The organism is Lacisediminihabitans changchengi, assembly GCF_016634425.1.
GTDB classification, from domain to species: Bacteria; Actinomycetota; Actinomycetes; order Actinomycetales; family Microbacteriaceae; genus Lacisediminihabitans; species Lacisediminihabitans changchengi.
Genome location: NZ_JAEPES010000002.1, coordinates 115,344 through 172,751 on the forward strand (window position 1 = coordinate 115,344; position 57,408 = coordinate 172,751).

A 57,408-nucleotide genomic window follows, 5' to 3' on the forward strand; every position below is an offset into this window, starting at 1 on the left:
GCTGGCTCGGTTGGCCGATCCGCGAGCTGCTCGCGCTGGCCGTGCCGAAAGCCGGCGCCGACATGGTGCTCTCCACCAGCATCGACGGTTTCACCGCCGGCACCCCGCTCGACGTGCTGCAGGACGAACAAACGGATGCTCTGCTCGCGGTCGGGATGAACGGCACCCCGCTGCCGGTCGAGCACGGCTACCCGGTGCGTATGGTCGTGCCAGGACTCTACGGGTACGTCTCCGCCACCAAGTGGGTGGTGGAGCTCGAGGTCACCCAGTTCTCCAAGGCCCAGGGCTATTGGACCCCGCGCGGCTGGGATGCGATGGGTCCGGTCAAGCTCGAGTCGCGCATCGACACCCCGAAGGATGGTGCCCGCCTCAGCAGCGGCACGACCATCCCGATCGCCGGTGTCGCCTGGTGCCAGCACATCGGGGTGAAGCAGGTCGAGCTGCGCGTCGACGACGGACCGTGGAACCTCGCCACCCTCGCCGACTCGGTCTCGGCCGACACCTGGCGCCAGTGGGTCTACCAGTGGGAGCCGACCACGGGGGATCACACCTTCACCGTGCGCGCCACCGACGCGAACGGCCAGGTGCAGACGCAGAAGTACGCACCACCCGCCCCGAACGGTGCCGAGGGTTGGGCCTCCATCGGGGTCACCGTCGGCTAATGCGCAACCACTGCCGCGCGTAAGGGGGCCGTGGCGAACTCGCGCATGCCGTCCTCGAAATCGACGCTCGGCGCCCATCCGAGTTCCGTTCTCAGGCGGGCGGATGACGCGGTCACATGCCGCACGTCGCCCAACCGGTACTCACCCGTCGTCACCGGTTCGAGCCCGGCCGGGCGCGCCAGCGCTGCTGCGAGCTCGCCGATGGTGTGCACCTGACCGCTCCCGACGTTGAACGCGCGGAAGCCCGGGCCCTGCCAGTCGAGGGCGGCGAGGTTCGCGCTCGCCACATCGCGCACGTGGACGAAGTCTCGCCGCTGGGCGCCGTCCTCGAAGACGCGGGGCGCCTCGCCGCGTTCGATCGCCGAGCGGAACAGCGACGCGACGCCGGCGTACGGGGTGTTCTGCGGCATCCCGGGTCCGTAGACGTTGTGGTAGCGGAGCGCGACCGCGGTGCCGCCGGTGGCGCGGGCCCACGCCGAGGCGAGAAACTCCTGCTGCAGCTTGGTCGCGGCGTAGACGTTGCGCGGGTCGAGCGGCGCGTCCTCGTCGATGAGGCCCGGGACGAGCATCGAGCCGTTTTCGTCGAGCGGGTCGAAGCGACCGGCGTCGAGGTCGTCGACGCGGCGGGCAGCGGGACGGGTGAGGCCGTGCGGGCCGGTGTACGCGCCCTCGCCGTAGACCACCATCGAGGAGGCCAGCACGAGCCGAGTCTTCGTCGCGGCAGCCATCGCCGCGAGCAGTACGGCGGTGCCCAGGTCGTTGCTGCTGACATAGTCGGGGGCGTCGGCGAAGTCCACGCCGAGGCCGACCTTCGCCGCCTGATGGCTGACGACATCGATGCCGTCGAGCGCCGCGTCGACCGTGGCGCGGTCGCGGACATCGCCCTGCATGAAGTCGACCTTCGGATGCGCGTACCCGCCGCCGTGCACGTCCGGTCGCAGCGAGTCGAGCACGCGTACCTGCCAGCCGCGCGCGAGCGCCTGTTCGACGATCGCGGACCCGATGAACCCGGCGCCGCCGGTGACCAGGAGTCTCACGAGATCGGGCGCGCGAGCACGGCCCGCACCTCGTCCGGGGCGATCGACTCGCGCGGGAGGTAATCGGCGGGGATGGCCCGCACGATCGTCTCGATGGCCGCGACGATGCGGGGTTGAGCCGCAGCGAGCCGCTCCAGCACGAGACTGTGGCTGACGGCATCCTCGTCCACCTCGCCCGGCTGCGGGGTCAGGCCGGCGTCGCTGTCGGTGACAAAGGAGAGGTTGACCGTGTCGATGTTGAGCTCGGCGGCGAGGGGAACCTCGGGGTACATCGTCATGTTGATGGTGTGCGCGCCGGCCGCGCGGAACCAGAGCGACTCGGCCCTGGTCGAAAAGCGCGGACCCTGGATGACGACGCAGGTGCCTGCAGGCTTGATGTCGCTGCCGTTCAACGCCGCCACCGCGATGTCGTGCAGCTCAGGGGCGAACGGGTCGGCCGCGGCCAGGTGCTGCACCGAGCCCTGGTCGTAGAAGGTGTCGGCGCGGCCGTGGGTGCGGTCGATGAACTGGTCGGTGAGCACGAGGGTTCCCGGCGGGTAGTCGGGGCTGACCCCGCCGACCGCGGAGGACGAGAGGATGACGCGCACCCCGAGGCTCGCGAGTGCCCAGATGTTGGCGCGGTAGTTGATGAGGTGAGGGGCCACGCTGTGGTCGACGCCGTGCCGGGTGAGGAATGCGGTGCGCCGCCCGCCGAGCTCGCCGATGGTCACCGCGGTCGGGCCGTACGGCGTCTCGATGCGGTGCTTCTCAGCCTCATTGCTGTTTTCGTCTGGGCCGAACAACGAGTAGAGGCCGGAGCCGCCGATCACGGCGATCTGTACGTCAGCAGTGGTCATGTCTCATCTTCTCGTGCTTTCGCGACGCCTATCCCATTCCGCGAGTCGGAAGTTGTCGTCGCCTGGTTGCAACCCAGGCGGCAGAAACTTCCGACTCGCGTTGCGCACGCCGACGAGAAGGAGGTCTGTGGAGAGATTACGCGCGGAATTCAGGATCTCGACACGATAGGCGGATGCCGAAACCGTCTCCGCTCCCCGAGCCTCTGGCCGGGCGCCCGTTCGCCGTGGGGGAGGCACAGGCCGCCGGACTGTCACCGCGACGAATACGCGCGTCTGATCTCCAGGCGCCGATCCGCGGTGTGCGGGCGCCGGCCGGCGAGCGGCTGCATCCCGTTGCCGCGTTTCTGCCCCGGCTCGCTCCCGACCAATTCTTCAGCCACGTCAGTGCGGCTCAGATCTATCGGATGCCGCTCCCGCGCCGACTCGACGCCGAGCCGACCGTGCATGTCGGCGTGGTCGCGCCGGCGCACCCACCCCGCGCCCGCGGCGTATCCGGGCACCGGTTTAACGGGCCACTCGAACTGCGCACGGTGCGTGGCTTCCGCGTCCCGCCTCCGGCGACCACCTGGTGTCAGCTGACCGACCTGCTCAGCGATGAGGAGCTGGTCGTGGTGGGCGACCATCTCGTGCGGCGCAAGCTCCCGCTCTGCACCGTCGCCGAAATGCAGGCGGCGGTCAGCAACCTCGGCGCGGCACGGGGTGCGCGCAGGATCCGTCGCGCGCTCGAACTCGTGCGCCCGCGCACCGATTCTCCGCAGGAGACCCGGCTCCGCCTGCTGCTCATCGCGGCCGGCCTGCCCGAACCTGTCGTGCAGCACACGATCATCGACGACGACGGCTACTTCGCGGGCACGCCCGACCTCGCCTACGTCGATGCCAAGATCGCGATCGAATATCAGGGCAAGCATCACCAGGAAGATGCTGCCGTGTGGGCTGACGACATCGACCGGCGAGCGATCATGAAGGCCGCTGGCTGGTTGGTGATCGAGGTCATCGCAGCTCACCTCCGGCACCCCGATCGGCTCGTGAACCAGGTGCGCACCGCGCTGATCGAGCGGACGCCGACATCCATTCGGTAGTTGTCGTCGCCTGAAGATTGATTAGGCGACAGAAACATCCGACTCGAGTAAGCACGCATGCTCGCAGCGAACCCGGGCGGACGCGCATCGCGCAGCCGGTAGTCTCGTGCGAATGGCACATCTCCTGGGCGCCGAGTCCCTGCACCTCGAATACCCGACCCGCGTGATCTTCGACAAGGTCACGATCGGCCTCGACGAGGGGGACCGCATCGGCGTCGTCGGCCGCAACGGTGACGGCAAGTCCACGCTGCTGCGGCTGCTCTCCGGCCGCATCGAGCCCGACTCCGGCCGGGTCACCCGCCGCAACGGCGTCACCCTCGGCATGCTCGACCAGGCCGACATGCTGCCAGAAGACCTCGTCGTCTCGACCGCGATCGTCGGCGACAAGCAGGAGTACGAGTGGGCGGGGGATGCCCGCATCCGCGACGTCATCGACGGACTTCTGCTCGACGTTCCGTGGGAGGCGACCATCGGTCAGCTCTCTGGTGGACAGCGTCGCCGCGTCGCCCTCGCCAAGCTGCTGGTCGGCGACTGGGATGTCGTCTTCCTCGACGAGCCCACCAACCACCTCGACGTCGAGGGCATCGCCTGGCTCGCCGGGCACCTCAACAAGCGCTGGCCGAAGGGCCAGGGCGGACTCATCGTCGTGACCCACGATCGGTGGTTCCTCGACGAGGTCTCCACCGACACCTGGGAGGTGCACGACCAGCTGATCGAGCCCTTCGAGGGCGGCTACGCGGCGTACATCCTGCAGCGCGTCGAGCGTGACACCATGGCGGCGACCATGGAGTCGAAGCGCCAGAACCTCGCCCGCAAGGAACTCGCCTGGCTGCGTCGTGGTGCGCCCGCGCGCACCACCAAGCCCAAGTTCCGGATGGATGCCGCGTACGAGCTCATCTCGAACGAGCCCCCGCCCCGCGACACCGTTGCCCTCAGCCAGCTCGCGGTATCGCGCCTGGGCAAGGATGTCGTCGACCTGCTCGACGTCGGCGTCATCTATGGGGGAGTGACCGACATCGACGGCCACACCACCGGCGGCAAAGAGGTGCTGAAAGACATCGAGTGGCGGGTCGCCCCCGGCGAACGCTCCGGCTTGCTCGGCGTCAATGGCGCCGGCAAGTCGACCATGCTCGCCCTGATCGCCGGAACCCTGCAGCCCACGAGCGGCCGGGTGAAGCGCGGCAAGACCGTGAAGGTCGCCATCCTGAGCCAGCAGCTGGGCGAGCTGGCGGACATCCTGGATGACCGCGTCATGGACGTCATCGCGCGCCAGAAGAGTTCGTACGTGACCGGCGGCAAAGAGCTCACGCCCGGGCAGCTGCTGGAGCGCATGGGCTTCATGACCGCCCAGCTCAGCACCAAGGTGCGCGACCTGAGCGGTGGGCAGAAGCGCCGCCTGCAGCTGCTGCTGATTCTGCTGGGGGAGCCGAACGTGCTCATCCTCGATGAGCCCACCAACGATCTCGACACCGACATTCTCGCTGCCATCGAAGATCTGCTCGACTCCTGGCCGGGCACCCTGATTGTGGTCAGCCACGACCGGTACCTGCTCGAGCGCGTCACCGACAACCAGTACGCGATTCTCGACAAGAGGATGCGGCACCTCCCGGGCGGGGTCGACCAGTACCTGGAGCTGCGGGCAGCGCAGGGCACGCGCGGGCAGACCGTGACCGAGTCGCACCGCGCCGGTGCCGGACAGAACGAGAGCAAGCCGGCCGCGACCACGACGAACAGCAAGGGCCGGGTCAAGCTGCTCGGTGCCGAGCTGCGTAACGCGCAGAAGGAGCTCGGCTCGGTGAGCCGCAAGCTCGAGAAGGCGACCGCCAACGTGGCGAAGGTGCACGAGAAGTTCGCCACGCACGACCAGAACGACTACACCGGGCTTGCGACCCTGCAGTCCGAGCTGGCGACGCTCGAGGCGTCGCTCGTCGAGCTCGAGACGCGCTGGCTGGAGCTCAGCGAGGCCCTCGAGCCGTAGACACTCCGCTGGTCGAGTAGTGCGCGCGCCCGGGCGCTACTCAACCGGTATCGCGCTACTCAACCGGCGGCGGGCAACAGGTGCGCCCAGGTCGCCGGGTTCTCGGCGAGGAACGCGTCGAAGTCCTGCGGCTTGTGGCCGGTGAGTGCCGCGACATCGCCCGACACCCCCGCCGTCTCCCCGCGCGCGATCGCCAGGTAGGTCGTGACCCAGCCGTCGACCTCGAACTTCGGTGCGCCGAAGTGTGCCCGCGATACGTACGCCTCCTCGACCGTCTCGTTCACGAAGGTGACCTCGCGCCCGGAGACGCGGGAGAGGGCCGCGGCGATGTCTCGCATCGAGAGATCGGCTGGGCCGGTGAGGTCGTAGGTGGCGCCGTTGTGCCCGGTGTCCTGCAGAACGGCGGCAGCGACATCCACCACGTCCCGGTCGGCCACAGCGCTCAGCACGCCGTCACCGGCGGGACCACGGATGACGCCGTGCCGGTCCGCGAAGAACGGCAAAATCTTCTGATAAAAGTTGTCGCGCAGGAACGTGAACTCGAGACCGGAATCGCGGATGCGCTGTTCGGTGTGCCAGTGGTCGCGGCCAAACGTGAACGTACAGTCGGCGGCCGCCCCGTAGAACGACAGGTAGACGACCCGCTTCGCTCCGGCGTTGGCTATCGCTTCGACGGCGGATTCGTGTTCGAGCACGCGATGGAGAGACTCCCGACCGGAGACCAGGAACACCGTCTCGGTGCCCCGGAGGGCGGCGGTGAGGCCGGAGGTGTCGGCATAGGAGGCATCCGCGCGGCTGATGGGGCGGACATCCGCTCCGGCGTCGCTCAGCTGTCGAAACAGAGCGCCGCCGATGGAGCCCGTAGCGCCGGTGATGGCAATCGTCATTGGTGTGCCTTTCGTTCGCTCTTCGATGACGGTAACCCCGTATGGTCAAAGCGTGTTCCCACCTCACGCGCGTATCTCCGGCCTCGGGGTGTTTCTGCCCGACACGGTGCGCACCACCACGGCGACCGAGCACCGGCTTCGCACCGAGAACCCCGGCCTGCGCCTCGCTACCGGCCTGATCAACCGCATCACCGGGGTTGAGCGCGTTCACGTGCGGCCCGCGGGGTGGCAGACCTCCGACCTCGCGGCGGCGGCAGCCCGTGATGCCCTGGCCGAGTCGCCAGGTCCGATCGACCTGCTGATCTTCGCTAGTGCCAGCCAAGACCTCATCGAACCCGCCACCAGCCACATCGTCGCCGCGAAACTCGGACTCGACTGCCCGGTGATGGATGTGAAGAATGCCTGCAACAGCGTGCTCAACGCACTGCAGGTCGCCGACGCGCTCATCGCGACCGGGCAATACCGCCGCGTGCTCATCGCGAGCGGCGAACAGCCCTCGCACGCCGTGCGCTGGCAGCTGGAGAGCAAGGAGCAGTTCCTCAGATCGTTTCCGGGCTTCACGATGAGTGATGGCGGGGCGGCGGTGGTGCTCGAGGCGAGCGATGACGGGCACACGGGCATCCTGGGCTCCACCTTCGTCGCGGCCTCCCGGCATTGGGATGTCGGCACCCTGGGTACCGGCGGATCCCGCGACCCGCACGCGGTCGACGGCAGCTATTTCGACATGGACGGCGCGGCGCTGCAGCAGGCCTTCCTGGAGCTCGGGCCGGATGCCGTGCTGCAGACCCTGCAGCGTCTCGACCTGGGGTGGGACGACTTCGATCTCGTCGCCATCCACCAGGTGGCGTTGCCGTATCTCGCCCCGATCTTCGAGCGCCTGGGCATCGCGAGCGACCGCTCGGTGGTCACGGTGGTCGATCACGGAAATCTCGCCTCGGTGACTCTGCCGCTGCAGCTGCTGCGAGCGCGGGAGGCCGGCACGGTCGGGCCGGGCAGCCTGGTCGCGCTGATCGGGCTGGCCGGCGGCATCTCGCTCGGCGTGATGGTGGTGCGGCTGTGACCTCAGCGCACCATTCGAAGCTGGCGGTCGTGGTGCCGGTCTACAACGAGGCGGGCGGAATCCTGGCCACGCTCCACGCGCTCGCCGCGCAGGAGGACGAGGACTTCGACGTGGTCTTCGTCGACAACGGTTCCAGCGACGACTCGGTCGCGATCATCGAGACGTTCGCGGCGAACCGTCCGCGCTGGAGGGTGATCTCCGAGCCGCAGAAGGGCACCGGCGCGGCGGCGGACACGGGCATGCGCGCCGCGATCGACTTCGGCGCCGAGCTGCTGGCCCGCACTGACGCCGACTGTCTGCCGCGCCGGGATTGGACCGCCAGCATCCGTCGTGCCCTCACCGCCGGCGGGCTGCGCCTGGTTGGCGGCGAGCTGGTGCCGCGGCGGGACGAGGGCGTTGCGATGCTGACCCGGCTCGGTCTGCGCGCTGCAGTGCATCTGGCCGAAGCGTTCGGTCGCGTGCGCAACGAGAACCGGGGAGCCGACTACCTCGGGCCGTATCTGATGGCGGCGGGCTGCAATGTCGGGATCACCGCAGAGCTCTACCTCGCGGCCGGCGGTTTTCCGCGTACCCGCATCGAAGACCTGCATGAAGACCGTGCGCTGGTCAACGCCGTGCGGAGGGTCACCGGTGCCTACGCGCGTCGCCGCGATGTCGTGGTCTACGGGTCGTCGCGTCGGGTGACCGCCTGGGGCCTGAAGAACACTTTGCTCTGGTACAAAGACCACGCCTACCGGCCCGAGCACGTGGACATCCGGTGACGCTGGCGCAGGCCGCGCGCTGGGAGGAGCGGGTGATGCGCGCCGCGCATCCGTTAGCGTATCCCGCGCTGAAAGCGGGAAATCGCGCCGTGACGCGGGTGCCAGGGCTCGGCGTGCTGGTGCGGGATGCGAGGCTGCTGCGAGGCGTCCTGATGAACACGGCGAGCTTCACCAAGACCGGTCCGGGTTCGCCCGCCGACCTGTGGACGCCGGTGCTCGGACCGAGCGTGCTGCTGAACATGGAGGGCGCGGATCACCTCGCGCTGCGGCGACAACTCGGCCCGCTGTTCGGTCCGGCCTATGTGGACGACATGGTGAAGGAATCGCTCGCGGCACCGCTCGTTTCCCTGTCCGCTCGCCTGCGCGCCGGGGAGCCGGTGGACCTCGTGGCCGAGGTGCGTCGCTACGCCAGCATCGCGATCAGTCGTCTAGTCGGGCTGACCGACGAGGTGATGGATGACGATCTGTTCCGTCGCGTCGCCTCGATCACCTCGATGGTGCGCCTGTCGAAACCGAGGCTGTCTCCACCCCAGATCGAGCGGGCGCGCGCCGTGATGGCCGAGCTCGGTGCTCATGCCGAGCGTGCCTATCGGGCGGCCGACGAGAGCACCGTCCCCGGTCGGATGCGCGCGCTCGGCCTCACCGAGACCCAGGCAATGGGCGCGGTCGGGGCCTTCGTGCTCACCGGGACCGAGACGCTGGTCTCCTATATTCCGCGGCTGGTATGTCTTCTCGTCGACAGTGGGTGGCTCCCGGCCATCGCCGCTGATCGAGCCCTGGTCGAGCAGGCGATCGCCGAGGGTCTGCGAGTGACGACACCGTCGCCGGTGATGCTCCGCTCCGTGGTGACGGATGACGCGATCGGCACGGTTCGCGTGCGCCCGGGTGACCGCGTGATCCTCGCGACCTTCGCGGCCAATCGCGCGCTCGGTCCCTTCGACCCGGACGCCAACACGGCAGCCACGCTCAAGCAGCTCTGGTTCGGCGCCGGCACGCACTTCTGCCTGGGTGCGCCGCTCGCCATGGCGCAGATCCGCTCGGTGCTCGATGCGTTGCTGCAATTTCCGTCCCTGTCGATCGAGTCGCGAAAGGCCGCGCGCGGGGTACTCATCCCGAGTTATGCGCGAGTGGTGGTGCGGGCGTGACTAACGATTCGGCCAGCACAGACATCCTTGTGGCGCTGCTGGCGGCCTGCCGGGCAAACGGAGGCTCACCCGCGCTCACCCGCGGCCGCGTCACCCTCAGCTACACCGAGCTGCTCCAGAGGGTGTCCTCGACCGCGGCCGGCCTCACCTCGATGGGCTTCTTCCCCGGCGACCGAGTGCTGTTCTCGGTGCGCCCCGGCATCGACGGCATCGTGCTCGCCCTCGGCATCATCGGCGCCGGGGGCACGGTCGTCTTCGCCGATCCCGGCGCGGGGGAGGCCATGTTCCGGGCCAGGGCGGCATTGGCCGCGCCGGGCTGGGTGGCCGCAGAGTCGCTGCTGTATTTCGCCTCCTCGCGTCCGCTGCGCGGGATCGCGCGGCGGCGGGGGATCGAGCTGCCGGGCTATTCGTCCGTGGTGCCGGAGGCCCGACACCTGTATGCCGGGCGACGGCTGCCCGGCGTCCCGCGCACGGCCACGAGCATCCGAGATCTGGTGGATGCGCCAGAGGCTCCGCTCGAGCCGCGCGTGCGCGCCGACCACGAGGCGCTCATCATCTTCACCAGCGGCACCACCGCCGACCCGAAGGCGGTGGTGCACTCCCGCGCCTCGCTCGGAACCGGGCTCGCCGGTTTCGCGGAACGAACCGGGCTCGCCCCCGGCGACCGGGTGCTCACCGACCAGCTGATGATCGGCATCCCGGCGCTTATCGCGGGGGCGCACTGGACGCTGCCGTCGCCCGGCATCGACCCGGGTGCGAAGCCATCGAACTATCTGACGGCGCTGCCTGCGACCGATGTGCTGTTCATGGTGCCCGCCGGGCTCGACGCGCTGTTGCGGTTGCTCGATGCCGATCCGTCGAGGGCGCCACGGCTGGCTACTCTGCTGATCGGCGGGGCGCCGGTGCTGCGTCCCCTGCTCGAGCGGGCGCGGGCGCGCTTCCCGCAAGCGCGCATTCTCGCGATCTACGGGATGACCGAGATCCTGCCGGTCGCCATCGCCGAGGCTTCGGAGAAGCTCGCCTTCACGGGCTCTGGCGACTTCGTGGGCGAACTGGTCCCGGCCGTCGAGGCGACGATCGTGGAGGGCGAACTCGTGCTCGCCGGCCGGGGGCTCGCGCTCGGCTACCTGGGGCACGGACCACTCACTTATCTCGGCACCGGCGATCTCGCCCGGCTCGACGGAGATCGTCTGGTGCTGATCGGGCGCGCGAAAGACATGTTCATCCGCGGCAGCACCAACGTCTACCCCGGTCTGTACGAGCCGGTGATCGCCGGCCTGCCGGGCCTGGCCGCGGTCGCGATGGTCGGCGTGCCCAACGAGATCGGTGACGACCGCATCGTGCTCGTCATCGTGCCAGCGACGGATGCCCCCGCCGCGCTCTCCGCGGACCACCCGCTGATTCCCGCGGTCGCCGCCGCCCTCCCCGGGCTCATCGATGCGGCGGTGCTGCCTGACCGGATTCTCGCGATCGGCGCGCTGCCGCTTTCTGGCCGGAGCGGAAAACTCGACCGCGCCGCGCTGGTCACGGCCGTGCGGGAGTTGCTGCCGTGAGGGTCGCGGTGACGGGAACGAACGGGTTTGTCGGGGGAGCGGTGGCACGCGCGCTCGCCGCCGATGGACACGACGTCGACGCCTACACGCGGCAGCGCTGGGACATCACGGCCGGTCCCCTCTCCGACCCGGCCGAGACTGTGAAGGCCGATGCCGTCGTGCACTGCGCCGCACTCGCCGACGATTGGGCGCCGCTCGATCGCGCGCTGCGCGTGAACGTCGAGGGAACGCGCAACGTCGTCCAGTCCTTCCCCGGCGCTCGGTTCGTGCATCTGTCCACCTCGAGCGTGTACGACGCCTTCGCGCCGACCATCACCGCGGCAGAATCGGCCGCACCATGTACCCGCTACCTCAGCACGTACTCCCGGTCGAAGGCCGAGGCCGAAGCAGTGCTTCCTGCCGACGCCGTGGTGCTGCGGCCGCACGCGGTCTACGGGAGCGGAGATACGACGCTGTTGCCGCGCGTGCTGGCGGGCATCCGTCGCCGTCGGTTGTTCTTGCCAGACGGGGCCCGGGTGCTGCACAGTCTTACCCACATCGACAATCTGGTGCAGGCCGTAAGGCTCTCGCTCGGCGGGCGACCTGGCGTGTACAACGTGGCCGACGAGGCTCCGGTGCTGCTGAGCGAGGTGCTGACCGAGCTGCTCGCCAAACAGGGGCGGCCGGATGTCGTGCTCCGCCGCATCCCGTATCGCACCGCGTTCGCGGCCGCCACCGTCGCCGAAAAACTGCCCGGCCGCCCGCGGCTGACGCGCTATGCCGTCAGCCAGCTTGGACTGGAACGCACGCTCGACCTCACCGCGATCCGCACGCACCTCGGTTATCGCCCGACCGCGACCAGCCTCTCCTGCGCCGAGCACTGGTGACATCGCCGGGTGAGTAGCGCCATCGCCGGTTGTGTAGCGCCATCGCTGGTTGAGTAGCGCGCGACGAAGGAGCACGCGGGTATCGCTGGTTGAGTAGCGCGCGACGAAGGAGCACGCGTATCGAAACCCGGAACCCGGAAGGTATCGGTACGGCTGCTGCATTGTCGAGGCCTGTTTGTCGCGGCATGCTCAACCCGCGGTCGGCGAGACTTTCTGCACCACCAGTGATCGATAGGCGGGAATGAGCACCTTCCGCCCGTACTCGCGCGACACCACCCGGAACGGCCGTCCGTCGCCCAGCCGAGTTTCGGTATCCGCAGCAGGGGCTTCGCGACGGTGCCGACCCAGTTCAGCCAGGGCAGAGCCGGGCGTGCCGCGCTGAGCAGTCGATGCTCGTGAGCGGCGGCGGACGAGCCGATTCCGTCGCGCCACGGGGCGAGGCGGCGTTCGTGGGCGGGAGCTTCGAGGTCCTGGGCGACGGGCACGGTCACAACCTAGTCGCGAACGGCCGGGTGCTGAGTAGCCTGACGGCATGGGCGAGAAGAACAAGGAATACGACCGGTTCCTGCGGAACGGCACGAACACCGACCGCCTGCAGTTCTTCAGTGACGCGGTCTTCGCGATCGCGATGACGCTGCTGGTGATCGACATCGCCGTTCCCACGATCTCGAAGAGCGTCTCCGATGCCCAGCTCGACGGTGCACTCTGGCGTGCGCTCGGTGAGGAGTGGGACCAGTTTCTGGCCTACGGCATCAGCTTCTGGGTGATCGCGGTCAACTGGGCTGGCCACCACCGCAAGTTCCGTCTCATCGGCAGCTACGACCAGCGGCTGATCACGGCCAACCTGGCGCTGCTGTTCTTCATCGCGTTCGTGCCGTTTCCGACCAGCCTGATCAGCGAGTACGCGGGGGCGATGCCCGCCATCGTGCTGTACGCGACGGTGGTCAGCGTGATCAGCGGTCTGCAGTGGTACCTCTGGTTCTACGCTCACCGCGCGGGCTTCCTCGCCCCGGAGGTGACCGAGGGCATGTACCGCTACGTGTCACGAAACTACATCTCCGTGCCGCTGGTATTTCTGCTGTCGATCCCGGTCGGCTACCTGTTCGGTGGCGTGTGGGCGATGTTCTTCTGGATCCTCAACTGGCCGGCCAGCATCCTCCTCGGCAACTGGGAGCCGAAGCGCCGTCGTTGAGCTTCGGTCGCTGGGCTCGTCCCTCGGTCCGGCGGCGTGTGCTTCGGTCGCTGAGCGTGTCGAATGCGCCTCTCCTCTCCTCCACAGCCAACCGCTCCCTCGGCTTATCCACAGAAAAACCTGGTCAGGCCCAATATTGTCGGCCGAAATGTCGGTGGCTGATGCGAGACTTTTCGCATGGAAATCTCCTCGACGACGCTCGCGAACGTATTCGCCGAGCTGTCCCGCGCCTGCGTGATCGGGGGCGACCTGGCGGCCGGTGTGGACGGGCTTGGTGGTGTGGGCGGGCTTAGTGGCGTGTACGGGATTGGCGGTGTGTCGGGGGTCGCCGGTGCCTCACCCGAGGTGCTGCTGAGGATGATCGCGGACGCCGGCACCGTGCAACGCGCCGTAGATGCGATTCGGGTGCGTCTGGCCGGGGAGCTCGTCGAACAATCAGCGGCCCATCTCGGATCGGAAGGTATTGCCCGGCAGGCCGGGCACCGGCACGCCGCATCGTTCCTGGCCGAGCTGTGGCAGATCAGCGTGCCGGAGGCGGCGCGACTGTGCGCAGTCGGGGCGGGGGTCCGCGAACGCCGTGCGCTGGACGGCTCATCTTTACCTGCGCGCTACCCGGTGCTGGGCGACGCCATGAGGAGTGGCTCTGTCAGCGTGGAAGTGGCGGCCGCGATCGTTCACGAACTCGACCAAGCTGCACCGTTCTGCAGCAGCGACGCACGAGCAGCAGGGGAACGTCTTCTGGTCGAGCACGCTCCCGGGCTCACGGTGAAGCAGGTCCACGGTCTGGCCCGACACCATCTCAGCAGCCACCGCCCGCAGTTGGCGGCGGAGGCGAACATCATCCCGATCGTCCTCGGCGGCAGCAGCGAAGTCCTCGATGTCGGCCACGGCCGGCGACTGTTCACCAGCGCTCAACGCCACGCGTTGGCGGAAACCTATGGTGGGTGTGCGTTCCCCGGATGCGGTCATCAGCCGAGTCACACCGAGGCGCATCACCTGGTCTGCTGGGCGAAGGGCGGCCGGACAGATCTGAACAACTCTGAACAACGGCATTCCGCTGTGCTCGTTCCACCACCATCGTGTTCACGACGACGGGTGGGAAATCCAGTTCCGCGAGGGGGTGCCCTACTTCATCCCACCCCCATGGGCAGATCCCGACCGCACACCACGGAGGGGAGGCAAGGTGCCAGACCTCGTAGAATCCGGATAGCGCGCCATCGAATCGGGTCAGCGGGTCAGCGGGTCAGCGGGTCAGCCGATCAGCAGTTCAGTCGAAGTCGAGACTGAGCTTTCGCAGCAGTCCGGCGAGACGCTCCTGGTCGCTCGGCGAAAGCGCGGCGAGCAGTTCGGCCTCCGCGTCGAGCAGCTGGCTGATCGCGGCATCCACTCGCCGTACGCCGCCCGGCGTCATGGTGACCAGGATGCCTCGGCCATCGCCCGGATCGGCGCGACGCTCCACGAGCTCACGTTCGACCAGCCGGTCGATGCGGTTGGTCATGGTGCCGCTCGAAACGAGGGTCTGCAGCAGCAGTGCTTTGGGGCTGAGCTCGTATGGCTTGCCGGCCCGGCGCAGTGCGGAGAGGACGTCGAATTCCCAGGACTCCAGGCCGGATGCCGTGAAGGCGACCCGACGCGCGCGATCCAGGTGCTTCGAGAGCCGGCCCACGCGCGACAGCACCTGCAGCGGGGTGAAATCGAGGTCGGGGCGCTCGCGAAGCCACGCGTCCACGATGCGGTCGACTTCATCGTGGGAGGGCATCCGTCCATTATCGCGGCTGTGCCCCGTTCCGGCCCGCCCGGGAGCGCCGGCCCGCCCGGGGAGCGCGCCCTCAGCGGCGTGCCGTCTGGCAGACTTGTCTGGCGCCGTTTGCATATCTGTTCGCAGAAGCTCAGCGTGGTCCGCCTTGGTGTAATGGCAGCACGACAGCCTTTGGAGCTGTTAGGTCTAGGTTCGAATCCTGGAGGCGGAGCTCGAGACGCGCAATCGACCAGTGAAGGAAACATCCCTATGGCCACCCCTTCCCCCGCAGATTCCACCCCAGATCCCAGCGCAGAACTCGCCGTCGTCATCCTCGCCGCGGGCCAGGGAACACGGATGAAGTCGCGCAAGCCCAAGGTGCTGCACGAGCTCGCCGGCATCCCTCTGGTGGGTCACGTGCTCGCCACCGCCGACGAACTCGGCGCTAGCCACATCGTCGCGGTCGTTCGGCACGAGCGTGACGCGGTCGCCGCGGTCATCACCGAGCAGCACCCCGCGACGATCATCGTCGACCAGGACGACATTCCCGGCACCGGGCGCGCGGTCGAACTCGCGCTCGGCGGGCTTCCGACCGGGTTCGCCGGCACCGTCGTCGTGCTCAGTGCCGACGTGCCGCTTCTCGACGCCGGAACGGTTCGTGGCCTGATCGATAGCCACATCCACGCCGGCAACGGCGCGACTCTGCTGAGTGCACACCTGAGTGATCCGACGGGGTTCGGGCGCATCATCCGTTCGAGTGGCGCCCGGTCGAACGGTGCTGTTGAGGGCATCGGTGCCTTCGAAGGCATCGTCGAACAGAAGGATGCGACCGCCGAGCAGCTCACGGTCAGCGAGATAAATGCCGGCGTCTACGCCTTCGACGCCGCCGCGCTCACCGCGGCGCTGGCGCAGATCGGCACCGACAACGCGCAGTCGGAGAAGTACCTGACGGATGCCGCGGCCGGCATTCGTGCGGCCGGCCGGTCGATCGAGGCCGTGCCCGTCGCCGACCCGTGGCTCGTCGCCGGCATCAACGACCGCGTGCAGCTCGCCGCGGCTGCTGCCGAACTGAACGCGCGCATCGTGCGCGGCTGGCAGCTCGCCGGGGTCACAGTGCAGGAGCCCGCGACCACCTGGATCGACCTGAAGGCAGTGCTCGCCGAAGACGTCGAGTTGCTGCCCGGCACGCAGATTCTCGGCGCCACGGTAATCGAACGCGGTGCCGTCGTCGGCCCGCACACCACCCTGCGTCACTGTGAGATCGGTGAGAATGCGGTGGTCAACAGAACGGATGCGACCCTCGCCGTCATCGGTGCGAACGCGACTGTCGGCCCCTTCTCCTACCTCCGCGCCAACACCGTGCTCGGCGAGGACGGCAAGATCGGCGCGTTCGTCGAAACCAAGAATTCGCAGATCGGACGGGGAACGAAGGTGCCGCACCTCAGCTACATCGGGGATGCGACCATCGGCGAGTACTCAAATATCGGCGCCGGTTCGATCACCTCGAACTACGACGGAGTGAACAAGACCCGAACGACCATCGGTGACCACGTCAGGGGTAGCTCGAACACGGTCTACGTCGCCCCCGTTACAATTGGTGACGGAGCCTACACAGGCGCCGGAGCGGTCGTTCGCAAGGATGTCCCGGCCGGCGCACTGGCGATCAGTGTGGCTCCGCAGCGCAACATGCTCGGTTGGGCTGAGCAGAAGCGTCCCGGTAGCGCGGCAGCGATTGCTGCCGCGGCCGCGGCAGACAGCAGTGAATAAGTCCCGTCAGCACACAGACCTCAGAAAGCGGGACAGCGTGACAGAAATTACGGCCACCGGTGAAAAGCGGCTCGTACTCGTAACGGGTCGTGCCCACCCCCAGCTCGCCGTCGACATCGCGGCGGAGCTCGAGGCCGATCTCGTCCACACCGACGCGCGCACCTTCGCCAATGGTGAGATCTATGCGCGGTTCGACGAGAGTGTGCGTGGATCGGATGCCTTCGTCATCCAGTCCCACACCTATCCGATCAACGAGTGGCTCATGGAGCAGCTCATCATGGTCGACGCGCTCAAGCGTGCATCGGCCAAGCGGATCACCGTGGTTGCGCCGTTCTATCCCTACGCGCGGCAGGACAAGAAGGGCCGCGGTCGCGAGCCGATCTCCGCCCGCCTGATCGCCGACCTGTTCAAGGCTGCCGGTGCCGACCGCATCATGAGCGTCGACCTGCACGCCGCGCAGATCCAGGGCTTCTTCGACGGACCCGTCGACCACCTGTTCGCCATGCCGGTGCTGCTCAAGTACTTCAAGGAACGCCTCGACCCGACCACTCTCACCGTCGTCTCGCCCGACATGGGCCGCGTGCGCGTCGCCGATATTTGGAGCGACAAGCTGGGCGCACCGCTCGCGATCATCCACAAGCGCCGCGATCCTCTGGTGCCGAACAAGGTGAGCGTGCACGAGATCGTCGGTGACGTCTCCGGCCGCACCTGCCTCATCGTCGACGACATGATCGACACCGGGGGAACCATCGTGAAGGCCGCCGAGGCGCTCAAGAAGAATGGTGCGACCAACGTCGTCGTCGCCGCCACGCATGCGGTCTTCTCTGACCCGGCGAGCGAGATCCTGCAGAGCGAGTTCATCGACGAGGTCGTGGTGACGGATACCCTCCCGATCCCCGAAGACAAGCGCTTCTCGACGCTGACCATCCTGCCGATCGCGCCGCTCATCGCGAGTGCGATCCACGAGGTCTTCAGCGACGGCTCGGTCACCTCGATGTTCGACGGGGCCGCGTAAGCGCTAACCCGACTCGCCCCACGCGCACGCCGGCGATCACGCCATTAGGGCCCCGATCAACCGTGCGATGACTTTCGCGACGCCGACGAGGAGTGTCCAGAGGATCTCGACCACCAGGAAACCAGTGCCGGGGCTTTCGCGTTCTTCTGGGGGCGGACCGGGTTCACTCCTCTTATCGCGAATCTCTCTCGACATGTGGTCATCCTAGAACTCGCTATTGCGCGTCCGCGCACCGGCGCGTAATCTACAACCAAATGGTTGTAGATAGACTCGACGAAGCGCAGATCGATCGCATCTTCCAGGCGCTGGCGGATGCGACTCGGCGCGACATCGTGGCGCGCGTGATCGAGCGGGAGCAGTCGGTATCTGCCCTCGCCGTTGGCTACGCGATGAGTTTCGCGGCCGTGCAGAAACACGTTGCGGTGCTCGAGCTGGCAATGCTCGTGCGCAAGGAGAAGCGAGGACGGGAGCAGATCGTGCACGGAAACCGCGAGGCGCTGCGCCGGGCCGCACGCCTCCTCGACGCTTACGAAGACCTCTGGAAGCAGCGCATCAGCAGCATCGATGCTCTGCTGAAGGAATAACCGGGAACACGAGAACAGGAGACACACCATGCCATTCCTCAGTTCAGTGAAGAACCTCGACGACCTCACGATGACGATCACCGCCCAGTTCGACGCCGACGTCAATCGTGTCTGGCAGCTGTGGGAAGACCCGCGGCAGCTCGAACGGTGGTGGGGCCCACCGACCTGGCCGGCCACCTTTGTCACGCACGACTTCAGTGTGGGCGGGCGCTCGAGTTACTACATGACCGGCCCCGAGGGCGACAAAGCCGGCGGATGGTGGCAGATCACCGCCATCGACGCGCCGACCAGCCTGCGGTTCGACGACGGTTTCGCCGACGCGGACGGGGAGCCCGACACATCCATCGCCCCGACGCACGCCGTACTCACCCTCGAAGCGAAAGACGGGGGAACGCGGATGTCGATTCTCACCCAGTTCGACAGTGTCGAGCAGCTCGAGCAGATGGTGGCCATGGGCATGGAAGAGGGCATGAGCCTCGCGATCGGACAGATCGACGGGATCCTCGCGGAGTAGCCCGGCCGGTTTCGATACGAGGACGACGAGTAGCGCGTCGGTCAACAGGATGGGCTAGGTCGAACTCCCGATCTCATCCTGTTGACTGCCGGATTGCCGATCTCATCCTGCGGGCGGACGCGTGGTCAGACCTGAGCGCGTCGCACCGGTGCGTAGAGTTACCAGCATGACGACAACGCCGCCGCGCCCCTGGTTGACCAGTTACGCGGAGGGAGTTCCGCACGAGATTGAGCTGCCGACCGGATCGCTGTTCGACCTGGTCGAGGAGTCGGTGAAGACCTACCCAGACAACGTGGCGCTCGAGTTCTTCGGCGCGACCACCAGCTACGGCGAGCTCGGCGAGCAGATCGTGCGGGCGGCCGAAGGCCTGCGCCTGCTGGGCGTGCAGAAGGGCGATACCGTCGCGCTGGTGCTGCCGAACTGCCCGCAGCACATCGTCGCGTTCTACGCGGTGTTGCGCCTGGGCGGCATCGTCGTCGAGCACAACCCGCTGTACACACCGCGCGAACTCCGCCACCAGTTCGAAGACCACGGCGCCAAGTTCGCCATCGTCTGGAACAACGTCGTCGCCACGGTGCAGGCCTTCCCGGCGGATGTCGCGGTCGAGACGATCGTCTCGGTGGACGTCACGCGCGCCATGCCGTTCGCCACGCGCGCGCTGCTGCGCCTTCCGGTCGCTAAGGCCCGCGAGTCGCGCGCCGCCCTCACCACGGCCGTGCGCGGTACCGTGCCGTGGGAGAAGCTGGTCGACGCCGACCGCATCGACGATCACATCTTCCGACCGAGCATGGATGACGTCGCGCTCATCCAGTACACCAGTGGCACGACCGGCGTGCCGAAGGGCGCGACTCTCACGCACCTGAACCTCACCACCAATGCCGCGCAGTCGCGGGCCTGGGTACCCACGGTCAAGCGCGGGACATCCGTCGTCTATGCGGTGCTGCCGATGTTCCACGCCTACGGACTGACCCTCTGCCTCACGTTCGCGATGAGCATGGGGGCGCGCCTGGTGCTGTTCCCGAAGTTCGACCCCGATCTGGTGCTGCCGGTGATCAAGAGGCACCCCGCCACCTTCCTGCCCGCGGTTCCGCCGATCTACGAGCGCCTCACGGCGGCGGCGAAGGAGAAGGGCGTCTCACTGAAGGGCATCGAGATCGCGATCTCCGGCGCCATGCCGCTGTCGCCGTCGGTGGTCGAGCCATGGGAGGCGCAGACCGGCGGCTACCTGGTTGAGGGCTACGGCCTGTCGGAGACCAGCCCCGTGCTGATGGCGAACCCGGTCGGGCCGACCCGTCGCGCCGGCACCGTCGGCCTGCCGCTGCCCAACACCGAGGTGCGCGTCGTCGACCCCGACAACCCCACCGTCGACCGCCCGAGCGGGGAGGAGGGCGAGCTGCTCGTCCGCGGCCCGCAGGTCTTCTCCGGCTATTGGAAGAAGCCCGAGGAGACGGCCACGGTCTTCGTGGAGGCGGCGGAGGGCGACGACGCTGGCCCATGGTTCCGCACCGGCGACATCGTGACGCTCGACGCCGATGGCTTCGTTTCCATCGTGGATCGCATCAAGGAACTCATCATCACCGGCGGTTTCAACGTCGCCCCGAGCGAGGTCGAGGATGCCCTGCGGGGGCACCCGGACATCCAGGATGTCGCGGTCGTCGGTCTGCCGAGCGAGCACAGCGGTGAGGATGTGGTTGCCGCCGTCGTTCTCAAGCCAGGTCGCAGCCTGGACGAGACCGGCATTCGTGATTTCGCCCGCGATGGGCTCACCGCCTACAAGGTGCCGCGCCGCGTGATCGCCGTAGACGAGCTGCCGAAGTCACTCATCGGCAAGGTGCTCCGCAAGCAGGTCAGGGACGAGTTGGTCGCCGCCGAGGCACAGAAGGTCTAGCTGCGCAGAAGGTCTAGCCGCGCAGAAGGCGTAGCTGCGAAGGCCTAGCTGTTCGAGACGGGAACGGGCGACAGGCGCGGCGACACCGGGATGAGCCCGAGCGAGGCGACGTGCCGATCGCCGCCGAAGCCGCCGGTGGCGTAGCACTCCCACCCCATTCCGCCGGGGCCGAAGACCTCGAATCGGGCCGAGACGCCTGTGGCATCGGATGCTTCGTACCGCACCCAGGCGCGACAGGCCGAGTCCGCGGTTTCGCTCGCAACCGACACGGAGGTGAGCACTCCGGGGAGTATCAGGCAGGCGATGCCGACGAGCACGACGACGCGCATGATCATCAGCGTGCGGCGTCGCCGAGGGTGTCCCTCGGTGGGGACATAGCCGGTCAGCTCGGGTTCGTCGTCGTAGTCCATGACCACCCAATCCTGACACCAGCGGCTGACGTTTCGGCCCGCGCACCATAACGATCGCAAAAGGAATGCGCCCTCGCGTAACGAAAGGTCGGCGGAGGGCGGACACAGACGCTACGCGAGGGCGCTGAGGTTCGGTGCGGTTAGTGCGAGCTGCCCTCGGTTTCGCCCTTCGACAGGCTCAGGATGAAATCTCCGTGCGGTCGCCGCTCCACAGCGTGTGGAACGTGCCCTCCTTGTCGATGCGCTTGTAGGTGTGCGCACCGAAGAAGTCGCGCTGGCCCTGAATGAGCGAGGCCGGCAGCCGATCCGCGCGCAGCCCGTCGTAGTACGACAGTGACGAGGAGAACGCGGGGGACGGGATGCCGGCGGTCGCGGCGGTCGAGACCACGCGCCGCCACGACGGCTCCGCGCCGGTGATCGCGTCGCGGAAGTATGGCGCCACGAGCAGGGTCGGCAGGTCGGAGTTCTCGGCGTAGGCCTCGGTGATCCGGTTGAGGAACTGTGCGCGGATGATGCAGCCGCCACGCCAGATCTTCGCGATGTCACCCTTGTGGATGTCCCAGCCGTACTCCTCCGCGCCGGCCACGATCTCGTCGAACCCCTGCGCGTAAGCGATCATCTTGGAGGCGTACAGCGCGAGCCGTACGTCTTCGATGAACGTATCCGTGCTGGTTCCGTCCGAGTCATCCACCGTCCAGGCCTCGGTCGGACCGGGGAGATCGGATGCCGCGGCCCGCTGAGCGGGCTTCGACGACAGCGAGCGGGCGAAGACCGCTTCGGCGATGCCGGAGACCGGGATGCCGAGGTCGAGCGCGGTCTGCACGGTCCAGGCGCCGGTGCCCTTGGCTCCGGCCTGGTCGAGAATCACGTCGACCAGTGGTGTGCCGGTCTCGGCATCGACCTGGCGCAGCACCTCCGCGGTGATCTCGATGAGGTAGCTCTCGAGCTCGCCCTTGTTCCACTCGGCGAAGATGTCGGCGATCTCGGCAGGGGACTTGCCGGTGCCGCGACGGATGAGGTCGTAGGCCTCGGCGATGAGCTGCATGTCGGCGTACTCGATGCCGTTGTGGATCATCTTGACGAAGTGGCCTGCACCGTCGGTGCCGACGTGGGTGACGCAGGGCTCGCCCTCGGCGATGGCGGCGATCGACGCCAGAATCGGCCCGAGCGTCTCATAAGCCTCGGCGGATCCGCCGGGCATGATCGACGGACCCTTCAGCGCACCCTCCTCGCCACCGGAGATGCCGGCGCCGACGAAGTTGATGCCGGTCTCGCGTACCGCCTTCTCGCGACGGATGGTGTCTTTGAAGAAGGCGTTGCCGCCGTCGACGATGATGTCGCCGGGCTCGAAGACCTTCACCAGCTCGTCGATCACCGCATCCGTTCCCTTGCCGGCCTGCACCATGATGATCGCGGTGCGCGGCGTGGAGAGGGATGCGGCGAACTCCTCATACGTGGTGGCGGCGACGAATTCGGCCTCGGGGTGCTCCTCGACCAGTTCATCGGTGCGGCCGGGGGAGCGGTTGAACACGGCGACCGTGTTGCCCTCGCGGCTGGCCAGGTTACGGGCGAGATTGCTGCCCATCACAGCCAGTCCCACGACACCGATATTCGCTTTTCTGTCGACCACGTCGTCTCCTTGATCAGGGCCGCGTTGGTTCGGCGGCGGACTTCCAGGCTAGCCGCCCAGTCACCTGTATGGCCCGGGCTGTATTGCCGTTGCCTGTATTGCCGTGGCCTGTATTACCGAGCGCGTACGGTGGAGTCGTGAGCTCAACTTCGCCCCAGCCGCTCCTCGTCGTGATGGGGGTCTCCGGCTCCGGCAAGTCCACCGTGGGTGCCGCGCTCGCGGCCGCGCTCGACGTTCCGTTCCAGGATGCCGACCCGCTGCATCCCGCCTCCAACGTCGCGAAGATGGCGGCGGGCATCGCTCTCACCGACGACGACCGGATGCCGTGGCTGGCCCTGGTGGGCGCCGAGCTGTCGGCTGCAGCCGCGTCTCCCGGCGGCTCCGGGACCGGGCTGGTCATGGCCTGCTCTGCCCTGAAGCGCGCCTACCGCGAGGCAATCCTCGCCGCGGCCCCCACCGCACGGTTCATCTACCTCGAGGGGTCGCGCGAACTGATCGAATCGCGGCTCGAGAATCGGCACGGACACTTCATGCCGAGCTCCCTCCTCGGGTCGCAGCTGGCAACGCTCGAACCGCTCGAATCCGACGAGCCGGGAATCACCGTGGAACTCCGAGCGGGGGAGCCGCCCGTCGAGCTGGTGGCCAGAATAGTCAGCGGCATCACTGCGGGCGATGCCGTGTAAACTCTTGCACTGTACTTCGGCGAGGGATCGTCGGCCGGCCCGATACTCGGGCGGGCGGCATCCGTTATCGACGCGGTGGAGTTGGGCTGTGACTGCATGCCGTTTATAACGGTCGCAGAGTCTTTTTCCTCACGCTTGATGCGTTCGAGTTGAAACCTAAGAGACGCGAGCCCCGCTCGCAGATGGAGAAACCATGTCTGAGAAGAAGGCTCGTCCCGAGCTGACCAACAAGGTCGTCGCCGAGGCGCGCACCACCTTCGGTAAGGGCGTCGCTCGCAAGCTGCGCGTGCTGGGCAAGATCCCGGTCGTGCTCTACGGCCACGGCTCCGACCCGCAGCACTTCGCGCTGCCGGCTCACGACGTGACGCTGCTTCTGCGCAAGTCGAACGCCATCCTCGACCTGCAGATCGACGGCAAGAGCCAGCTCGCGCTGGTCAAGGACGTGCAGAAGGACCCGGTGCGCCAGATTATCGAGCACATCGACCTCGTCATCATCCGTACCGGTGAGCGCGTGACCGTCGACATCCCCGTGCACCTCGAGGGTGAGGCCATGGCCGGCACCACCGTCAACCAGGACGCGAACACCCTCTCGATCGAGGCCGACGCCATCCACATCCCGGAGCGCATCGTCATCGACATCGAGGGCAGGGAAGAGGGCTTCCAGCTTCTCGCCAAGGACGTCGAGCTGCCCACCGGCTCGGTGCTCATCTCCGACCCCGAGGCACTCGTCGTCGGCATCACCTCCGCCACCGAGGCCGACCTGGGCTCGAGCGAGGGCGACGAGGGTGCTGTCGCCGGCGAGGCCGAGGTCGCTGCCGCCGAGTCCGAGTAATCGGCTCACATCTAGACAATCACTGACGTCCATGTACAACCTCTAACGGTGGACGACGCTCAGTGGCTCGTAGTCGGGCTCGGTAACCCCGGGCCCGACTACGCGAGCAATCGACACAACGTCGGTCAGATGGTTCTCGCGGAACTCGCTCACCGCATCGGTGCGACGTTCCGCTCGCAGAAGACCAACGCGATGGTCGCCGAGGGGCGCACAGCTCCCGGCGGCCCTCGACTCATCCTGGCCAAGCCCAACAGCTACATGAACCTGTCTGGCGGCCCGGTTGCGGCGCTGCTGAAGTTCTACTCTCTCGACCCGTCGCGGCTCATCGTGGTGCACGACGAACTCGACATCCCGTTCGACCGACTTCGTCTCAAGCAGGGCGGCGGTCACGGCGGGCACAACGGTCTGCGTGACATCATCGCCGCGACCGGGAGTGCCGACTTCATCCGGGTGCGCGTCGGCGTCGGCCGCCCACCGGGTCGCCAGCCTGCGGCCGACTTCGTTCTGCGCGACTTCTCGTCAGAGGAGCGCAAGGTGCTTCCCAACCTGCTGGCGGATGCCGCCGACGCGGTCGAGCAGATCGCCGTCGACGGTCTTACCGCGGCCCAGCTGCGCTTTCACACCGAGCCCGTATAGCCGTAGCACCGCCGCGGTGTGGCAGCCGACAGCGAACGCCGACCGACGGTGTCGGGGGCGGCGACTAAACTCGTCGGGTGATACTCGAGGGCATAATCCCGGCGCTTTCGCGCGCCCACACGTTCGACAACGCCCTCGCCTGGGCCAACCGCAGCGCCGATTTCTCGCTGGTCGAAGGCCTTCGTGCGCCCCTCCTGGCCGGGCTGCTAGCGAAGCGCGAGGGGCCGCAGGCTCTGCTCGCCGTGGTGGCCACCGGCCGGGATTCCGAGTCGTTGCGCGGTGCCCTCGCCAGCGTCGCGCCCACCGCGCAGGTTATCGAGTTCCCGGCCTGGGAGACGCTCCCGCACGAGCGGCTGAGCCCCTCCGCCGAGACCGTCGGCAAGCGCATCCGTGCCCTGCGTGAACTGCAGAAGTGGTCTGCCGATACAGATTCGGCCAAGCCCGACATCATCATCGTCGCCAGCGTGCGCGCCGCCCTGCAACCCCTCGCCGCCGATCTGACCACCTACGAGCCGATCGTGCTGACGGCCGCTGGCCGCGGGTACAACCTGTCTGACATCTCCACGCACCTGGTGGACCGCGCGTACTCGCGCGTCGACATGGTCACCCGCCGCGGCGAGTTCGCGGTGCGCGGTGGCATCCTCGACGTGTTCTCGCCCACGGGGGAGCACCCGTGGCGCATCGAGTTCTTCGGCGACGAGGTGGAGCAGATCCGCCAGTTCTCGGTCGCCGACCAGCGGTCGCTGCCCGAGCCGGTGGAGAGTGTCGAGCTGCTCGCCAGCCGCGAGATGCTGCTCACTCCGGCCGTGCGGCAGCGCGCCAAGGAGATGCAGCACGAGTTCCCGTCGCTCGCGCAGATGCTGGCGAAGATCGCTGAGGGAATCCCGGTGGACGGCATGGAGTCGCTCGCGCCCGCGCTGGTCGACAGTCTCGTTCCACTCACCCACTACCTGCCGGAATCCGCCGCCATCGCGGTGCTCGCGCCCGAACGCGTCGCCAGTCGAGCGGTCAGCCTGGTGGAGACCAACAGCGAATTCCTCGGAGCGGCCTGGAACGCGGCCACCGCCGGGGCAGAGGCGCCGATCGACCTCGACGCTGGCGACTTCCTCAGCGTCACCGAGCTGCGCGAATCGGCGGGCGCGCGCTCGTGGTGGACGCTGTCGAGCTTCGACACCGGCGCTGCCGAGCCGACCGATGTGAGCGGCGGGTCCGTCGAGTCGAGCGCGACCAGCGAGCTGCGCGACGGCGACCACTACATCCGCATCGAGTCATCCACTGTTCCGTCGTTCCAGGGCAAGGCCGAGGGCGGTCTCGATTATCTCGGCGAGCGGCTCGGTGACGGCTGGGCGATCGGCGTGGTGGCCCAGGGTGCCGGATTGGTCGAGCGGGCGGCCGAGGCGATCTCCGATCGCGGCTACGCCGCGCGGGTGGTGGATGCCTTTCCGGCAGAGACCGAGACCGGCGTCGTGTACCTGCTCAAGGCATCCGTCGAGCAGGGTTTCGAGCTGCCCGAGGTGAAGATCGGCGTCGTCAGCGAGAGCGAGTTCTACGGCCGCGCGGCCGGCTATGACGCTCGCCAGGTGAAGAAGCTGGCCAGCCGCCGCAAGAACGTGGTCGACCCGCTGCAGCTGAAGCCCGGCGACTTCGTCGTGCACGAGACTCACGGCATCGGCAAGTTCGTCGAGCTGGTGCAGCGCATGGTCTCGAGCGGCGGCCGCAACGCGGTGAAGAACTCCCGCGAGTATCTGCTGATCGAGTACGCCCCCTCGAAGCGCGGCTACCCGGGCGACAAGCTCTACGTTCCCACCGATCAGCTCGACCTGCTCACCCGCTATGTCGGGGGCGAGGCGCCGGCGCTCAGCAAGATGGGCGGATCCGACTGGTCGGCCGCGAAGGGACGCGCCCGCAAGGCGGTGCGCGACATCGCCGTCGAACTGGTGAAGCTCTACTCGGCGCGCATGGCGTCGAAGGGGCACGCGTTCCCGCCCGACACCCCGTGGCAGCAGGAACTCGAAGACGCCTTCCCCTTCGCCGAGACCATCGACCAGCTCACCACCATCGACGAGGTGAAGGCCGACATGGAGCGGCCCATCCCGATGGACCGGCTTATCGCCGGCGACGTGGGCTACGGCAAGACCGAGGTCGCCGTGCGCGCAGCGTTCAAGGCGGTGCAGGACGGCAAGCAGGTCGTCATGCTCGTGCCGACCACGCTGCTGGTGCGTCAGCACATGGAGACCTTCGCCGAGCGCTTCGCCGGATTCCCGGTGCACCTGCGCGCGCTCAGCCGGTTCCAGACCGAGAAGGAATCCAAGGAGACCATCGAGGGCATGGCAGACGGCACGGTGGATGTCGTGATCGGCACCCATCGCCTGCTCAGCTCGAGCGTGAAGTTCAAAGACCTCGGCCTCGTGATCATCGACGAGGAGCAGCGCTTCGGTGTTGAGCACAAGGATCAGCTGAAGAAGCTGAAAACCAACGTGGACATCCTGGCGATGAGTGCGACCCCGATCCCGCGCACGCTCGAGATGGCCGTTACCGGAATCCGCGAGATGTCGACGCTGGCCACCCCGCCCGAGGATCGGCACCCCATCCTCACCTTCGTCGGGCCGCACAACGAGAAGCAGGTCTCCGCCGCGATCCGCCGCGAACTGCTGCGCGAGGGCCAGGTGTTCTACGTGCACAACCGGGTCTCCTCGATCAACCGGGTCGCGGCGCAGATCGCGGAGCTCGTGCCGGAAGCCCGGGTGGCGGTCGCCCACGGTCAATTGCCCGAGCACGTGCTCGAGCAGGTCATGGTCGACTTCTGGGAGCGCAAGTTCGACGTGCTGGTGTCGACCACCATCATCGAGACCGGGCTCGACATCGCCAACGCCAACACGCTGATCATCGACCGGGCCGACAAGTACGGCCTGTCGCAGTTGCATCAGCTGCGCGGGCGCGTCGGTCGTGGCCGTGAGCGCGCCTACGCGTACTTCCTCTATGACGCCGACAAGCCGCTCGGCGAGGTCGCCCATGACCGCCTGGCCACCATCGCGGCGAACAACGAGCTGGGCGCGGGAATGCAGGTGGCGCTCAAAGACCTCGAGATCCGCGGGGCCGGAAACCTGCTCGGTGGCGAGCAGTCCGGCCACATCGCCGGCGTCGGTTTCGACCTGTACCTGCGCATGATCGGCGAGGCCGTGTCGACCTTCCGCGGCGATGCCGCGGAGGGGCAGACCGAGTTGCGCCTGGAGCTGCCGGTCAATGCCCACATCCCCGAGGAGTATGTCGAGAGCGAGCGGCTGAGGCTGGAGGCATACCAGAAGCTCTCCACCGCTTCCTCGCCCGCGGCATCCGCCGACTCGATCGACCGCGTGCTCGAAGAGCTCACTGACCGCTACGGCGAACCGCCGGCCGAGGTGCTCAACCTCATCGCCGTCTCGCGGCTGCGACGGATGGCGCAAAAGGCCGGTCTGTCGGAGGTCGTCACTGCGGGCGGCAATCTCCGGGTCGCGTCGATGGAACTGGCGGACTCGATCCAGATCCGACTGCAACGGATGTTCCCGGGCGCTCGGTACTTCCCCCAGACCCACTCGGTCTCCGTGCCGATGCCGGTTCGCCAGGGGGTTCCGCTCGCCGACGGGGACCTGATCGAGTGGACCGGCCAGCTGTTGGTGGCGATCTTCGGGGCCGAGCTGAAGGTCGACGAGGTCAGCGCCTGACGCGTAACCGTCTGCGGGCGGTGCGCTGGCCGAGTACGAACAGCGCGATACCGGGAGCGAGCAGCACCTCGAAGGCCAGAAGGGCGCCGAACGAGGCGAAAGCGATCGTGACGGCGGCGTTCGCCGCGCCGAGCAGCAGGGTGGCGATCATCAGCGGCCGGCTGCCGGTGCGGGCGTAGGCGATCGCGGCGACATCCGTCGGGATCAGCACCAGCAGCATCCACGGCGAGAACGGCAGCGCGCCGCCGACGAAGGCGAACACGCTGGCGAATACCAGCAGGTAACCCCAGACGATCGTCGAAACCGGTGCGGCAGCGCGTCGGAGAATCTGCTCGCCAGAGACCGGCGTGGTGATGATCACAGTGGGCGGCCGTCGCGGGCGGTCCTGCTGCGTGGCGTGCTCGGCGGCGTACCGCGACAACAGTGACCGAGCATCGGTCACGCGGATGAACTCGTCCGCCGCCTTCCGCGTCTGTTCGGGGCCGGCCCCGGCGAACTGGTCGGGATGTGATGCCCGCGCCCGCCGCTTGTAGGCCGCGTCGATCTCGGCGGGAGACGCCTCGAGCGTCACCCCGAGAATCGCTGCGGCATCGGCGGGGGTCACATCGCGACTGTACGTCCGATCGTGCCGCGGGCGGTAGCTCTGGTTACGACCGCAGCGCGAGCACGAACGGCAAGACGCTCGGCGCCCCCGCACGCAGCAGCAACCGAGACGCCACGGTGAGCGTCCACCGACTGTCGGCCAGGTCGTCGACGAGCAGTACCGGGCCGTCGATCGAGGAGAGAGCCGCAGCGAGATCTGGGCCGACGGCGAACCGGTTCCACACCGACCCCAACCGGTAGACGCTGTTGCCGCCCGATTCGCTCGGCGCGTCGTCGATGAGATCGAGTGACCCGAGCAACGGCAGGCGTCCGACCGTCGATAGTTCGTCTGCGACCGAGGACACGAGCAGCGGATGCTTCGCCGAGGGCATCGAGACCACCCCGACCGGGCGCGTGTCCCAGCCCCATTCCGCCAGCACCCGCACGCAGGCGGCGAGCATCGCGGCGCTTGCTGGCGCGTCGGGAGTGTTCGGCGCGAAGGTCGCCCGCAGGGTGTTTCCCCAGCCGAGGTCGGTGAGTCTGGCGAGCGCACGGCCCTCGAGCATCCGCTCGGGGGGTTTGATATTGCCCTTAACCGTGATTCCCGAATCTGAGACGCCGCGCCTGTCGGCGCCGGACGGCCACTGGGCGCGGGGTTCGAGGGCGACCCCGACGCGGTCGAGTGATTGCGCGGCGGTCTCCGCGGCATCGCTCGCCACATCGGTCGGGTACCAGACACCCGCACAGTTGTCGCACCGGCCGCAGGGCACCGCGGTGTCGTCGTCGAGCGAGCGTTGGAGAAACTCCATGCGGCACCCGGTGGTGGTCTCGTAGTCGAGCATGTGCTGCTGCTCGGCCACGCGTTCGGCGGCGATGCGCTCGTAGCGATCGCGGTCGTAGGTCCACGGTCGCCCGGTGGCGACCCAGCCGCCCTGCACCCGCTGCACCGCTCCGTCGACATCGAGCACCTTGAGCAGCAGTTCGAGCGGCGTGCGCCGGATGTCCACTCGCGATTCGAGAGCCGGCGTCGACAGCGGGGCCCCGCCGTTCGCCTGCAGCGCCTCCAGCACCGCAGACGCCCGGGCTTCACTCGGCATCGAGGCGGTGGCGAAGTACTGCCAGATGGCCTCGTCTTCGATGCCGGGCATGAGCAGCACGTCGGCGTTCGCGGTCGCTCGCCCCGCACGGCCGACCTGCTGGTAGTAGGCGACGGGGGAGGACGGCGCACCGAGGTGCAGCACGAAACCCAGATCGGGCTTGTCGAAGCCCATGCCGAGAGCGCTGGTGGCCACGAGCGCCTTGACCTGGTTGTTTTTGAGCGCCGCCTCGAGCTGTTCGCGTTCGGCGGTGTCGGTCTGGCCCGTGTAGGCGTGCACCGTGTGTCCCGCCTTGCGGAGAAGGCGGGCGGTGTCTTCCGCCGCGGACACGGTGAGGGCATAGATGATGCCGCTGCCGGGAAGGTCATCGAGGTGGCTGAGCAGCCAGCCGAGGCGACCGCGCGCGTCGGGCAGGCGCAGCACGCCGAGGCGCAGGGAGGCCCGAGCGAGCGGGCCGCGAATGGTGACGACTCCAGGGGCATCGCCGGATCCCTCGAGCTGCACTGCGTCGTTCAACTGCACTGCGTCGTTCAACTGCACTGCGCCGTTCAACTGTTCCGCGACATCCGTCACGACGCGCTCGTTGGCGGTCGCCGTTGTGGCGAGCACCGGCACTCCGGTCGGCATCTGGGCGATCAGGTCGCGCAGGCGCCGGTAGTCGGGCCGGAAGTCGTGCCCCCAATCGGAGATGCAGTGCGCCTCGTCCACGACGAGCATGCCGATGCGATCGATCAGCGCGGGCAGCTGGTTCTCGCGGAAACCCGGGTTGTTGAGGCGTTCGGGGGAGACCAGCAGCACGTCCACTTCGTCGGCCGCGAGCATCCGTTGCACCTCGCCCCACTCGTGAGCGTTGGTGGAGTTGATGGCGACGGCGCGCACACCGGCGCGGGCCGCTGCGGCGATCTGGTCGCGCATCAGGGCGAGGAGCGGCGACACCAGGATCGTCGGCCCGGCGCCACGGCGTCGCAGCAGCAGCGTGGCAACGAAGTACACCGCGGACTTGCCCCACCCGGTGCGCTGCACGACAAGTGCGCGGCTGTGCCGATCGACGAGGGTCTCGATCGCCTCGAACTGCCCCTCGTGGAAGTCGGCGTCGTCGCGCCCGACGAGCGTGCGCAGCACCTCGACGGCGGCGTCACGGGTGCTGGTGTTGGTGCCGGTGAGGGAGGTAGCGGTGGTCACGCGCTCAAGCATCGCAGCCGCGGCTGACAGTGCCGCTCGGTTCGGGAACGATGTGCGGGCGAACGACCGGTGAGGGAGCGGAGGCTTACCCTGGACCATGCCCTCTCCCGTCCGCGACTTCGTCGGCGGAATGGCCTATCTCGGTCGTGGGCTACGGGTCTGGGCCACCTCGCCAAGGCTGATGCTGCTCGGCGTGATCCCGGCGTTCATCGTCGGAGTGGTCTACGTCGCCGCGATCGTGGTCCTGGCCGTGAATCTCGACACGGTGGTCGCCTGGCTCACCCCCTTTGCCGCCGGCTGGGTCGAACCGTGGCGGGCCGGCATCCATCTCGCCGTCGGCGTGGCACTCATCGCCGCGGTCGTACTCCTCGCCGTCTCGACCTACGCCGCGGTCACCCTCGCGGTCGGCGACCCCTTCTTCGAGCGCATCTGGCATGGGGTGGAGGTCCGCGCGGGCGGGGCGCCGGCAGAACTCGACGAGTCGGTCTGGCGTTCGCTGCGTCGCGGACTCGGCAACGGCATCCGTCTGCTCGTCGTCGCGGTGCTGGTCGCGGTGTTCGTCTTCGTGGTCGGTCTTGTGCCCGTCGTCGGCCCGGTCGCGGGGCCGGTGATCGGCGCCATCACCGGCGGCTGGGTGCTCGCCATCGAACTCAGCGGCTACGCCTTCGACGCGCGCGGACTCAGCCTGAAAGAGCGACGACGGATGCTCGGCGCTCGCCGAGCCCGCACCCTCGGCTTCGGCGTGCTCACCTACGTTCTGTTCCTGGTGCCCCTCGCGGGTCTGGCTCTCATGCCCGCGGCGGTCGCGGGCGCCACACTGCTGGCGAGAGATGCCGTCGCTGGACCGGGTCGAAGCGGCTGACGCGCACCCCGGACTACTCTGCACACCCCGGACTACTCTGCTCGGCATGACCCCTGCCCCGCCCTGCTCGATCTCGGGTCGCAGGACTTCGTGTCTCTGACTACCTTTCGCAAGTCTGGCGAGTCTCGACCCCGGTCTGGATCGCCCGAGACGGTGATGCCATCATCGTCACCACCCCCGACGGCACCGAAAAGGTGAAGCGGCTGCGCATCAACCCGACGGTGGAACTGCAGCCGAGCAGTCGCATGGGCACGACGAGGAACATCCGCTTCTCTCGACATCCTCTGTTCTGGACATCCGCTGCTCTCGACATCCGCTGCTCTGGCTGCTAGAACATGAGCAGTGACGTGTCACCCGGGGCTCGTCCCGATCGAACGGTGCGCCGATGCGTCGATCTCGTGCTCTTCCCGTCCTTCCCGCACTTGCCGGTGTCGTCGTGGTCCTCGCGCTGGTGACCGGATGCAGCAGCACCGTGAAGCAGGCGCCGCGGGCACTCGACGACCTCGCTCAGGCCCTCGGGCGGACCCAGTCGGAGACGAAGACGCTCCTCACCACGGTCGAGCCGGATGCTTCCGCCGAGTCGACGGCGAGTCGATGGCTCGGCCTGATCGAGAAATACAAGGATCCCGCTCAGGACGCCTGCAAGGTGACCACCAAAGTGATCACTCTCGTCGGCGATCAACCGGAGGTGCCGGCCACCTTCCCGACCGAATACACCGAGGAGTTGTACCGGGTATCCGCGCTCGATCACAGCCACATGCAGATGGCGCTGCTCAACGGCTACGCGTTTCTTTCGCTCAGCTCGACCAGCCCGTCGCAGAAGGCGACGGCCGATGCGAGCCTCGGCCAGCAGATTCTCAAGGTCGCCGACACGGTGTGTTGAGCCGAGGGGCAGGGCTACCCGCACGCTCCCGAATACAGCCCGACGTTGGCATCCCGAGCCTGTCGTTCGGCAGCCATGATCGCGTCGTACCCAGCGACGTTCGCGCCGTACTCGACCGCGACACCGAGGCCCTCTCGTGCGAGGATCTCGCTGGCATTGCCGCCGTCGGGCGTGATCACCATGGCCAGGGTGCGGCCATACCGGTCGGTCCGTTCGACGTCGTAGGCCAGACCGACGGTCGAGCCCGGAGGGGCGAGCTGTGCCAGTCGTGCGGATGCTTGCGGGCCCATGCATTCGACCGGGCTGTCAGGTTTCACGGTCTCGGGAGTGTCGATGTTGAGCAGGCGGATGCGGGTGGTCACGCCCGCGATAGACACGTCGAGCGTGTCTCCATCGACGAGATGGGTCACTTCGCCGTGATCGGTGACGGCCAGCGCTGAACTCGATACGGATGGAGCGGGGCCGGCGTCGACATCCATATCGAAGCGCGCCCGTGGTGCGACGAGCACCACGCCGACGACCACGGCGACGATCAGCGGCACGAACAGAAGACGCTGCCTAGCCACGGGGAGCTCGGGTCGCCTGGACTCGGGCGGCGGCTGTCGAATGTAAGCCGGTACCCATGCTCGAAAAATACCGTGCTGTGGACACCACCGTAAGCGCCCATTCGGGGGCTAGCTCCGTGGGCGCGGGCCGCGAACCAGCCGACGAAACCCGTTCACGAAACCCGCTAGTACGTGTCGCCGCTGACGACGGCCGGCGCGTTGCCGGCCTCCTCGGCGAGCACCTGGCGAGAGCCCGAGACGCCGAGGCGCGTGGCGCCGGCGGTGATCATCGCTTGTGCGGTCTCGAAGCTGCGGATGCCGCCGCTCGCCTTGACACCGACGCGCCCTGCGACCGTCTCGGAGATCAGCCGCACGGCGTGCTCGGAAGCACCGCCGGCTGGGTGGAAGCCGGTGGACGTCTTGACGAAGTCGGCACCGGCGGCGATCGACGCCTGCGTGACGCCGACGATCTCGGCATCGGTGAGAGCGGCGGACTCGATGATGACCTTGAGGATGAGGGGCGCGGGGATCACGTCGCGAACCGCCTGGATCTGGTCTTGCACGTCGTCGAAGCGACCCTCCTTGGCGGCTCCGATGTCGATAACCATGTCGACCTCGTCGGCACCGCGCTCGATGGACTGTGCCGCCTCGAAGACTTTGGCCTCCGTGCTGTGCTTGCCCGACGGGAAGCCGCAGACCACGGCCACCTTGAGCTTCGACCCCTCGGGCAGCTGCACCGGAAGCATCGACGGCGAGACGCAGACCGAGAAGGTGCCGAGAGCGTCGGCCTCAGCGATGAGCGCAGCGACGTCCTCCCGGGTCGCTTCCGGCTTGAGGAGGGTGTGGTCGATGATCGACGAGATGCTCATGAACGGATCCTTTGGGTCGAGCGCCGTCGACGGAGGACCCCAGGGATCTTTCGTCGAACACGGGCGGAACTGCCTGCAATTCTACGGCGCGGCCCTGGGGTGAGTACGGTGGCCGCACAACGTGCTGATGGCGGGAATGCTTTCGCGGCGCAACGGCTTGGGTTCCGTATGGCGCTGGCGACTGGAGCGTCGCTGACACCTCGAGGATTTTCGTGACTTCTGCTTCTACGCCTTCTTCCACACCGGCATCACCCGCGCTGAACGTCGGCTTCCGCTCTGAGCGTGGCCCGATTCTGATCGCCCTGATGGTCACTACCGGGCTGGTGGCGATCGATTCGACGATCCTCGCGACCGCTGTCCCGTCGATCGTGAACGATATCGGTGGCTTCGCGAGCTTCCCGTGGCTGTTCTCGATCTACCTGCTCGCGCAGGCCGTCTCGGTGCCGCTGTACGCCAAGTTCTCCGACATGGTGGGGCGTAAGCCGATCATCCTCATCGGTATCAGCCTGTTTCTGCTCGGGTCGGTGCTCTGCGGGTTCGCCTGGAGCATGCCGGCGCTGATCGCGTTCCGCGCGCTGCAGGGCCTGGGTGCCGGGGCTGTGCAGCCGATGTCGATCACGATCGCCGGGGATATCTACACCGTGGCGGAGCGGGCGAAGACCCAGGCGTACCTCGCGAGCGTGTGGGCCGTGTCATCCGTGGTCGGGCCGACGCTCGGCGGCGTGTTCTCGCAGTTCCTCAGCTGGCGGTGGATCTTCTTCGTCAACGTGCCACTGTGCATCGTGGCGATCGTCCTGCTGGTCCGGGTCTTCCACGAGAAGATCGAGCGCAGCAAGCACAAGGTCGACTACCTCGGGGCGGCGACCCTGACCGCGGCGCTGAGTCTGCTCATTCTCGCGGTGCTGGAGGGCGGCAACGCCTGGGCCTGGAACTCCGTGCAGAGCATCGGCGCCTTCGCCGTCGGCGCGGCGTTGCTCGTCGCCTTCGTGCTGGTCGAGCGCCGTGCGGCCGAGCCGGTACTGCCGCTCTGGGTGCTGTCGCGACGACTGCTGCTCACGACATCCCTGGTCTCCTTCGGTACCGGAGCGATCCTGATCGGGCTGACGTCGTATGTGCCCACCTATCTTGAGAAGACCACCAATGCCGCGCCGCTGGTGGCGGGGCTCGCGCTCGCTGCGCTGACCATCGGATGGCCGATCTCGGCCTCGCAGGCGGGCCGGCTGTATCTGCGCATCGGTTTTCGTTCGACCGTGCTGATCGGGATGTCGCTGGCCGTGATCGGACCGGTCGCCCTCACCCTCACCAGCGGCTTCCCCTCGGTGTTCCTGGCCGCGGCGTGCTGTGTCGTCACCGGGCTCGGCATGGGGCTCGCGGTCACGCCGAGCCTGATCGCTGCGCAGTCGAGCGTGCTCTGGAACGAGCGCGGTGTCGTTACCGGAACCAACCTGTTCGCCCGGTCGGTCGGCAGCGCGATCGGGGTAGCGATCTTCGGCGCCATCGCCAATGGGGTGCTCTCGGGCTTTTCCGGTGGCGAGAACAACCCGCATGCGGTGCAGACCGCCTCCACCGCGGTGTTCGTCGCAGTCGCCGTTGCGGCGATCGCTACCGTTGCGGCAGCGTTCGCGATGCCGCGGACGACGACCGAGGCGGTTGCCCCGAGTGCGGAGCCCGCGGTCTCCTAGGCCCGAACCCTCCGAGGCCCGAACTCCTATGCGCGAACTCGGGCTACGCCGAACACCAGCACCGGGATCAGCACCAGCGAGCGAAGGTCGATCAACGCGTGGACGACGATCGGCACGATGATCGAACCCGTGCTGAGAAAGAGCAGCATCAGCACCGCCCCGATCACGGTCGATCCGACGATGCCGGGTAGCCCCTGGTAGACGTGCAGCGATCCGAACAACAGGATGCTCGCGATCACTGCCGCGGGCGCGCTTCCGCTGGCGCCGAACACGACCGTCGGCACCGCCAGTCGGAACATCAACTCCTCGACTAGCCCGGCGTTCACCGAGAGCGCGGCGCCGTACCTCAGCTCGGTGCGATTGCGCGGCAGAATCGCTCCGATGTCGCCGATGGTCGGCACGTCGCCGGATTTGCGCGCGAGATAGACCGCGATGACCGTCCCGACGATCAGGGCGATGCCCGCGCCGAGGGCGACGCCGGGGATGAATCCGCCGGTGTCTTCGACCAGTCCTCGCAGCCAGCGAAATGGCGGCCACTCGTTCACGGCGTCGAGAAACAGGGGCAGATAGCGCCAGACCAGCAGCAGGAGAATGACACTCGAGCCACCGAAGACCGCCACCGAGTCGATGAGCCACTTGCGCATCATCCGTTGCCGATTGCGGGTGCGTTCGAAGCGCTTGAAGCGACCGTATTCGCGGCGGTCTTTTCGCACGGCACGCACCGCCAACACCACGACGATCAGCGCCAGGAGAACCCAGAGGATCAGGCGGCTGGCCGGGGCGTCGGGGGAGAGCACGCCCTATTCTGTCCCGATCCTGCTGCGAAGATGGTGTCATGAGCGCAGAGACCCCCGCCGTTCCGCTGCCGGTGAGCACGCCGCATCCGAAACTCGACGAGCTGATCGCCGTCTTGGAGTATCTGCGCTCGCCCGGCGCCTGCGCCTGGGACGCGGAGCAGACCCACGAGTCGCTCGTGCAGTACCTGGTGGAGGAGACGTACGAACTCGTCGACTCGATCGAGAGTGACCCCACGAGGCCGACGCGTCGGGCCGAGCTCATCGAGGAACTCGGCGATGTGCTGTACCAGGTGATCTTCCACTCCGACATCGCCGCGCACACCCCGGGTGAGGACTTCACTATCGAGGATGTCGCGGCCCACATGACCGCAAAGATGATCGGTCGTCATCCCCACGTCTTCGGCACCGTCGACGCGGGGACGGCGGAGGAGGTCGTCGCGCTGTGGGACGTGCAGAAGGGCATCGAGAAGCCGGAGCGCACCAGCGTGCTCGACGGCATTCCGCAGGGGATGCCCTCCCTCGCGCTCGCCGACAAGCTGATCGGTCGTGCGCAGAAGGTGGGCGTGGTAGACACGGATGCTCCGGCGGTCATCCCCGTCGCCGACGAGGAGCAGCTCGGCGGTTTGTTGCTCGCGATCGTCGCGTCGGCGAAGGCGAACGGCCTCGATGCGGAGCGAGCCCTTCGTGGCACGTTGCGCGGCCTGCAGGAGGAGATCCGCGTGGCGGAGGTGGGCGAGGTCGGCGATCCGAACGACGCCGGGATTATCGGCTTCGGGGCGTAGCGCTTACTGCCCGCTCGCGCTAAAGAGGTGGTGCCCCCCTCAACCCGAATGAGGAGGGCACCGTGGCTCGGGTATTCAATTCGCAGGGAATTCCACAGCAAATGAAGTTGCCGAGCCAAGGACAGCGAATTACCCGATCCGCTGCCCAGTCATGAGGTCAATGCCCTGCGTTCGCACGACAATGACGATGTTTGGTCGCTAGAGAAGTTCGGCGTTGAGTGCTCTTTGCTGCGTCCGTTTCGGCACTGGCATACAGGGCGACCGAGAAGAAGTCTACCCACACCCTTCCCTCATACGCAAAACACGCGTTATGTTTATGCGATGTCCCGCACCGCAGACCCGAGCCGCAAACCCGCGCTGCTCGCCCAGGTGCTCGAGTATCTGCTCGATAAACCGCTGGCCACGCTCACTTTTCGCAGCCTTGCCGAGGGGCTGAGCGTCTCCACCTACACGCTGGTGTATCACTTCGGCACTCGTGCGCAGTTGATACACGAGATCGTGACCGGCATCACCGAGCGTCAGGATGTCGTCGTCCGCGCCATCACCGCGGAGCAGGGCGACCTGCAGACTCACCTCGCCAACCTGCGCCACTCCTGGAAGCTGTCGCTCGCGCCGCGCGCGCGACAGTTTCAGCGACTCGAGTTCGAGGCTGCGATGCTCGAGATGCGCGAACCGGGCACGCAGCAAGCATCGCTCGCGATGTTCCATCGCTGGCATCAGGTCGGCATCGACGCTCTGGTCGGGATCGGGCTCGATCAGGATGACGCGGAGATCGAAGCGCGCATGATCACCGACATGATCTACGGCCTTCACTACGACCTGATCGTCAGTCATGACGAGGAGCGCGCGTCTGCCGCATTCGAGCGCGCGATCGACGCCTATGAAGAGCGTCTCATCGCGCTCGTAGGCGACACTCGGCTGAGCGCGTAGCTGGCTTCGCGCTGGGCCTTCGCGCTGCCTCTTCGCGCCGCAGACGCGTTGTGTCGGTCGCCGAGCTGGTGGGCGGGCTGTGCTCCTGCCGGGCGTGTGCGCATCGCGGGCCGCTGGTTTCTGCAACTCCGCGGGTCGCTGGTTTCTGCAACTCCGCGGCGCCGCGCACATCCGCTTCGGCCGCTTACCTCGCTCACATCGCTATCACCACCTTTCCTCCTCGTCGGGGTGTCTGGTCGGGGTCGATCCAGGGTGGCGGAATGAAATACGGCACCCGCTCCCGAAGTTGGATTTCCCACCCGTCGTCGTGGATGCGGTGGTGGTGGAACGAGCACAACGGGATCGCGTTGTCCAGATCCGTTACCCCACCACTGGACCACCACTTGAGGTGGTGCGCTTCGGTATAACTCGGTGGGTGACCGCAGGCCGGGAACGCACACCCGCCATAGGTTTCGGCCAACGCGTGGCGTTGGGCGGGACTGAACAGTCGCCGCGACCTGCCCAGATCCAGGACTTCCCCGGCACCGCCAAGCACAATCGGGATGATGTTCGCATCCGCCGCCAGGATTCGCGCCCGAGTGGCGGAGATCCCGGCATCGATCCCATCGATCTGGGCGGTGCCGAGCCCGGTGACCAACTGGTCGAGGCTCATCCGCACCACCACCGTCACCAGAGGACCACCACCCCCACCAGCACCGCACGTGCAGTTGACCGCCTGCCGGAACAGGTCTTCGGCCGCGTCGGCGCGGCGGTGCGGCATGGTCCGATCATCACTGTCGACCAACCCGGTGTCGGCCAATGCGGCCGGTGCCGCGGATTCGGGAACCCTGTCGCGGGCAGCCCGCAGCTGCTCACTCACGAGCTGGTCGATGCCGGCGCGTACCAGCCCTGCGGTTTCTGGGGGCATCACCCAGACCAGACGCACCATCCCATCCGGTTCAGTCACCCACGACAGCGCCCGCCGCCCGCGGCGGATCACATCCCGCGGTTCGGCACCGTCCTCATCCAGTCGGTCCCGCACCTGCCGGGCCACCCCGTGCACCTGCTTCACCGTCAACCCGGGCGCGTGCTCCACCAGCAGTCGCTCACCGGCAAGCCTGGCCTCGGCCGAGCAGAATGGGGCGGCCAGGTCCAGTTCCCGCACGATCACCGCGCCCGCCTCCACCCCGACCGACCCGGCGGCGATCGCCTCGCCCACAGCCGGGTATCGGGCCGGCAATAGCGAGCCGTCCAAGGCGGTCCGTTGCCGCGTTGCCAGACCCACCTCACACAGCCTGGTTGCTTCGGCGACGCTGATCTGCCACAGCTCGGCCAGATAGGAGCCGGGTCGGGCATGTCCGGCCCGGCGCGCCATAGCCTCGCCGCCGCGGTGGGCAGCGGACAAGTCCGCAAGTTCTCCCGCAACTGCAACCCGGAGCGTATCGATGCGGCGCTGCACCGCCGCCAGATCCCCGATCAACTGCAACAGCATGCCGGGTTGGTCAACGATCGTGTCGTCCCACGCCTGCGCCAGGGCCGCGACGTGGGCGGCCAATGCGTCGGTGGAGACCTTCATGACCCGATTGTTGCAGCGACCACCGACATTCGAGTCGGCACCAATAATGCTGACCAGACCCTGTTTATAACCCACCACACCGGGCTACCTGTGGAGGAGAAGAGGGCCGCACTTCGACACGCTCAGGGACCGAAATACTGCCGCCCTTCGACACGCTCAGGGACCGAGGCGGCCGCCCGTCGACACACTCACGGACCGCGAACAGTACCCGCCCCGGCGTCCACCACTGCCGGTGCATCGCGCCACGCTCCGCCCGCCACGCTCCGCCCGCCTGAAGCGCCACGTTCCGCCCGCCTGAAGCGCCACGTTCCGCCCGGCTGAATCGCCAAGCTCCGCCCGCCTGAAGCGCCACGCTCCGCCCGCCCCGCCCGAACACCCCGCCTGAAGCACCACGCTCCGCCCGCCTGAAAGAATGGACCCATGGCAACCCAGGTGAACCCGCCCCGCGGGATGCGAGACTTCCTGCCCGCAGAGAAGAAGCGACGCGAGCACGTGCTGTCCGTCATCCGTTCGGTCTATGAAGCGCACGGCTTCGAGGAGATCGAAACCCCCGTCATGGAGGACTCCGAGCGCCTGCACGCCGGCCTCGGCGGCGACAACGAGAAACTCGCCTTCGGGGTGATGAAGCGCGGTCTCACCGCTGACGACCTGTCCAGCGCCACCGAATCGCTCGACCTGGTCGACCTCGGCCTCCGTTTCGACCTCACCGTTCCGCTCGCCCGTTTCTACGCCAGCCACCGGGCCGAGCTGCCGACGGTGTTCCGCTCGATCCAGATCGCGTCGGTCTGGCGTGCCGAGCGTCCGCAGAAGGGGCGCTACCGCCAGTTCATCCAGGCCGACATCGACATCATCGGGGAGCCGGGCGCGCTCGCCGAGATCGAGCTGATGACCGCGACGGGCGCCACACTCTCCGCCCTCGGCCTCACCGGCTGGACGATCCGTGTCAACGACCGCCGACTGCTGTTCGGCATGCTCGAGGCTCTCGGCTTCGACCCGGCCGACTACGACTCGGCCCTGATCACCATCGACAAGCTGGACAAGATCGGCCAGGGCGGCGTCGTCGCCGAACTGCGCGAGAAAGGCCTGCCCGGCGACGCGCTCGAGACCTTCTTCCGCCGCCCGCAGACCATGGAGTTTCTGCCGTTCGGCGAGCGTGCCATCGCCAAGGCCCTGCCCGCGGGCGTCGACCCGGTCGCAATTGCCGAGCTCGCTGCCATCGGCCTCGCTGTCGACGAGGGCAAGGGCGCACCGGTCGTGCAGTTCGACCCCTTCCTCGTGCGCGGCATGGGCTACTACACCGGAACCATCTTCGAGATCGCACACCCGTCGTCCACCAGCGCGCTCGGTGGTGGCGGTCGCTACGACGGCATGATCGGCCGCTTCCTGGGAACGGATGTCCCCGCCGCCGGCTTCTCCATCGGCTTCGAGCGCATCGTCGATCTGCTCGAGCTTCCCGACGATACGACGACGGATGCTGTCGCGCTCCTGTACGACGCCGACGTCGAGTTTCCCACGCTCATGGCGCTCAAGGCCGGCCTCATCGCGGAGGGGAAGCGGGTGCGGCTGGAGAAAGCGCCCCGCAACGTCAAGCCGCTGCTGGCGCAGCTGGCGGCATCCGGATACGGATCGGTGGCATCGGTGAAAGCCGACACCACGGGCACGGGCGACCTCGCCTTCCGACCCCTCGGAAGTTAGGGAGGACACCGCGCCCGAGTAAGATTGCGGACGCATTGTCGGCTCGCGTCTGAGCGGTCGACAGCACAAGTCGGACGATCTGAAGGAGACCCCCGTCGTGGCATTGATCGAGGCAGTTGGCGCTCGCGAAATTCTGGATTCTCGGGGCAACCCGACCGTCGAGGTCGAGGTTCTGCTCGACGACGGTGTCGTCGCCCGTGCGGCCGTGCCCTCCGGCGCGTCGACCGGTGCATTCGAGGCCTACGAGCTGCGCGACGGCGACAAGAATCGCTATGGCGGCAAGGGAGTGGAGAAGGCCGTCGACGCCGTCATCGACGTGCTCGGCCCGGCTATCGAGGGCTTCGACGCCACCGACCAGCGACTGATCGACGCCGAGATGATCGCGCTCGACGGCACCGAGAACAAGAAGAAGCTCGGCGCGAACGCCATCCTCGGCGTCTCGCTCGCCGTCGCGAAGGCCTCGGCCGACTCGCTCAACCTGCCGCTGTTCCGCTACCTGGGTGGCCCGAACGCACACACCCTGCCGGTGCCGATGCTCAACGTGATCAACGGCGGCGCGCACGCAGACACCAGTGTCGACATCCAGGAGTTCATGATCCTGCCGATCGGCGCCGAGACCTTCAGTGAGGGCTTGCGTTGGGGCGTCGAGACCTACCACGCGCTCAAGGCGCTGCTGCACTCGAAGGGCCTGTCGACCGGCCTCGGCGATGAGGGTGGCTTCGCCCCCGACCTCTCCGGTGGACGCGCGGCGCTCGACCTGCTCGTCGAGGCGATCACCTCGGCCGGCTTCACTCCGGGCAAGGACATCGCGCTCGGCCTCGACGTCGCCTCGACCGAGTTCTTCGACAAGGGCGTCTACAACTTCGAGAAGCAGCAGCTCTCGGCCGCTCAGCTCACCGACTACTTCGTCGGCCTGGTGAGCGACTACCCGCTGGTCACGATCGAAGACCCGCTGGCCGAAGACGACTGGGAGGGCTACGCGCACCTCACCGAGCAGCTCGGCTCGCGGGTGCAGATCGTCGGCGACGACCTGTTCGTGACCAACCCGAAGCGCCTGCAGCAGGGCATCGACCAGAAGGTGGCCAACTCCATCCTGGTGAAGGTCAACCAGATCGGTACCCTCACCGAGACGCTGGATGCCGTGGCCTTGGCCCAGCGCAGCGGCTACACCGCGATCCTGTCGCACCGCTCCGGTGAGACCGAAGACACCACGATCGCCGACCTCGCGGTGGCGACGGATGCCGGACAGATCAAGACCGGCGCCCCCGCCCGTAGCGACCGGGTTGCCAAGTACAACCAGCTCCTGCGCATCGAGGAGGAGCTCGGCGACGCGGCGGTCTACGCCGGTCGCAGCGCCTTCCCCCGCTTCCAGGGCTAGCACGCCGCTGGTTGAGTAGCGCCCGCGCTACTCAACCAGCGCACGCTTGTCGAAGGAGCATTTTCAGAAACCCCACTTAGGCTCATCAGCATGGCGAGAACCCCGCGGAGTGCACATCCGAAGACTCCGCGTATCCGCACCGAGCGCGTGGCAGTGCGGATGCCGGAAGAGGGCGCGCACGGACAGTGGCTTCGCAGCATCCGTCTTTCCGGGTTCACCATCATCGCCCTCGGTCTGATCGTGCTCGCGGTCGTGGTGCTCGCCCCCAGCCTGCGCATCTACATCGAGCAGCGTCAGCAGATCGCCGCACTTCAGGCCGCTGTTCAGGACGCGAAGAACTCTGTCGGCGAATTGAAGCAGCAGAACGCCCGCTGGGACGACCCGACCTATATCGAGGCCCAGGCCCGGGAGCGCCTCGACTACGTCTTCCCCGGCGACTTCAGCTTTCTGGTGATCGACGACGGAGCCACCGCACCCGCGACCACCGCGCAGCCGATCAGCAAGGACATCCAGACCACCAAGGTCGACTGGGTGCAGTCGATGCTCTCCTCGGTTTTCACCGCCGGACTCAGCGACGCCCCCCGCAACGAACTCATCGCGCCGACGATCGGCGTTCCCACCCCGACAGGCAGCCCCACACCATGACCACCCCGCCCTTCGACGCCCCCACCGACGACGACATCGCGACCGTCTCGCACCAGCTCGGGCGCCCTGCCCGCAACGTGATCGGCATCGCCGCACGTTGTGTCTGCGGCAATCCAACGGTCGTCTCGACCAGTCCGCGACTGGCCGACGGAACGCCATTCCCGACCCTGTACTACCTGTCGCACCCGGCTGCCACGGCGGCGATCTCGACCCTCGAAGCGAACGGCGTCATGACCGAACTCGCCGCGCGACTCGACGAGCCGGCTGTGGCCGAGGCCTATGCGGCAGCCCACGCCGCCTATCTCGCCGACCGGGAGGGGATCGACCACGTCGAGGAGATCGCCGGCATCTCCGCGGGTGGCATGCCGGTGCGGGTCAAGTGCCTGCACGCCCTGGCCGGGCACGCCCTCGCCGCCGGTCCCGGGGTGAACCCGATCGGCGATCTCGCCCTCGAACTGGCCGCCTGGTCGCCCCTGGTGTGCGAGTGTGCCGACTACTCCCTCGAGTCCACCGGCAGCTGATGTCGAAACGGGGGCGTCGGGGGGCGGTGGTGATCGCGGTGGTCTTCGGACTCTTCGCGTCCCTGCTCGTCGCTTCCCCGGCATCCGCCGACAGTATTCGCGATCGCGAGTATTGGCTCAGCGACTACGGCTTCACCGCGGCCTGGAACACCACACGCGGCGCCGGGGCGACCGTCGCGGTGATCGACACCGGCGTCGATGGCTCGGTGCCCGACCTGGTCGGCGCCGTGACCGGAGGAACGGATGTCTCGGGCGTCGGTTCCCCGAACGGCCAGACCCCGGTGGGCGACGACAACGCTCACGGCACCATGGTCGCCTCGATGCTGGCGGGTCGAGGCCATGGAAGCGGAGCGGGAGTGATCGGGGTGGCTCCGGCCGCGAACATCCTCGCCGTCTCGGTCGGTTTCGGCGTCGGTGCCGTCGACTCAGACGATCAGATCGCCCAGGCGGTGCGGTGGTCGGTGGATCACGGCGCCGACATCATCAACATGTCGCTCACCCGCAACACCCTGGACTGGCCGCCGAGCTGGGACGCGGCGTTCCTCTACGCGATGCAGCACAACGTGATCGTCGTCGCCGCTGCCGGCAACCGGGGGAGTGGCACCACCGAGGTGGGTGCTCCGGCCACGATGCCTGGCGTCGTGGTCGTCGCCGGTGTCGATCGCAACGGTAAGGCGAGCTTCGACGCGTCGTCGCAGGGCATCACCCTCACCGTCTCCGCCCCGAGCGAGGATCTCGTCGGCGCTGGCCCCGGCAGCGGATATTTCCAGTGGGCCGGCACGAGTGGGGCGACGCCCATCGTGTCTGGGCTGCTCGCGCTCATCGTCGCCGCGCATCCCGGAATCTCGGCCGGAAACGCGATCAACCGGCTGACCGCCACCGCGAGGCCCGCTGGCGACGCCATCGTCTATGGCAGTGGGCTGATCGACGCGGCTGCGGCCGTGACCGCGAACGTGCCGAGCGTGAGGACGAATCCGGCCGACGATCTGAAGGAATGGATCCGTCTCAACCGGCGCGCGGAGGCCACTGCCCAGCCGGCGCCCAGCACCACCGCGAAGCCCACGAAGGTGCCAGAAGCGGGTGCCGCACCGGTGTCGCCGTTCGGATCGGTGCTTCCCTCGATCGGAGCGCTGCGGGATGCCGGACTGCCGCTCGTCATCTACCTGGTATTCGCCGGGCTACTCTCGCTGGTCATCCGTGGCGCGGTGCGGGCGCGACGGGGGCAGACGTCAGGGAGAACCCAGGGCAAGTAGTAGATTATAGGTCGTGCCCAAAATCCTCATCGTTGGCGGCGGTTACGCCGGTTTCTACACAGCCCTGAAGCTCGAGCGCCAAATGCGGCCTGGCGAGGCCGAGGTCGTCATGGTCGACCCGCTCCCTTATATGACCTACCAGCCCTTCCTGCCGGAGGTCGCTGCGGGCTCTATCGAGCCCCGTCACGCCGTCGTTTCGCACCGTCGTCACCTCAAGACCACCGAGGTCATCACGGCCAAGGTCACGAAAATCGACCACGCCACCAAGACCGCGACGATCACGCCGCCCATCGGTGAGCCCTGGGACATCCAGTACGACATCATCGTCGTCACCGCCGGTGCCGTGTCGCGCACTTTCCCGATCCCGGGCGTTGCCGACGAGGCGATCGGTCTCAAGACCATCGAAGAGGCGATCGCCATCCGCGACCGCGTTCTCACCAACTTCGACCGCGCGGCGAACCTGCCCGCCGGCCCCGAGCGCGATCGTCTGCTCACCTTCACCGTCGTGGGCGGCGGCTTCGCCGGAATCGAGATCTTCGGCGAACTGCGCAGCTTCGCCAGCGCACTGCTGCCGAAGTACCCGACGCTGAAGTTTGAAGACACGCACTTCCACCTCATCGAGGCGATGGGCCGCATCATGCCCGAGGTGTCGCTCAAGACCAGCCTCTGGGTGATCAAGAATTACGCCGAGCGTGGCGCTGAGATCCACCTCAACACGCAGCTCTCCTCCGCCGTCGGCGGCAAGATCGAGCTGTCGACCGGCGAGAGCTTCGAGTCCGACCTCATCGTCTGGACCGCGGGCGTCATGGCAAACCCGGTTCTTCGCAACACCGACCTGCCGACAGAAGAGCGCGGTCGCCTGCGGGTGCAGGCCGACCTCCGTGTCATCAACGATGACGGCGTGGTTGCCGACGCCTGGGGTGCCGGCGATGTCACGGCGACTCCCGACCTCACCGGTGGTGGCGTCGGCGGCTTCACCGTGCCGAACGCCCAGCACGCCGTTCGCCAGGGCAAGACGCTGGCGAAGAACCTACTGGCGAGCATCCGCGGCGAGGGTCTCCACGACTACTTCCACAAGAACATCGGTGCCGTAGCCGGCCTCGGTCTCTACGTGGGGGCGTTCCAGTCTGGCAAGTTCGCCGTGACCGGTCTGCTCGCCTGGTTCATGCACCGCGGATACCACGGCCTCGCCGTGCCGATGTGGGAGCGCAAGACCCGGGTGTTCACCGTCTGGATCCTCAACTTCCTGCTCGGCCGCGACATCGTGTCGATCGAGGCACGCGAGTTCCCACGTCTCGCCTTCGAGACCTTCGCATCGCGCCCGAAGCCGGCCGTCGAGGCGCCAGCCGAGGCTGCGGCCCCGGCCGCGCCGGCCGCGCCGAAGAAGGCACCTGCGGCACGAAAGGCTCCCGCCGCGAAGTAGTCACATTCGGGCCGATTGTGCCCGTTTGAGCCGATTGTGCCCACTCGAGCAGGCACATTCGCCGCAAACGGGAACAATCACGGCGGGATGACCCGCCGCGCGCATCCGACCCGGTCTCGAGCATCAGTAGTGTTGACGGGGGCCCCCATAGCCCAATCGGCAGAGGCGCTCGACTTAAAATCGATTCAGTCAGGGTTCGAATCCCTGTGGGGGCACGCTGATTTAGCGGCCAACTTCCCCGTAAATACTGGGATGTAGGGGGGTTGGCTCCCCGCTCGTAGCCCGCCGTGGCAACATTTTGGCAACATTTGAATTCGCTTCAGCATCGTGCAGAGCATCGGCAACGGCGTCTAGATCGTCATCGAACAGGTCGGCGTAGGTGTCGAGGGTCATCGCTGCGGAGGCGTGGCCGAGCATCCTTTGCACTGCTTTCACGTTCGCCCCGGCCGAGATAGCGAGGCTCGCCGCGGTGTGGCGCAGGTCGTGCGGGGTGACGCGAGGAAAGTCGGCATCGGCTGTCATTGCATCGGCGACGGCGGCTGCAAACCACCCGTCGCCGTGGCTCGGCGTGCGGACGTAATCTCGGCCGTTGCCGAACAAAAGTTCGAGAGAGCTCTTGCCCTCAGCGGCTCGAGCGAGCGGAATCGACAGGAACAGCGGGAACGGCACCGAGCGGGCCTCGTGCGTCTTCGGCGTGCCAACCTCGATTCGCCCGCCAACGCGCACGGCGTTCTCTCGCACGTTCAGCCGACGCCGCAGCGCGTCGAGGTCGCGGACGCGCAGACCGACCACCTCGCCCCAGCGCAGTCCCGTGTAGGCGAGCGTACGAATCATCGTGCCGTGATCCCCGGCGTTGTCGGCGAGCAACCGCACCCGCTCATGCGTGAGGTAGACGCGGGCCTTTTTGCCCTTGCGAGGGAGGGAGACTCCGCGCGCGGGATTGGTCGCGAGTCGGCGATCGCGCGCCGCGACATCGAGGATGCTTGCGAGCACACCATAGGCGCGCAGCACGACCGTTGCAGAGCGCGGGCCGGGTAGCTTGGCGTGTGCAGTCTTCGCGGTTCCCTGCCCCATTTGCGCGATCCAGGTCTGAACGTCACTGTGTCGAATGTCAGCGATCGCCGTGCTGCCCCACCGGGGCAGCACGTAGAGGCGTAAAGCGATTTCAACTGGCTCGAGCGATGACGGTTTCAGGTGAGTCTGTGAGGCGAGCCATGTCTCGGCGAGCGTCTGCACTGACACGCGCCCGTCGCTCGCGTTTACGAACTCCCCGCGGCTCTTGGATATCTCCACCGATGCGAGAAAGAGCTCGGCATCGCGTTTGGTTCTGAAACCGCGCTTGCTCGTCTGTGAGTGATCGGGCTTCCGGTAGAGCACCCGATAGCGCTTGCCCTCGGTCGTCGCGTAGGACGTGACGGTGCCCATTAGCGCAGCAGGTCGAGCGAAGCCCGGTCTTGCGCGAACCCGGGCATATCGTCGTACTCGGGCTGCACTCCCAGCGGGCTTAGCAGTCCCCGATCCCTCGCGCGGCGAATCCACACCGACGCTGTGGGGGCGGGGATTCCGATGCTTTCCTGTACTGCACGGGCGGGCTGCATGCTCAGAGCTTCGGCGCGCGCGTAGAACCGAGCAACCCACGTGAGGGTGGCTAGGTCGGACGGACCCGCAAATCTGATTTCGGCCGCGCGCTTCTCGCTGAGGGTGGGCGGCATGTAACCGTCTGCTGTCTCGACACTCTCGGCGGTGCCGATCGCGTCCATCAGTCCGCGGCGAAGGAACTCTTGAACCCTGACCGAACGCAGCGCGACCGCGTTGACATCATCGCCGGGTGCGCGTCTTCGAACCTCAATGGAGTCCACAACATAGCGGTGCGCGGCTAGGTCAAATACGGCGAGCAGCACGAAATCGACGCTTGTTCCAGGTTCGTCTTCAACCTCGATCCGCACATAACGAGGGAACACGAGGTCTGGGAGCGCCGAAACCTTGGAGAGTTTCGACCCCGATGAGAACTCAGCAAACGACGTGGCAACTGTCATGGGTTCAACGTTAGCGCGAATTGTCTTAGTTTGTCGCGATTCAATATCGAATGATGACGAGTGACATTTGACACGGCTCTATCGGTATGGATAGATTCTCAATCGCACCCAGCCGATAGCGAAGAAATGAGGGCACTCATGGGAAAGCTGCTCAAACCCAAAGACATCACGGAAATGACCGGGATTGCGACGGGCGTGCTCGCGCAGCGCCGGTTCCACGGCCTGCCGCCGACCTTCCTCAAGCCAACTCCGAAGACGGTTCTTTACCGCGAGGAAGACGTAAACGCCTGGCTCGAGGCATCCGCAAAGACCATCACCGGCGACGCTGCCTAGCTCGCCGCCCCGACCCCCACACCCGAAAGGCACAACATCATGACGAACATCTTCGGCAACGCCGAGAGCATCTTCTACCCGGCCGATCCCGCGATCGGAGGGAGCGCTTTCCATCAGGTCACGCTCTCGGCTGATGAGGTCGACATCTTCCTCGACAACAGCGAGGGAGCGGCCGGTACATGGACGGTGAGCACCACCCGTCTTGAGGGGCTGACGCCGACGAAGCTGCGCAACCTCGCCGAGCGCCTGGCAACGGCAGCGACGGTCTGCGAGCGGCTGTCGGGCGTGTCCCGGTCGAACGCTGAGGACGGCCTAGACCAGATTCGCGACCTCATCGCCGAGCTCAATACGGACGCGATCGAGGTAGCAGCGGAGCACCGTGTCGATCGGGTCGACGTGGAACTGAACGAGGACGGAGCCGCCGTCGCAGTGCATTGGGTCGGGGCGTCGAGTGACGAAGACCGCATGCTCGAGGACATCGCTACGGCTGTCGAGAGCGCCGAGTTCGTAGAGGCGCACGGTTGAAGCGCGCGGCGCGCTCTGAGCTCGCGCCGCCTGCCGATCCGGACATTCGAGCAGCCGAGAGGCTGACGGCTGACGAAGCAGGCAGCATCGGTCTTGCCTCGGTCCCGACGTTCGCGATCCTGTGCGAGACAGCGGACGGTCAGAAGGTCACCATGTACGGCACCGACATGGAGTACTTCGCTCTCTTCGAGGCGGCGGTCGAGTCTCACCGGAGAGGCGACGCAGCACCCCAGCTAATCACGCTCCGCACCGATCGGCTCGCCTTACACGGCTACGGCTGGCCTTCCATCATCAAGCTAGAAGATGCCCGGTGAGGGAGCGCAAGCGCAGCGGGCGGATGCAACCCCGCTCGGTCGACGCGGAGTTCGCGGGCACGCTGCTGATCAGAGTTGCACCACTACTCAGCACACCGCCAAACCACCTTGTTCGGATCGAGGGCGCGATCGAACTCGACCTGATGCCGTTCGAGGCTCGCCGGCTCGCTCGAGCGCTGGACGCGGCATCGCGCCGGGCCGAGGAACGCACGATCGAAGTCACTCCGCAGCCTCTCGGTGGCCTCTGAATGGTGATGTCGCGGTACCGCGTGGTCAAGTCGCAGTTCTTTTCCTCGGAGGATGTCATCGCGCTCTCGATTCCTGCGCGTCTGACGTTTATCGGCCTGTGGGCGTACGCCGACGACTACGGGAACGGCAACGCAAATCCGAAGCTGATCAAGGCAGCAGTTTGGCCGATGGATGAGGAAATCACCGTCGCCGAGGTCGACAAACACCTCAACGCGCTCCACGCGGGCGGGCAGATCAGCTTCTACGAGGTCGATGACCGCATGTACTTCGCGGTGACGGGATGGAAGACGCATCAGAAGGTCGATCGCCCGTCTCTGACGACCGTTCCGATGCCCCCCAAAGAAACCTCGCGAGACACTCGCGAGAGCCTCGCGCATGCAAGCGCGAGTGACTCGCGAGGGGATCGCGAGAGCCTCGAGCAGTCCCTCGCGAGTGTCTCGCGGGGGACTCGTGGCAGAGGAGAGAGGAAGGGAGAGGGAGAGGGCGAGCCGAGCGAGTGGGAGCCGAGAGAGAGCGGCGAGCGGGAGTGGGGAGAGAGCCCCTCGCGAGCCGACGACGTGCCGGGTCTGCCTCCCTCGCCGTTCTGCTCGAGACACCAGCCTCACGGCGCCCCAGGGCCATGTCGGAACTGTGGCACTGCTCGACTCGCCAACCAGGCGTGGAAAGACCAGCAACTCGCAGACATGTTTGCGGGCGAATCACCTGACGAATTTGGAGAAGACGATTAGCGCGAAAGACTTTGTAGTCAACATCCTCGGCGACACGGCCGGCGTCGATAAGACGTTCGCGACGTTCGAGAAGCACGCGGGGAAAGTCGCGGCGGGTGTCGCGCTGTCGTTCGCTGCGGTCAAGGTCGGCGAGCTCATTTCGGGCAACATGGACATTGCTCAGGGGCAGGCCAAGCTCAAAGCTCAGCTAGGCACCTCGGCGCAGGACAGCGGCGAGCTCGGCACCGTCGCGGGGCAGGTATGGGCCAAGGGGTTCACCGGCAGCATGGATGAGGTCAACGACGGCATCGCCGCGGTGACCCGCAACGTCGGCGACGTGGGCGACATCGGTGCTGACGCCATGAACAAGATCACGACCAAGGCGCTCGTCACGGCCAAGGTGTTCGATCAGGATGTAGGACGCACGACGGCCGCGGTAGGCAAGATTCTCAAGGCCGGCCTCGCGCCCGACGCCGACGCAGCGTTCGACATCATCGACGCCGGGCTGCAGAGCAACGCGAACGAGGCCGACGACCTGCTCGACACGTTTACCGAATACTCCACCGAGTTCCGACAGTTGGGCCTCGACGGGCAGACCGCACTCGGGCTGATCAACCAGGGACTGACTGCCGGCGCGCGAAACGCCGACATCGTGGCTGACGCGCTCAAGGAGTTCGCGATTCGCGGTCAGGGCGCAGTCATCAAGTCGACCGTCGACCAGGCCACCGCGACGGCTCGGGCGCAGGCGGCGGGTGAGAGCCTGGCGCGTGCGCAGGGCGACGAGCTCCGCGCGCAGCAATCGCTGAACGACGCTCGCAAGGATGCCGCCGACCGGCTGAGCGACATGTCGGATCAGTTGGTGTCGGCGCAACTCGGCGAACGCGGTGCAACTCTCGCTGTGCAACGGGCGCAGGAGAACCTGACCAAGACCATTCGCGACAAAGACTCGACCGGCCTCGACCGCGACGAGGCGCAACTCGCTCTCGAGAACGCAGAGCAGGCGCTCAAGGAGCAGAAGCAATCTGTCATCGACCTCGCCGCGGCGAAGGCCGACGCCGACGCGAAGGGAGTCGACGGCAGCGAGCAGGTCGTCACCGCACAGCGCGCCGTGGTCGACTCCCACAAAGCGACCACGGTCGCGCAGAAGGAGAATGCCGCAGCGCAGACCGACTCCCGCGTGACGCTCACGGCCCTCGGGCTGGCATACAAGTCGATCGGGGTCGACGGGGTAAAGGCGCAGGAAGCAATTGCCGCGGGCGGGCCGGGTGCGAAGCAGGCGCTCGAGGACGTGCTCAACGGGCTGCGCGGGGTGGAAGACCCTGCACAGCGCAGTGCCCTCGCCGTGACGTTCTTTGGCACCAAAGCCGAGGACATGCAGCAGGCGCTCTACGCGCTCGATCCGAGCAAAGCAGTCGACGGGCTTGACGACGTGACCGGCGCGTCTCAGCGCATGGTCGACAGCATCGCGGACGGCCCGAAAAGCAAAGTCGACGGCATGAAGAACGCATTTAACAATTGGGCGTCGAGCATGGTATCGACCGAAGGGCCAGTCGGCGACGTAGCGGCCGGCCTCATGGCCTTCGGGCCGGGCGCTGCAACCGTCCTAGGCGCCATTGCCCCGCTCGTCACCCTCACCGCCGCGCGGATCGCGGGAACGGCAGCCACAGCGGCCAACACCACGGCAACCGTCGCCAACAGCGCGGCATGGTACGCAAGCCCCGTCACGTGGATCGTGCTCGCAATCGTCGGCGCGATCGCCCTCCTGATCCTGGCAGCGGTCCTCATCGTCAAGAACTGGGGCGGCATATCGAAGTGGTTCGGCGAGCTCTGGCAGAACATCATCGTCGGCGTCAAGGCGTTCGTCGGGTGGCTCTGGGACGCCTTCACTACGTTTACGCCCCTCGGCATCATCATCAAGAACTGGGGCGCGATAACGGATTTCTTCAAGGGATTCTGGGACGGCCTCGTGAAAGGCGCGACGGACGGCGTGCACTGGATCGGCGACCGCGTGAGCGCGATCGTCGGATTCTTCACCTCGATCCCCGATCGAGTCGGTGACGCCTGGAACGGTCTGATCGGGCTGGTGCGCGACGTGATGCTGCACGTCACGAAATTCGCAGTCGAGGCGTGGAACAACACGCTCGGCGGGATGTCGTTCGATATGCCCTGGATTCTCGGCGGCGCGCACATCGCGTTCCCCAAGCTCAAGGTTCCGATGCTCGCCGAGGGAGGCATCGTCTCAAGTCCCACCCTCGCGCTCATCGGTGAAGCCGGCCCCGAGGCCGTGGTGCCTCTCAGTCGCTACAACGGCGGCGGGGGCGGCGATGCGTCGGTAGACGCGATTGTCGAAGCGCTCGAGCGGGCGCACATCCGTACCGAGGTCAACCTCGACGGCAGGCGACTGGTCAAAGCGCTCGACACCACCAACTCGGAGAAGCGCTAACACACAAGTTTCCGCGGCGCCCGTCGCGGATCACCCCGAAAGAAAGAAGACCAACACAATGGCATCGATCAAAGAGAACTACCGCAACCTTCTGGACGAACGGAAGGCCGCATGGGAGAAGGACGGCGCGCCGCTCGCAGAAATCGCCGCGGCCCGAGATTTCACGCCTGATGAGACGCGTCGATTTGATGACGCTGAGAGCACGTTTCTCGCTTACTCGGCGCGGCTCAAGGCGCTCGACAACACGATGGAGCAGGAGCGGCAGATCGCGGAGTTCTCCGAGCAGCTCGCGGGCGGTGAGCAGCGGGTCGCACCGGGCACGACGTGGATCAACACGGACACCGGCCGGGAGGCCTCGCTACGGTCCAATCAGTCGTTCCTCTCGCACCCGGCCGCACGGTCGCGCGACGACAGCGGAGACGGGGCGCTGGCGCAGTACGGCAACCTCGGCGAAATGGTTCGAGCACTCGCCACGGCTGGCACCGGCTCGGCGGTCGTGCCCACCACGTGGAGCGGACAACTGATCGACCTCGCTCGGTCCAAATCGGCAGTCGCACAGGCCGGTGCCACGATTGTCCCAATGAACGCCAAGACCGTGAATATCGGTCGTCTTACGGGCGACCCGACCGCTGCGTTCCGTGCCGAGAGCTCAGCGATCACGGCGAGCGATCCGACGTTCGACAATGTGACGCTGAGCGCCAAGACTCAGAGCGCATTGGTGAAGGGCTCTCTCGAGTGGTTCCAGGACGCCGACAACGCCGAGTCGGTCGTCGTCAACGCCATGGCGCAGGCGATTGCGTCGAACCTCGACCTGAACGCGCTGTACGGCGGTATCACGGCGGGAGCCGGGACGATCAGCCTCGCGACCCCGCCCAACCCGCGCGGCATCCTCGCAGCCCTGACCGCAACCAAGGCCGCGAACGTGATCGGCGGCGCCACCAACGGCACCGCGCAGACGACCGGGAGCTACTGGTCGGAAATCCTCGATCTGATCTACACCGTGCTGAACGGCAACGAGACGCCGAACGCGCTGATCTGGTCAAGTAAGCTGGCGCAGCAGTACTCGAAGGCCACGGACACCACCGGGCAGCCGCTCAAGCGCCCGTCCGACGTGGAAGACCTGTCTCGGTTCGTCGTCAACCGCATCCCGTCGTACACGCAGGGAACGATGGTCAACCGTGCGAGCGACGCGTTCGCGGGCGACTGGTCGCAGCTTCTCATCGGCCAGCGTCTCGGCATCACGTTGCAGGTGCTCAACGAGCGGTTCGCAGACACCGGAGAAATCGGCATCGTCGCCCACTGGCGCGGCGACATCCAGCCCGCCCGGCCCGGCGCATTCGCGGTCTACCGCAGCTTGCAGGCCGCGGCGTGAGTCAGTCTCGAGACGCGGGCGCGCTGCGCAGGGCCGCGAGGGAACGGCTGTACGGCGAGTCTGATCGTCTCGGGATTGATCGGGACGAAGCGCACGAGGTGCTGCTTGGCGAAGGTGGTCCGTCGATCGATGCCACTCCCTCGGCAGGACAGACGAAGCCCGAGAACGCCTAACCCATGAGCCGGCGTCAACCTCACCGCGCGACCGGGATGATGTCCAAGCGAGGTCGCGACCCACGGAAAGGATGGTAGCGAGCTGACCTTTCTCGGCTATGACCTACCAGCGCCACAACGAACGGCCCGCCTCACCTCGAGGCGGGCCGTTCTGCGTTGTGCGGTGTGGGCCATAGGGGAGAGGGCATCCGTCGTGCGGGCCGGTGAGCGAGACGCGTGGTGCTGTACTCGAGCAGAGTGAACAACTAGATCCGCCCATCAGGCAGCACAACGACCCGCCCGCAACCGTGCCACGGATCACCACGACGCATCGAGCACGGCCAACGAAGACACGTCGCACCATGCCGGCACACCGATCAGCACCCGAGCTCGCCTGCCGCCCGATCTGCTCGCGCAGATTTTTACCATTTGCGCACGACGGACACCCGCGCGCTTCCCAAAACTCCCTCTCCCCGAGTCGAACAAACGTTCGCATGGGTACGCGTGGGCACATGGGCCGCGCTCGCGACCGAAATCGGGCGCGACGGATACCAGTTCGCCGGCCGATCCCGTCCCCTTAGATCGCCGGTAGCGCATGGGCGGCAGAGCGGCTTTACGGCAGCAGGCTACGCACCGAGCGCGATCGCGGAATGTCGCCGAGGCGTACCCACAGGCGTACCCCGACGACGACGAACGGCGTACCCACAGATCGTGGGTACGCCGAATCAGAGCGAAGCTAGCTCAAGGCTCGTCCGTGGCAACATTTTGGCAACATTCGATCGAAATCGAGCCAAATCTAAACATGCTTGAGTAACCGAAAAAGCCCTAGATTCCGGGGTTTTTGGCGAATCGGCGCGTAGGCATTGAGCCGTTATTGGAGTTCGAATCCCTGTGGGGGCACCGGGAGCCTGAGACTCTCAGCCCCCGATCGCAGGCTGCAGTCGACAGGATGCGGTGCTCGAGATCTCCGAATCGATCCTGTTGGCTGCAGATTGGGCCGATGTGGCCTGTTGGCTGCACGCGGGGGTGGCGCGTCACCCGCCTGGCCCGCAGACTCACCGCGGGCGTCGGTGCCCGCGAGTAGCGTGCCCGGCATGGACATCATCTTGGTTCCCGGTTTCTGGTTGGACGCATCGAGTTGGGACGACGTGACGCCACCGCTCGTCGCGGCGGGGCACCGCGTTCATCCGCTCACCCTGCCTGGGCTGGAATCGGTCGACGCGTCGCGCGCGGGCATCGGCCTACAGACGCACATCGACGCCGTGGTGGCGAAGATCGACGAAATCAGCACGGGCGATGAGATCGGCGAGCCGGTCGTGCTCGTCGGGCACTCGGGTGGAGGCACGATCATCCATGGCGCCCTCGATGCTCGACCGGATGCCGTAGTTCGGGCTATCTACGTCGACAGCTTCCCGACGGGGGAGGGCATGTCGATCAACGACGGACTCCCGACGAACGGCGAAGAGATCCCGCTGCCGGCGTGGGACGTCTTCGATCAACCGGACCTGGTCGATCTCGATGACGAGTTGCGGGCGCAGTTCATCGCGCGGGCGATACCCGAACCGAGAGGGGTAGCCTTCGACAAGCTTCGGCTCACGGACGAGCGTCGGTACGCCGTGCCCGCGACGGTGATCGCCTGTGAGTTCAGCGGCGAGCAGGCACGCGCGTGGATAGCCGGCGAAGAGCCGTTCCTCGCGGAGCTCGGGCGGCTGCACGATGTGGAGTACGTCGATCTGCCGACCGGGCACTGGCCGCAGTTCAGCAGGCCCGCCGAGCTCGGTGCGCGCATCCTCGAGGCGGTCGAGCGCGGCTAGCACTTGAGCACCTGAGCACCTGAGCACTTGAGCACCTGAGCACCTGAGCACTTGAGCACCTGAATGCACACAGCGGGCCAAGAGCCACCCGAGACTCCCGACCCGCTTCCCGGGCGGGTGCCCACACGGTTGATCACGCGTGGGCGTGCACAACCGGGGTCTGGGGGAGTTGTCGCTAAACCTACGCCTGCGCAGGGCCGAAAGCCAGAGCGTGCCTAATCCGTCTCGCGCACGAGTCGACGGGCCGAGGTGAGGTAGAGGTAGGCCAACGCCGCGCAAGCCGCGACGACGAGCACCTGTCCAACCGGATCGCTGAGGGTCGTGAGGC

At 67.1% G+C, this 57,408-nt stretch carries 54 protein-coding genes and 2 tRNA genes (2 of these 56 running past the window's edge); 40 read left to right on the forward strand and 16 right to left on the reverse strand.

The features are described 5' to 3' along the window. On the forward strand, positions 1-662 hold the final stretch of the coding sequence (locus IV501_RS06065; protein WP_200555560.1) for a molybdopterin-dependent oxidoreductase. 883 nt of this gene lie to the left of the window's left edge; only the last 662 of its 1,545 coding nucleotides appear in the window; its start codon lies off the left edge, out of view; it ends in the stop codon at positions 660-662. Here IV501_RS06065 and IV501_RS06070 read toward each other — a convergent pair. After that, positions 659-1,699, reverse strand: a complete 1,041-nt coding sequence (locus tag IV501_RS06070) for an NAD-dependent epimerase/dehydratase family protein (RefSeq protein WP_200555561.1) — start codon at positions 1,697-1,699, stop codon at positions 659-661. The genes IV501_RS06065 and IV501_RS06070 overlap by 4 nt on opposite strands. Next, positions 1,696-2,535, reverse strand: coding sequence for an MTAP family purine nucleoside phosphorylase (locus IV501_RS06075; RefSeq protein ID WP_200555562.1), 840 nt, complete (start codon positions 2,533-2,535; stop codon positions 1,696-1,698). The genes IV501_RS06070 and IV501_RS06075 overlap by 4 nt, the downstream gene beginning before the upstream one ends. 173 nt (positions 2,536-2,708) lie before the next feature. Here IV501_RS06075 and IV501_RS06080 point away from each other — a divergent pair, with 173 nt between their 5' ends. Both IV501_RS06080 and IV501_RS06085 read left to right on the forward strand, forming a co-directional pair. Beyond that, the gene (locus IV501_RS06080) at positions 2,709-3,614 is read left to right on the forward strand and encodes an endonuclease domain-containing protein (RefSeq protein WP_200555563.1); all 906 of its coding nucleotides are present in this window, start codon (positions 2,709-2,711) and stop codon (positions 3,612-3,614) included. Between the two features lie 112 nt (positions 3,615-3,726). Beyond that, positions 3,727-5,592 carry an ABC-F family ATP-binding cassette domain-containing protein gene (locus IV501_RS06085; RefSeq protein WP_200555564.1) on the forward strand — a complete coding sequence of 622 codons (1,866 nt, stop codon included), beginning with the start codon at positions 3,727-3,729 and terminating at the stop codon, positions 5,590-5,592. Positions 5,593-5,651: 59 nt separating this feature from the next. On the opposite strand, the gene IV501_RS06090 is transcribed toward IV501_RS06085, so the two are convergent. Next, the gene (locus tag IV501_RS06090) at positions 5,652-6,479 is read right to left on the reverse strand and encodes an SDR family oxidoreductase (protein ID WP_200555565.1); all 828 of its coding nucleotides are present in this window, start codon (positions 6,477-6,479) and stop codon (positions 5,652-5,654) included. Between the two features lie 52 nt (positions 6,480-6,531). Here IV501_RS06090 and IV501_RS06095 point away from each other — a divergent pair, with 52 nt between their 5' ends. The 7 genes from IV501_RS06095 (at position 6,532) to IV501_RS06125 (ending at position 14,343) form a co-directional block, all read left to right on the forward strand. Further along, positions 6,532-7,539 (forward strand): 3-oxoacyl-ACP synthase III family protein, encoded by a 1,008-nt coding sequence (locus IV501_RS06095; protein ID WP_307812209.1) that lies wholly within the window; start codon positions 6,532-6,534, stop codon positions 7,537-7,539. Beyond that, entirely contained in the window at positions 7,536-8,300 is a 765-nt protein-coding gene (locus tag IV501_RS06100; RefSeq protein WP_200555567.1) for a glycosyltransferase family 2 protein, read from the forward strand. Before IV501_RS06095 ends, IV501_RS06100 begins: the two co-directional genes overlap by 4 nt. Next, a complete protein-coding gene (locus IV501_RS06105) occupies positions 8,297-9,445 on the forward strand; it encodes a cytochrome P450 (RefSeq protein ID WP_307812210.1) in 1,149 nt (382 codons plus the stop codon). The genes IV501_RS06100 and IV501_RS06105 overlap by 4 nt, the downstream gene beginning before the upstream one ends. Further along, positions 9,442-10,998, forward strand: a complete 1,557-nt coding sequence (locus IV501_RS06110; RefSeq protein ID WP_200555568.1) for a class I adenylate-forming enzyme family protein — start codon at positions 9,442-9,444, stop codon at positions 10,996-10,998. The genes IV501_RS06105 and IV501_RS06110 overlap by 4 nt, the downstream gene beginning before the upstream one ends. Positions 10,999-11,006: 8 nt before the next feature. Continuing rightward, positions 11,007-11,864 (forward strand): NAD-dependent epimerase/dehydratase family protein, encoded by an 858-nt coding sequence (locus tag IV501_RS06115; RefSeq protein WP_200555569.1) that lies wholly within the window; start codon positions 11,007-11,009, stop codon positions 11,862-11,864. A 532-nt stretch (positions 11,865-12,396) separates the two neighbouring features. Next, on the forward strand, positions 12,397-13,056 hold the full coding sequence (locus tag IV501_RS06120; RefSeq protein WP_200555570.1) for a TMEM175 family protein: 660 nt from the start codon (positions 12,397-12,399) through the stop codon (positions 13,054-13,056). Between the two features lie 177 nt (positions 13,057-13,233). Beyond that, on the forward strand, positions 13,234-14,343 hold the full coding sequence (locus IV501_RS06125; protein WP_200555571.1) for an HNH endonuclease signature motif containing protein: 1,110 nt from the start codon (positions 13,234-13,236) through the stop codon (positions 14,341-14,343). Here IV501_RS06125 and IV501_RS06130 read toward each other — a convergent pair. Further along, entirely contained in the window at positions 14,324-14,815 is a 492-nt protein-coding gene (locus IV501_RS06130) for a MarR family winged helix-turn-helix transcriptional regulator (RefSeq protein WP_200555572.1), read from the reverse strand. The genes IV501_RS06125 and IV501_RS06130 overlap by 20 nt on opposite strands. A gap of 139 nt (positions 14,816-14,954) precedes the next feature. Here IV501_RS06130 and IV501_RS06135 point away from each other — a divergent pair. From IV501_RS06135 to IV501_RS06145, 3 genes are all read left to right on the forward strand, one after another. Beyond that, a tRNA-Gln gene (locus tag IV501_RS06135) sits at positions 14,955-15,026 on the forward strand. A gap of 38 nt (positions 15,027-15,064) precedes the next feature. Then, positions 15,065-16,561: a bifunctional UDP-N-acetylglucosamine diphosphorylase/glucosamine-1-phosphate N-acetyltransferase GlmU gene (gene glmU, locus IV501_RS06140; protein WP_200555573.1), complete on the forward strand. Its 1,497-nt coding sequence runs from the start codon at positions 15,065-15,067 to the stop codon at positions 16,559-16,561. A gap of 37 nt (positions 16,562-16,598) precedes the next feature. Then, positions 16,599-17,576, forward strand: a complete 978-nt coding sequence (locus IV501_RS06145; RefSeq protein WP_200555574.1) for a ribose-phosphate diphosphokinase — start codon at positions 16,599-16,601, stop codon at positions 17,574-17,576. 36 nt (positions 17,577-17,612) lie between these two features. On the opposite strand, the gene IV501_RS06150 is transcribed toward IV501_RS06145, so the two are convergent. Next, positions 17,613-17,771: a hypothetical protein gene (locus IV501_RS06150; protein WP_200555575.1), complete on the reverse strand. Its 159-nt coding sequence runs from the start codon at positions 17,769-17,771 to the stop codon at positions 17,613-17,615. A 59-nt stretch (positions 17,772-17,830) separates the two neighbouring features. Between IV501_RS06150 and IV501_RS06155 the strand changes: the two genes are divergently transcribed. The 3 genes from IV501_RS06155 to IV501_RS06165 all read left to right on the forward strand — a co-directional run bounded on the left by IV501_RS06155 (position 17,831) and on the right by IV501_RS06165 (position 20,562). Next, entirely contained in the window at positions 17,831-18,160 is a 330-nt protein-coding gene (locus IV501_RS06155; protein ID WP_200555576.1) for an ArsR/SmtB family transcription factor, read from the forward strand. Between the two features lie 28 nt (positions 18,161-18,188). Then, positions 18,189-18,674 (forward strand): SRPBCC family protein, encoded by a 486-nt coding sequence (locus IV501_RS06160; protein ID WP_200555577.1) that lies wholly within the window; start codon positions 18,189-18,191, stop codon positions 18,672-18,674. A gap of 166 nt (positions 18,675-18,840) precedes the next feature. Beyond that, positions 18,841-20,562: a long-chain-fatty-acid--CoA ligase gene (locus tag IV501_RS06165; RefSeq protein WP_200555578.1), complete on the forward strand. Its 1,722-nt coding sequence runs from the start codon at positions 18,841-18,843 to the stop codon at positions 20,560-20,562. Positions 20,563-20,606: 44 nt separating this feature from the next. Here the strand turns inward: IV501_RS06165 and IV501_RS06170 are convergent, their stop codons facing one another. Both IV501_RS06170 and gnd read right to left on the reverse strand, forming a co-directional pair. Beyond that, positions 20,607-20,972, reverse strand: a complete 366-nt coding sequence (locus IV501_RS06170; protein WP_200555579.1) for a hypothetical protein — start codon at positions 20,970-20,972, stop codon at positions 20,607-20,609. A gap of 178 nt (positions 20,973-21,150) precedes the next feature. Further along, positions 21,151-22,557 carry an NADP-dependent phosphogluconate dehydrogenase gene (gene gnd / locus IV501_RS06175; RefSeq protein WP_234698388.1) on the reverse strand — a complete coding sequence of 469 codons (1,407 nt, stop codon included), beginning with the start codon at positions 22,555-22,557 and terminating at the stop codon, positions 21,151-21,153. 182 nt (positions 22,558-22,739) lie between these two features. Here gnd and IV501_RS06180 point away from each other — a divergent pair, with 182 nt between their 5' ends. The 4 genes from IV501_RS06180 (at position 22,740) to mfd (ending at position 28,454) form a co-directional block, all read left to right on the forward strand. Further along, the gene (locus tag IV501_RS06180; protein WP_307812211.1) at positions 22,740-23,285 is read left to right on the forward strand and encodes a gluconokinase; all 546 of its coding nucleotides are present in this window, start codon (positions 22,740-22,742) and stop codon (positions 23,283-23,285) included. 193 nt (positions 23,286-23,478) lie between these two features. Then, a complete protein-coding gene (locus IV501_RS06185) occupies positions 23,479-24,117 on the forward strand; it encodes a 50S ribosomal protein L25/general stress protein Ctc (RefSeq protein WP_200555582.1) in 639 nt (212 codons plus the stop codon). Positions 24,118-24,165: 48 nt separating this feature from the next. Next, positions 24,166-24,753, forward strand: coding sequence for an aminoacyl-tRNA hydrolase (pth, locus tag IV501_RS06190; RefSeq protein WP_200555583.1), 588 nt, complete (start codon positions 24,166-24,168; stop codon positions 24,751-24,753). A 77-nt stretch (positions 24,754-24,830) separates the two neighbouring features. Further along, on the forward strand, positions 24,831-28,454 hold the full coding sequence (gene mfd / locus IV501_RS06195; protein WP_200555584.1) for a transcription-repair coupling factor: 3,624 nt from the start codon (positions 24,831-24,833) through the stop codon (positions 28,452-28,454). Here the strand turns inward: mfd and IV501_RS06200 are convergent. Beyond that, complete coding sequence (locus IV501_RS06200) at positions 28,444-29,058, reverse strand: J domain-containing protein (protein WP_200555585.1); 615 nt, start codon at positions 29,056-29,058, stop codon at positions 28,444-28,446. The genes mfd and IV501_RS06200 overlap by 11 nt on opposite strands. A gap of 43 nt (positions 29,059-29,101) precedes the next feature. Then, positions 29,102-31,327 carry a RecQ family ATP-dependent DNA helicase gene (locus IV501_RS06205; protein ID WP_200555586.1) on the reverse strand — a complete coding sequence of 742 codons (2,226 nt, stop codon included), beginning with the start codon at positions 31,325-31,327 and terminating at the stop codon, positions 29,102-29,104. 85 nt (positions 31,328-31,412) lie between these two features. Between IV501_RS06205 and IV501_RS06210 the strand changes: the two genes are divergently transcribed. Both IV501_RS06210 and IV501_RS06215 read left to right on the forward strand, forming a co-directional pair. Beyond that, the gene (locus tag IV501_RS06210) at positions 31,413-32,177 is read left to right on the forward strand and encodes an EI24 domain-containing protein (protein WP_200555587.1); all 765 of its coding nucleotides are present in this window, start codon (positions 31,413-31,415) and stop codon (positions 32,175-32,177) included. Between the two features lie 385 nt (positions 32,178-32,562). Further along, positions 32,563-33,060, forward strand: coding sequence for a hypothetical protein (locus IV501_RS06215; protein ID WP_200555588.1), 498 nt, complete (start codon positions 32,563-32,565; stop codon positions 33,058-33,060). Between the two features lie 14 nt (positions 33,061-33,074). On the opposite strand, the gene IV501_RS06220 is transcribed toward IV501_RS06215, so the two are convergent. Together IV501_RS06220 and deoC are read right to left on the reverse strand one after the other, a co-directional pair. Beyond that, entirely contained in the window at positions 33,075-33,626 is a 552-nt protein-coding gene (locus IV501_RS06220) for a thermonuclease family protein (RefSeq protein WP_307812212.1), read from the reverse strand. A 164-nt stretch (positions 33,627-33,790) separates the two neighbouring features. Beyond that, positions 33,791-34,474: a deoxyribose-phosphate aldolase gene (deoC, locus tag IV501_RS06225; protein ID WP_200555589.1), complete on the reverse strand. Its 684-nt coding sequence runs from the start codon at positions 34,472-34,474 to the stop codon at positions 33,791-33,793. Between the two features lie 305 nt (positions 34,475-34,779). Here deoC and IV501_RS06230 point away from each other — a divergent pair, with 305 nt between their 5' ends. After that, a complete protein-coding gene (locus IV501_RS06230) occupies positions 34,780-36,156 on the forward strand; it encodes an MFS transporter (RefSeq protein WP_200556118.1) in 1,377 nt (458 codons plus the stop codon). A gap of 26 nt (positions 36,157-36,182) precedes the next feature. Here the strand turns inward: IV501_RS06230 and IV501_RS16370 are convergent, their stop codons facing one another. Continuing rightward, positions 36,183-36,953 (reverse strand): CPBP family intramembrane glutamic endopeptidase, encoded by a 771-nt coding sequence (locus IV501_RS16370; RefSeq protein ID WP_200555590.1) that lies wholly within the window; start codon positions 36,951-36,953, stop codon positions 36,183-36,185. Between the two features lie 38 nt (positions 36,954-36,991). Here IV501_RS16370 and IV501_RS06240 point away from each other — a divergent pair, with 38 nt between their 5' ends. Both IV501_RS06240 and IV501_RS06245 read left to right on the forward strand, forming a co-directional pair. Then, a complete protein-coding gene (locus IV501_RS06240; protein WP_200555591.1) occupies positions 36,992-37,735 on the forward strand; it encodes a nucleoside triphosphate pyrophosphohydrolase in 744 nt (247 codons plus the stop codon). A 321-nt stretch (positions 37,736-38,056) separates the two neighbouring features. Continuing rightward, positions 38,057-38,665, forward strand: coding sequence for a TetR/AcrR family transcriptional regulator (locus IV501_RS06245; RefSeq protein ID WP_200555592.1), 609 nt, complete (start codon positions 38,057-38,059; stop codon positions 38,663-38,665). Positions 38,666-38,858: 193 nt separating this feature from the next. On the opposite strand, the gene IV501_RS06250 is transcribed toward IV501_RS06245, so the two are convergent. After that, positions 38,859-40,220: an HNH endonuclease signature motif containing protein gene (locus tag IV501_RS06250; protein WP_200555593.1), complete on the reverse strand. Its 1,362-nt coding sequence runs from the start codon at positions 40,218-40,220 to the stop codon at positions 38,859-38,861. 420 nt (positions 40,221-40,640) lie between these two features. Here IV501_RS06250 and hisS point away from each other — a divergent pair, with 420 nt between their 5' ends. The 7 genes from hisS to IV501_RS06285 all read left to right on the forward strand — a co-directional run bounded on the left by hisS (position 40,641) and on the right by IV501_RS06285 (position 47,350). Further along, complete coding sequence (gene hisS, locus IV501_RS06255) at positions 40,641-41,915, forward strand: histidine--tRNA ligase (RefSeq protein ID WP_200555594.1); 1,275 nt, start codon at positions 40,641-40,643, stop codon at positions 41,913-41,915. A gap of 97 nt (positions 41,916-42,012) precedes the next feature. Beyond that, positions 42,013-43,293, forward strand: a complete 1,281-nt coding sequence (gene eno / locus IV501_RS06260; protein WP_200555595.1) for a phosphopyruvate hydratase — start codon at positions 42,013-42,015, stop codon at positions 43,291-43,293. Between the two features lie 90 nt (positions 43,294-43,383). Continuing rightward, positions 43,384-43,938, forward strand: a complete 555-nt coding sequence (locus IV501_RS06265) for an FtsB family cell division protein (protein WP_200555596.1) — start codon at positions 43,384-43,386, stop codon at positions 43,936-43,938. Then, positions 43,935-44,459: a DUF501 domain-containing protein gene (locus tag IV501_RS06270; protein WP_200555597.1), complete on the forward strand. Its 525-nt coding sequence runs from the start codon at positions 43,935-43,937 to the stop codon at positions 44,457-44,459. Before IV501_RS06265 ends, IV501_RS06270 begins: the two co-directional genes overlap by 4 nt. Continuing rightward, complete coding sequence (locus IV501_RS06275; protein ID WP_200555598.1) at positions 44,459-45,712, forward strand: S8 family peptidase; 1,254 nt, start codon at positions 44,459-44,461, stop codon at positions 45,710-45,712. Before IV501_RS06270 ends, IV501_RS06275 begins: the two co-directional genes overlap by 1 nt. Positions 45,713-45,725: 13 nt before the next feature. Beyond that, positions 45,726-47,135 carry an NAD(P)/FAD-dependent oxidoreductase gene (locus tag IV501_RS06280; protein ID WP_200555599.1) on the forward strand — a complete coding sequence of 470 codons (1,410 nt, stop codon included), beginning with the start codon at positions 45,726-45,728 and terminating at the stop codon, positions 47,133-47,135. Positions 47,136-47,276: 141 nt separating this feature from the next. Next, a tRNA-Leu gene (locus tag IV501_RS06285) sits at positions 47,277-47,350 on the forward strand. Positions 47,351-47,357: 7 nt separating this feature from the next. Here the strand turns inward: IV501_RS06285 and IV501_RS06290 are convergent. Together IV501_RS06290 and IV501_RS06295 are read right to left on the reverse strand one after the other, a co-directional pair. Continuing rightward, positions 47,358-48,560, reverse strand: a complete 1,203-nt coding sequence (locus IV501_RS06290; RefSeq protein ID WP_200555600.1) for a site-specific integrase — start codon at positions 48,558-48,560, stop codon at positions 47,358-47,360. Beyond that, entirely contained in the window at positions 48,560-49,171 is a 612-nt protein-coding gene (locus IV501_RS06295) for a hypothetical protein (protein ID WP_200555601.1), read from the reverse strand. The genes IV501_RS06290 and IV501_RS06295 overlap by 1 nt, the downstream gene beginning before the upstream one ends. 138 nt (positions 49,172-49,309) lie before the next feature. Here IV501_RS06295 and IV501_RS06300 point away from each other — a divergent pair, with 138 nt between their 5' ends. From IV501_RS06300 to IV501_RS06335, 8 genes are all read left to right on the forward strand, one after another. Beyond that, positions 49,310-49,504, forward strand: a complete 195-nt coding sequence (locus IV501_RS06300) for a helix-turn-helix transcriptional regulator (RefSeq protein WP_234698342.1) — start codon at positions 49,310-49,312, stop codon at positions 49,502-49,504. 39 nt (positions 49,505-49,543) lie between these two features. Beyond that, entirely contained in the window at positions 49,544-50,029 is a 486-nt protein-coding gene (locus IV501_RS06305; RefSeq protein WP_200555603.1) for a hypothetical protein, read from the forward strand. Then, complete coding sequence (locus tag IV501_RS06310) at positions 50,026-50,343, forward strand: hypothetical protein (protein ID WP_200555604.1); 318 nt, start codon at positions 50,026-50,028, stop codon at positions 50,341-50,343. Before IV501_RS06305 ends, IV501_RS06310 begins: the two co-directional genes overlap by 4 nt. After that, positions 50,340-50,591 carry a hypothetical protein gene (locus IV501_RS06315; RefSeq protein WP_200555605.1) on the forward strand — a complete coding sequence of 84 codons (252 nt, stop codon included), beginning with the start codon at positions 50,340-50,342 and terminating at the stop codon, positions 50,589-50,591. The genes IV501_RS06310 and IV501_RS06315 overlap by 4 nt, the downstream gene beginning before the upstream one ends. Then, a complete protein-coding gene (locus IV501_RS06320; protein ID WP_200555606.1) occupies positions 50,592-51,320 on the forward strand; it encodes a hypothetical protein in 729 nt (242 codons plus the stop codon). It begins immediately after the preceding gene. Further along, positions 51,304-53,742: a phage tail tape measure protein gene (locus tag IV501_RS06325; protein WP_200555607.1), complete on the forward strand. Its 2,439-nt coding sequence runs from the start codon at positions 51,304-51,306 to the stop codon at positions 53,740-53,742. The genes IV501_RS06320 and IV501_RS06325 overlap by 17 nt, the downstream gene beginning before the upstream one ends. Positions 53,743-53,800: 58 nt before the next feature. After that, the gene (locus IV501_RS06330; RefSeq protein WP_200555608.1) at positions 53,801-55,114 is read left to right on the forward strand and encodes a phage major capsid protein; all 1,314 of its coding nucleotides are present in this window, start codon (positions 53,801-53,803) and stop codon (positions 55,112-55,114) included. Between the two features lie 1,246 nt (positions 55,115-56,360). Continuing rightward, a complete protein-coding gene (locus tag IV501_RS06335) occupies positions 56,361-57,080 on the forward strand; it encodes an alpha/beta fold hydrolase (protein ID WP_200555609.1) in 720 nt (239 codons plus the stop codon). A gap of 215 nt (positions 57,081-57,295) precedes the next feature. On the opposite strand, the gene IV501_RS06340 is transcribed toward IV501_RS06335, so the two are convergent. Continuing rightward, positions 57,296-57,408: the end of a hypothetical protein gene (locus IV501_RS06340; RefSeq protein WP_200555610.1), read on the reverse strand. Its footprint extends 322 nt past the window's final position; only the last 113 of its 435 coding nucleotides appear in the window; the start codon falls outside the window, past its right edge; the stop codon is at positions 57,296-57,298.

Bases quoted from the DNA above. Each gene is read 5' to 3' on its own strand.
- IV501_RS06075 (WP_200555562.1), bottom strand. From the start codon at position 2,535: ATGACCACTGCTGACGTACAGATCGCCGTGATCGGCGGCTCCGGCCTC.
- IV501_RS06080 (WP_200555563.1), top strand. From the start codon at position 2,709: ATGCCGAAACCGTCTCCGCTCCCCGAGCCTCTGGCCGGGCGCCCGTTC.
- IV501_RS06085 (WP_200555564.1), top strand. From the start codon at position 3,727: ATGGCACATCTCCTGGGCGCCGAGTCCCTGCACCTCGAATACCCGACC.
- IV501_RS06090 (WP_200555565.1), bottom strand. From the start codon at position 6,479: ATGACGATTGCCATCACCGGCGCTACGGGCTCCATCGGCGGCGCTCTG.
- IV501_RS06120 (WP_200555570.1), top strand. From the start codon at position 12,397: ATGGGCGAGAAGAACAAGGAATACGACCGGTTCCTGCGGAACGGCACG.
- IV501_RS06125 (WP_200555571.1), top strand. From the start codon at position 13,234: ATGGAAATCTCCTCGACGACGCTCGCGAACGTATTCGCCGAGCTGTCC.
- IV501_RS06130 (WP_200555572.1), bottom strand. From the start codon at position 14,815: ATGCCCTCCCACGATGAAGTCGACCGCATCGTGGACGCGTGGCTTCGC.
- glmU (WP_200555573.1), top strand. From the start codon at position 15,065: ATGGCCACCCCTTCCCCCGCAGATTCCACCCCAGATCCCAGCGCAGAA.
- IV501_RS06150 (WP_200555575.1), bottom strand. From the start codon at position 17,771: ATGTCGAGAGAGATTCGCGATAAGAGGAGTGAACCCGGTCCGCCCCCA.
- IV501_RS06155 (WP_200555576.1), top strand. From the start codon at position 17,831: ATGGTTGTAGATAGACTCGACGAAGCGCAGATCGATCGCATCTTCCAG.
- IV501_RS06160 (WP_200555577.1), top strand. From the start codon at position 18,189: ATGCCATTCCTCAGTTCAGTGAAGAACCTCGACGACCTCACGATGACG.
- IV501_RS06165 (WP_200555578.1), top strand. From the start codon at position 18,841: ATGACGACAACGCCGCCGCGCCCCTGGTTGACCAGTTACGCGGAGGGA.
- IV501_RS06170 (WP_200555579.1), bottom strand. From the start codon at position 20,972: ATGGACTACGACGACGAACCCGAGCTGACCGGCTATGTCCCCACCGAG.
- gnd (WP_234698388.1), bottom strand. From the start codon at position 22,557: ATGGGCAGCAATCTCGCCCGTAACCTGGCCAGCCGCGAGGGCAACACG.
- IV501_RS06185 (WP_200555582.1), top strand. From the start codon at position 23,479: ATGTCTGAGAAGAAGGCTCGTCCCGAGCTGACCAACAAGGTCGTCGCC.
- IV501_RS06205 (WP_200555586.1), bottom strand. From the start codon at position 31,327: ATGCTTGAGCGCGTGACCACCGCTACCTCCCTCACCGGCACCAACACC.
- IV501_RS06210 (WP_200555587.1), top strand. From the start codon at position 31,413: ATGCCCTCTCCCGTCCGCGACTTCGTCGGCGGAATGGCCTATCTCGGT.
- IV501_RS06215 (WP_200555588.1), top strand. From the start codon at position 32,563: ATGCGTCGATCTCGTGCTCTTCCCGTCCTTCCCGCACTTGCCGGTGTC.
- deoC (WP_200555589.1), bottom strand. From the start codon at position 34,474: ATGAGCATCTCGTCGATCATCGACCACACCCTCCTCAAGCCGGAAGCG.
- IV501_RS06230 (WP_200556118.1), top strand. From the start codon at position 34,780: ATGGTCACTACCGGGCTGGTGGCGATCGATTCGACGATCCTCGCGACC.
- IV501_RS06240 (WP_200555591.1), top strand. From the start codon at position 36,992: ATGAGCGCAGAGACCCCCGCCGTTCCGCTGCCGGTGAGCACGCCGCAT.
- IV501_RS06245 (WP_200555592.1), top strand. From the start codon at position 38,057: ATGTCCCGCACCGCAGACCCGAGCCGCAAACCCGCGCTGCTCGCCCAG.
- IV501_RS06250 (WP_200555593.1), bottom strand. From the start codon at position 40,220: ATGAAGGTCTCCACCGACGCATTGGCCGCCCACGTCGCGGCCCTGGCG.
- hisS (WP_200555594.1), top strand. From the start codon at position 40,641: ATGGCAACCCAGGTGAACCCGCCCCGCGGGATGCGAGACTTCCTGCCC.
- IV501_RS06265 (WP_200555596.1), top strand. From the start codon at position 43,384: ATGGCGAGAACCCCGCGGAGTGCACATCCGAAGACTCCGCGTATCCGC.
- IV501_RS06270 (WP_200555597.1), top strand. From the start codon at position 43,935: ATGACCACCCCGCCCTTCGACGCCCCCACCGACGACGACATCGCGACC.
- IV501_RS06275 (WP_200555598.1), top strand. From the start codon at position 44,459: ATGTCGAAACGGGGGCGTCGGGGGGCGGTGGTGATCGCGGTGGTCTTC.
- IV501_RS06290 (WP_200555600.1), bottom strand. From the start codon at position 48,560: ATGGGCACCGTCACGTCCTACGCGACGACCGAGGGCAAGCGCTATCGG.
- IV501_RS06295 (WP_200555601.1), bottom strand. From the start codon at position 49,171: ATGACAGTTGCCACGTCGTTTGCTGAGTTCTCATCGGGGTCGAAACTC.
- IV501_RS06300 (WP_234698342.1), top strand. From the start codon at position 49,310: ATGGGAAAGCTGCTCAAACCCAAAGACATCACGGAAATGACCGGGATT.
- IV501_RS06305 (WP_200555603.1), top strand. From the start codon at position 49,544: ATGACGAACATCTTCGGCAACGCCGAGAGCATCTTCTACCCGGCCGAT.
- IV501_RS06320 (WP_200555606.1), top strand. From the start codon at position 50,592: ATGGTGATGTCGCGGTACCGCGTGGTCAAGTCGCAGTTCTTTTCCTCG.
- IV501_RS06330 (WP_200555608.1), top strand. From the start codon at position 53,801: ATGGCATCGATCAAAGAGAACTACCGCAACCTTCTGGACGAACGGAAG.
- IV501_RS06335 (WP_200555609.1), top strand. From the start codon at position 56,361: ATGGACATCATCTTGGTTCCCGGTTTCTGGTTGGACGCATCGAGTTGG.